At 65.3% G+C, this 56,696-nt stretch carries 50 protein-coding genes (2 of these 50 only partly in view); 24 read left to right on the top strand and 26 right to left on the bottom strand.

The window, feature by feature from the left end:
- The 3 genes in view from DKM43_RS14630 to DKM43_RS14620 are tightly spaced (at most 57 nt apart) and all read right to left on the bottom strand, a layout consistent with a single transcriptional unit that may run on beyond the window.
- Positions 1-646, bottom strand: the start of a protein-coding gene (locus DKM43_RS14630) for an ABC1 kinase family protein (RefSeq protein WP_109799219.1). Its footprint begins 692 nt before the window's first position; only the first 646 of its 1,338 coding nucleotides appear in the window; the start codon lies at positions 644-646; its stop codon lies beyond the left edge, outside the window.
- Entirely contained in the window at positions 643-1,047 is a 405-nt protein-coding gene (locus tag DKM43_RS14625) for a thiol-disulfide oxidoreductase DCC family protein (RefSeq protein WP_109799270.1), read from the bottom strand. Before DKM43_RS14625 ends, DKM43_RS14630 begins: the two co-directional genes overlap by 4 nt.
- Before the next feature lie 57 nt (positions 1,048-1,104).
- On the bottom strand, positions 1,105-2,268 hold the full coding sequence (locus DKM43_RS14620; RefSeq protein ID WP_236632612.1) for an acyl-CoA dehydrogenase family protein: 1,164 nt from the start codon (positions 2,266-2,268) through the stop codon (positions 1,105-1,107).
- Positions 2,269-2,558: 290 nt separating this feature from the next.
- Here DKM43_RS14620 and DKM43_RS14615 point away from each other — a divergent pair, with 290 nt between their 5' ends.
- From DKM43_RS14615 to DKM43_RS14600, 4 genes are all read left to right on the top strand, one after another.
- Positions 2,559-3,341: an SDR family NAD(P)-dependent oxidoreductase gene (locus DKM43_RS14615; protein ID WP_109799268.1), complete on the top strand. Its 783-nt coding sequence runs from the start codon at positions 2,559-2,561 to the stop codon at positions 3,339-3,341.
- A gap of 17 nt (positions 3,342-3,358) precedes the next feature.
- The gene (locus DKM43_RS14610) at positions 3,359-4,531 is read left to right on the top strand and encodes an acyl-CoA dehydrogenase family protein (protein ID WP_109799218.1); all 1,173 of its coding nucleotides are present in this window, start codon (positions 3,359-3,361) and stop codon (positions 4,529-4,531) included.
- 159 nt (positions 4,532-4,690) lie between these two features.
- A complete protein-coding gene (locus DKM43_RS14605) occupies positions 4,691-5,215 on the top strand; it encodes an Lrp/AsnC family transcriptional regulator (RefSeq protein ID WP_109799217.1) in 525 nt (174 codons plus the stop codon).
- Positions 5,212-5,745, top strand: coding sequence for an Lrp/AsnC family transcriptional regulator (locus DKM43_RS14600; protein WP_109799216.1), 534 nt, complete (start codon positions 5,212-5,214; stop codon positions 5,743-5,745). The genes DKM43_RS14605 and DKM43_RS14600 overlap by 4 nt, the downstream gene beginning before the upstream one ends.
- Positions 5,746-5,756: 11 nt before the next feature.
- On the opposite strand, the gene DKM43_RS14595 is transcribed toward DKM43_RS14600, so the two are convergent.
- The 4 genes from DKM43_RS14595 to DKM43_RS14580 all read right to left on the bottom strand — a co-directional run bounded on the left by DKM43_RS14595 (position 5,757) and on the right by DKM43_RS14580 (position 10,999).
- A complete protein-coding gene (locus DKM43_RS14595; protein ID WP_236632611.1) occupies positions 5,757-7,265 on the bottom strand; it encodes an amidase in 1,509 nt (502 codons plus the stop codon).
- Complete coding sequence (locus DKM43_RS14590) at positions 7,262-8,335, bottom strand: Rieske 2Fe-2S domain-containing protein (RefSeq protein WP_236632610.1); 1,074 nt, start codon at positions 8,333-8,335, stop codon at positions 7,262-7,264. Before DKM43_RS14590 ends, DKM43_RS14595 begins: the two co-directional genes overlap by 4 nt.
- 89 nt (positions 8,336-8,424) lie before the next feature.
- Positions 8,425-9,291 (bottom strand): amidohydrolase family protein, encoded by an 867-nt coding sequence (locus DKM43_RS14585; protein ID WP_109799215.1) that lies wholly within the window; start codon positions 9,289-9,291, stop codon positions 8,425-8,427.
- Position 9,292: 1 nt separating this feature from the next.
- Positions 9,293-10,999 (bottom strand): class I adenylate-forming enzyme family protein, encoded by a 1,707-nt coding sequence (locus tag DKM43_RS14580; RefSeq protein WP_109799214.1) that lies wholly within the window; start codon positions 10,997-10,999, stop codon positions 9,293-9,295.
- A gap of 169 nt (positions 11,000-11,168) precedes the next feature.
- Here DKM43_RS14580 and DKM43_RS14575 point away from each other — a divergent pair, with 169 nt between their 5' ends.
- The 3 genes from DKM43_RS14575 to DKM43_RS14565 all read left to right on the top strand — a co-directional run bounded on the left by DKM43_RS14575 (position 11,169) and on the right by DKM43_RS14565 (position 12,887).
- Complete coding sequence (locus tag DKM43_RS14575; protein WP_109799213.1) at positions 11,169-11,408, top strand: hypothetical protein; 240 nt, start codon at positions 11,169-11,171, stop codon at positions 11,406-11,408.
- A 146-nt stretch (positions 11,409-11,554) separates the two neighbouring features.
- Positions 11,555-12,325 carry an SDR family NAD(P)-dependent oxidoreductase gene (locus DKM43_RS14570; protein ID WP_109799265.1) on the top strand — a complete coding sequence of 257 codons (771 nt, stop codon included), beginning with the start codon at positions 11,555-11,557 and terminating at the stop codon, positions 12,323-12,325.
- A complete protein-coding gene (locus DKM43_RS14565; RefSeq protein WP_236632609.1) occupies positions 12,318-12,887 on the top strand; it encodes a nuclear transport factor 2 family protein in 570 nt (189 codons plus the stop codon). Before DKM43_RS14570 ends, DKM43_RS14565 begins: the two co-directional genes overlap by 8 nt.
- Here the strand turns inward: DKM43_RS14565 and DKM43_RS14560 are convergent.
- The gene (locus tag DKM43_RS14560) at positions 12,884-13,645 is read right to left on the bottom strand and encodes an SDR family NAD(P)-dependent oxidoreductase (protein ID WP_109799212.1); all 762 of its coding nucleotides are present in this window, start codon (positions 13,643-13,645) and stop codon (positions 12,884-12,886) included. The genes DKM43_RS14565 and DKM43_RS14560 overlap by 4 nt on opposite strands.
- A 155-nt stretch (positions 13,646-13,800) precedes the next feature.
- Here DKM43_RS14560 and DKM43_RS14555 point away from each other — a divergent pair, with 155 nt between their 5' ends.
- Positions 13,801-15,282, top strand: a complete 1,482-nt coding sequence (locus tag DKM43_RS14555; RefSeq protein WP_109799211.1) for a flavin-containing monooxygenase — start codon at positions 13,801-13,803, stop codon at positions 15,280-15,282.
- Positions 15,283-15,300: 18 nt separating this feature from the next.
- Here DKM43_RS14555 and DKM43_RS14550 read toward each other — a convergent pair whose 3' ends face one another.
- Both DKM43_RS14550 and DKM43_RS14545 read right to left on the bottom strand, forming a co-directional pair.
- On the bottom strand, positions 15,301-16,620 hold the full coding sequence (locus tag DKM43_RS14550; RefSeq protein ID WP_236632608.1) for an MFS transporter: 1,320 nt from the start codon (positions 16,618-16,620) through the stop codon (positions 15,301-15,303).
- A 5-nt stretch (positions 16,621-16,625) separates the two neighbouring features.
- Positions 16,626-17,384 (bottom strand): SDR family NAD(P)-dependent oxidoreductase, encoded by a 759-nt coding sequence (locus DKM43_RS14545; RefSeq protein WP_109799210.1) that lies wholly within the window; start codon positions 17,382-17,384, stop codon positions 16,626-16,628.
- A 313-nt stretch (positions 17,385-17,697) separates the two neighbouring features.
- Here DKM43_RS14545 and DKM43_RS14540 point away from each other — a divergent pair, with 313 nt between their 5' ends.
- The 6 genes from DKM43_RS14540 to DKM43_RS14515 all read left to right on the top strand — a co-directional run bounded on the left by DKM43_RS14540 (position 17,698) and on the right by DKM43_RS14515 (position 26,475).
- A complete protein-coding gene (locus DKM43_RS14540; protein ID WP_109799209.1) occupies positions 17,698-20,280 on the top strand; it encodes a TonB-dependent receptor in 2,583 nt (860 codons plus the stop codon).
- Positions 20,281-20,499: 219 nt separating this feature from the next.
- On the top strand, positions 20,500-21,003 hold the full coding sequence (locus DKM43_RS14535) for a nuclear transport factor 2 family protein (protein WP_109799208.1): 504 nt from the start codon (positions 20,500-20,502) through the stop codon (positions 21,001-21,003).
- Between the two features lie 23 nt (positions 21,004-21,026).
- Positions 21,027-21,785, top strand: coding sequence for an SDR family NAD(P)-dependent oxidoreductase (locus tag DKM43_RS14530; RefSeq protein ID WP_109799207.1), 759 nt, complete (start codon positions 21,027-21,029; stop codon positions 21,783-21,785).
- A gap of 128 nt (positions 21,786-21,913) precedes the next feature.
- Positions 21,914-23,902 carry a putative bifunctional diguanylate cyclase/phosphodiesterase gene (locus DKM43_RS14525; protein WP_109799206.1) on the top strand — a complete coding sequence of 663 codons (1,989 nt, stop codon included), beginning with the start codon at positions 21,914-21,916 and terminating at the stop codon, positions 23,900-23,902.
- Between the two features lie 315 nt (positions 23,903-24,217).
- Positions 24,218-25,399, top strand: a complete 1,182-nt coding sequence (locus DKM43_RS14520; RefSeq protein ID WP_109799205.1) for an acyl-CoA dehydrogenase family protein — start codon at positions 24,218-24,220, stop codon at positions 25,397-25,399.
- On the top strand, positions 25,396-26,475 hold the full coding sequence (locus tag DKM43_RS14515) for a phosphotransferase (RefSeq protein ID WP_109799204.1): 1,080 nt from the start codon (positions 25,396-25,398) through the stop codon (positions 26,473-26,475). The genes DKM43_RS14520 and DKM43_RS14515 overlap by 4 nt, the downstream gene beginning before the upstream one ends.
- 21 nt (positions 26,476-26,496) lie before the next feature.
- Here the strand turns inward: DKM43_RS14515 and DKM43_RS14510 are convergent, their stop codons facing one another.
- The 3 genes from DKM43_RS14510 to DKM43_RS14500 are packed head-to-tail and all read right to left on the bottom strand — an operon-like array spanning position 26,497 to position 30,842.
- Positions 26,497-27,945, bottom strand: coding sequence for a TolC family protein (locus tag DKM43_RS14510; protein ID WP_109799203.1), 1,449 nt, complete (start codon positions 27,943-27,945; stop codon positions 26,497-26,499).
- A complete protein-coding gene (locus tag DKM43_RS14505) occupies positions 27,942-29,069 on the bottom strand; it encodes an efflux RND transporter periplasmic adaptor subunit (RefSeq protein ID WP_109799202.1) in 1,128 nt (375 codons plus the stop codon). The genes DKM43_RS14510 and DKM43_RS14505 overlap by 4 nt, the downstream gene beginning before the upstream one ends.
- A gap of 3 nt (positions 29,070-29,072) precedes the next feature.
- A complete protein-coding gene (locus DKM43_RS14500; RefSeq protein ID WP_109799201.1) occupies positions 29,073-30,842 on the bottom strand; it encodes an ABC transporter transmembrane domain-containing protein in 1,770 nt (589 codons plus the stop codon).
- Between the two features lie 373 nt (positions 30,843-31,215).
- Between DKM43_RS14500 and DKM43_RS14495 the strand changes: the two genes are divergently transcribed.
- The gene (locus DKM43_RS14495; protein ID WP_109799262.1) at positions 31,216-32,697 is read left to right on the top strand and encodes a phosphomannomutase; all 1,482 of its coding nucleotides are present in this window, start codon (positions 31,216-31,218) and stop codon (positions 32,695-32,697) included.
- A 68-nt stretch (positions 32,698-32,765) separates the two neighbouring features.
- Positions 32,766-33,641 carry a bifunctional 5,10-methylenetetrahydrofolate dehydrogenase/5,10-methenyltetrahydrofolate cyclohydrolase gene (locus tag DKM43_RS14490; RefSeq protein ID WP_109799200.1) on the top strand — a complete coding sequence of 292 codons (876 nt, stop codon included), beginning with the start codon at positions 32,766-32,768 and terminating at the stop codon, positions 33,639-33,641.
- A 278-nt stretch (positions 33,642-33,919) separates the two neighbouring features.
- On the opposite strand, the gene DKM43_RS14485 is transcribed toward DKM43_RS14490, so the two are convergent.
- On the bottom strand, positions 33,920-35,539 hold the full coding sequence (locus DKM43_RS14485) for a GMC family oxidoreductase (RefSeq protein WP_109799199.1): 1,620 nt from the start codon (positions 35,537-35,539) through the stop codon (positions 33,920-33,922).
- 163 nt (positions 35,540-35,702) lie between these two features.
- Here DKM43_RS14485 and DKM43_RS14480 point away from each other — a divergent pair, with 163 nt between their 5' ends.
- The 4 genes from DKM43_RS14480 to DKM43_RS14465 all read left to right on the top strand — a co-directional run bounded on the left by DKM43_RS14480 (position 35,703) and on the right by DKM43_RS14465 (position 38,507).
- Positions 35,703-36,095, top strand: a complete 393-nt coding sequence (locus DKM43_RS14480) for a C-glycoside deglycosidase beta subunit domain-containing protein (RefSeq protein ID WP_236632607.1) — start codon at positions 35,703-35,705, stop codon at positions 36,093-36,095.
- A gap of 15 nt (positions 36,096-36,110) precedes the next feature.
- The gene (locus DKM43_RS14475) at positions 36,111-37,121 is read left to right on the top strand and encodes a sugar phosphate isomerase/epimerase family protein (protein ID WP_109799261.1); all 1,011 of its coding nucleotides are present in this window, start codon (positions 36,111-36,113) and stop codon (positions 37,119-37,121) included.
- A 5-nt stretch (positions 37,122-37,126) separates the two neighbouring features.
- Positions 37,127-37,900 (top strand): TIM barrel protein, encoded by a 774-nt coding sequence (locus DKM43_RS14470; protein ID WP_109799197.1) that lies wholly within the window; start codon positions 37,127-37,129, stop codon positions 37,898-37,900.
- Positions 37,901-38,012: 112 nt separating this feature from the next.
- Positions 38,013-38,507 (top strand): TspO/MBR family protein, encoded by a 495-nt coding sequence (locus DKM43_RS14465; RefSeq protein WP_109799260.1) that lies wholly within the window; start codon positions 38,013-38,015, stop codon positions 38,505-38,507.
- A gap of 51 nt (positions 38,508-38,558) precedes the next feature.
- Here the strand turns inward: DKM43_RS14465 and DKM43_RS14460 are convergent, their stop codons facing one another.
- Complete coding sequence (locus DKM43_RS14460) at positions 38,559-38,933, bottom strand: C-glycoside deglycosidase beta subunit domain-containing protein (protein WP_109799196.1); 375 nt, start codon at positions 38,931-38,933, stop codon at positions 38,559-38,561.
- A 13-nt stretch (positions 38,934-38,946) separates the two neighbouring features.
- A complete protein-coding gene (locus tag DKM43_RS14455; RefSeq protein WP_330857652.1) occupies positions 38,947-39,945 on the bottom strand; it encodes a sugar phosphate isomerase/epimerase family protein in 999 nt (332 codons plus the stop codon).
- A 384-nt stretch (positions 39,946-40,329) separates the two neighbouring features.
- Here DKM43_RS14455 and DKM43_RS14450 point away from each other — a divergent pair, with 384 nt between their 5' ends.
- From DKM43_RS14450 to DKM43_RS14440, 3 genes are read left to right on the top strand one after another with little or no spacing between them, the layout of a single operon-like run.
- Positions 40,330-41,169, top strand: coding sequence for a nuclear transport factor 2 family protein (locus DKM43_RS14450; protein ID WP_109799194.1), 840 nt, complete (start codon positions 40,330-40,332; stop codon positions 41,167-41,169).
- Between the two features lie 54 nt (positions 41,170-41,223).
- Positions 41,224-41,463: a ribbon-helix-helix domain-containing protein gene (locus DKM43_RS14445; protein ID WP_109799193.1), complete on the top strand. Its 240-nt coding sequence runs from the start codon at positions 41,224-41,226 to the stop codon at positions 41,461-41,463.
- Positions 41,464-41,487: 24 nt separating this feature from the next.
- On the top strand, positions 41,488-41,802 hold the full coding sequence (locus DKM43_RS14440; RefSeq protein WP_236632606.1) for a type II toxin-antitoxin system RelE/ParE family toxin: 315 nt from the start codon (positions 41,488-41,490) through the stop codon (positions 41,800-41,802).
- Between the two features lie 6 nt (positions 41,803-41,808).
- Here DKM43_RS14440 and DKM43_RS14435 read toward each other — a convergent pair whose 3' ends face one another.
- The 4 genes from DKM43_RS14435 to DKM43_RS14420 are packed head-to-tail and all read right to left on the bottom strand — an operon-like array spanning position 41,809 to position 46,016.
- Positions 41,809-42,771, bottom strand: a complete 963-nt coding sequence (locus tag DKM43_RS14435) for a nucleoside hydrolase (protein WP_109799191.1) — start codon at positions 42,769-42,771, stop codon at positions 41,809-41,811.
- A complete protein-coding gene (locus DKM43_RS14430; protein ID WP_109799190.1) occupies positions 42,768-43,712 on the bottom strand; it encodes a ThuA domain-containing protein in 945 nt (314 codons plus the stop codon). The genes DKM43_RS14435 and DKM43_RS14430 overlap by 4 nt, the downstream gene beginning before the upstream one ends.
- Positions 43,713-43,724: 12 nt before the next feature.
- Positions 43,725-45,080, bottom strand: a complete 1,356-nt coding sequence (locus tag DKM43_RS14425) for an MFS transporter (protein WP_109799189.1) — start codon at positions 45,078-45,080, stop codon at positions 43,725-43,727.
- A 33-nt stretch (positions 45,081-45,113) separates the two neighbouring features.
- Positions 45,114-46,016, bottom strand: a complete 903-nt coding sequence (locus tag DKM43_RS14420) for a TIM barrel protein (RefSeq protein WP_236632605.1) — start codon at positions 46,014-46,016, stop codon at positions 45,114-45,116.
- A 236-nt stretch (positions 46,017-46,252) separates the two neighbouring features.
- Here DKM43_RS14420 and DKM43_RS14415 point away from each other — a divergent pair, with 236 nt between their 5' ends.
- Positions 46,253-48,625, top strand: a complete 2,373-nt coding sequence (locus DKM43_RS14415; RefSeq protein WP_109799188.1) for a TonB-dependent receptor — start codon at positions 46,253-46,255, stop codon at positions 48,623-48,625.
- 63 nt (positions 48,626-48,688) lie between these two features.
- Here DKM43_RS14415 and DKM43_RS14410 read toward each other — a convergent pair whose 3' ends face one another.
- The 6 genes in view from DKM43_RS14410 to DKM43_RS14385 are tightly spaced (at most 42 nt apart) and all read right to left on the bottom strand, a layout consistent with a single transcriptional unit that may run on beyond the window.
- Positions 48,689-51,667: a CHAT domain-containing tetratricopeptide repeat protein gene (locus DKM43_RS14410; RefSeq protein WP_145960527.1), complete on the bottom strand. Its 2,979-nt coding sequence runs from the start codon at positions 51,665-51,667 to the stop codon at positions 48,689-48,691.
- Positions 51,668-51,709: 42 nt separating this feature from the next.
- The gene (locus DKM43_RS14405; protein ID WP_109799186.1) at positions 51,710-52,240 is read right to left on the bottom strand and encodes a VOC family protein; all 531 of its coding nucleotides are present in this window, start codon (positions 52,238-52,240) and stop codon (positions 51,710-51,712) included.
- Entirely contained in the window at positions 52,237-53,682 is a 1,446-nt protein-coding gene (locus tag DKM43_RS14400; protein WP_109799185.1) for a dihydrolipoamide acetyltransferase family protein, read from the bottom strand. The genes DKM43_RS14405 and DKM43_RS14400 overlap by 4 nt, the downstream gene beginning before the upstream one ends.
- 12 nt (positions 53,683-53,694) lie before the next feature.
- Positions 53,695-54,708, bottom strand: a complete 1,014-nt coding sequence (locus DKM43_RS14395) for an alpha-ketoacid dehydrogenase subunit beta (RefSeq protein WP_109799184.1) — start codon at positions 54,706-54,708, stop codon at positions 53,695-53,697.
- A 20-nt stretch (positions 54,709-54,728) separates the two neighbouring features.
- Entirely contained in the window at positions 54,729-55,703 is a 975-nt protein-coding gene (locus DKM43_RS14390; RefSeq protein WP_109799183.1) for a thiamine pyrophosphate-dependent dehydrogenase E1 component subunit alpha, read from the bottom strand.
- 31 nt (positions 55,704-55,734) lie between these two features.
- Positions 55,735-56,696, bottom strand: partial view of an acyl-CoA dehydrogenase family protein gene (locus DKM43_RS14385; protein ID WP_109799182.1) — the 3' portion only. It continues 253 nt past the right edge of the window; the window shows 962 of its 1,215 coding nt (coding positions 254-1,215); its start codon lies beyond the right edge, outside the window; the stop codon is at positions 55,735-55,737.

Below are 56,696 nucleotides of genomic sequence, written 5' to 3'. Positions count from 1 at the left end.
CATAGCGGCGCATCATCTCCGCCTCGCGCCGGTAATCCGCCTCTTCGTGAAGCTGACGCTTGGCTTCGGCCAGCAGAGGCGCGACATCGAGCGTGGCGGGCAGCAGGCCCGACATGCGCAGCAGGCTGGCGACATTGTCGACATCGGCATCGATGCTGCGGGCAATGCCGGGATATTGCACCTTGATGGCCAGCACGCGCCCGTCGGGAAGGACGGCGCGGTGGACCTGCCCGATCGAGGCGGCGGCAATCGGCGTTGCCTGGAACGAGCGGAAACGCCTGCGCCAGCCAGCGCCCCATTCCGCCGCGAGCACGCGTTCAAGCTGGGCTGGCGGCATGAAGTGGGCATTGTCGCGCAGGCGGGCGAGGATCTCGGTCAGCTCGCGCGGGAGCACGTCTCCGGCATCGAGCGAGATCATCTGCCCCAGCTTCATCGCCGCGCCGCGCAGGCGCGAAAGCTGATCGGCCACGCGCATGGCATTGCCGGGGGTGAGCAGCAGGTCGGACAGCTTCGGCGCCTCGCCGCGGGCAAGCCGCCGCGCGCCTTCGGCAAGGACGCCGCCGGCAACGCCGCCCGCTAGCTGGCCGAAGGCGGCAATGCGGGAAAGCCGTGCCGAGGGAACCTTGCGATAGCGCGATTCGCTCATGTGCGGGGGCCTCCGGCAAGCTGCTGCAACGCGGGGCGCACGCGCAGGAACAGGCGATAGGCCGCTTCGAGCGCCAGCCCCATGGGGGGCACCTGTGCCAGCCTGCCAAGCCGGCGCAGCGAAGGCAGCGCGCGCCACATCGCGGCAAAGGCCGCCGCGCCCGAAAGCACGCGGTCGCCTTCGCTCACATGGAAGCGGGCGAGCGCCGTCGTGCGCGGCACAGGGCAGGGGGCGAGGGGATCGGAAATGTCGGTGAAGGCGATGCGCCCTTCCCGGTCGAGCCTGCGCATCACGGCAATTTCGCGCGTGCACAGCGGGCACGCGCCATCATACCAGACGGTAAGGCTGCCAGCGGCACTGTCGGGCAGGGGCGGCGGTGCTGGCGGGGGCGGGCTTTCCATCGTCTCCATATGGCAAGGGGCGGGCCGGATGGAGACGTGTCAATTGGGGCGAGGCGTTCAGATGAAGAGGTCGGCGTTTTCGCCGCCCATCAGCATCCTGGCGTAGTTGCGGCCGAAGCCCACCGGGTTGTTGGCGACGTGGGCGCGGGCCATGCGCACATCGTGCCACAGATCCTGAAACGCGCTGCCGGTATAGACCGAGCGGCCGCCCGCCACGTCCATCAGCAGGTCCATCGCCTCGATGCAGCGATCGCCGACCAGGCTGGCCTGATAGCGATAGCGCACCCGGTCAAGCAGGGTGGGGCGCCACTGCGCGGCTTCCATCTCGTCATAGGCGCGCACCATCACCGCTTCGGCTTCGTCGGCAATGTTGGCGGCGCGGGCAATGCGGCCCAGCACATCGGGATCGGTGTTGCTCTTTGCCATGTCGGTGGTGGACATGCCCGCCCGTTCGCACATCAGTGCAATGGCGTGGCGCACCGCGCCGATGGCGCTGGTATTCACCACGCGCACGAAGACCTGCGCCCAGGGCAGATCATAGACGCCCGGTCCCTGCCCATGGATGCAGTTGAAACCGTCCATCTGCTTGTGGGTCATGTGATCGGGCACGAAGACCGGCTCGTCGATCACGATGTCGTTCGATCCGGTGCCCTGCAGGCCCATGGTGTGCCAGGTATCATCAATCCGGTATTGCGTATCGGGCACAAGGTGTGTGCGATAGCCTTCGCCGGGGATCACGCCGCCCAGCAGCACCCAGTTGCAATGCGCCGATCCGCTCGACCAGCCCCAGCGGCCCGAAAGCATGATGCCGCCATCCACTTTCTCGGCCCTGGCGCCCACAGGATTGTAGGAACTGGAGATCATTGCATCGGGACCATCGGCAAAGAGCGTGTCCTGCGCGGTCTTGTCCATCAGGGCCACCTGATAGTTGTGGACCGCGACGATGCCGAGCGCCCATGCCGTGCTCATGTCGCGCGTGGCAATGGCGATCTGGTCGAGGAAGAACTCCTGCGGGCGCCCGGCGCGGCCGCCATACTGGGTTGGCGTGAAATGCCGGAAGAAGCCATCGGCGGTCAGGGCATCGACCACGGGCTGCGAAATGCGCCGCTCCTTCCGGCCTTGGGCGGCGTGGGCGGCCACCAGATCAAGCGTGGCAGCGGAAATGGCCATGGTATTCTCCCCAGTGTCATCGCCCCTTGCATCGTCGGGCGCACTCATCATGCGCATGATGCGGAATTGATTTCTCCGCATATGCCGTCCTGATGAGACTCATAGTGTTTTATGCGTTATGGTGTAGTGAAAAAATCACGCAATGCCCGAAGTGACAGGGATCGTGGGGCATTTTTTGCGAAACGCTGGCGGTCAGAGGCGCAAATCCCGGTCCACGAGGGGGTGTCCGCGAACTGATTCGTATTTTAGAAAGCCATTAATTACGCATTATATTGACATTGCCTGCCGATTCGGCGCAGATGCGCGAAACGACATGGCCTTGGCAGAGGAGCACGGCAATCATGCAGCAATTCAGCGGACAGGTGGCCATCGTCACCGGCGGCAGCGATGGTATCGGCCTTGCCACGGCCCGCCTTCTGGCACAGCGCGGGGCCACGGTGGTGATCTGCGCCCGCCGGTCCGACAAGCTGGAAGCCGCGCGCGCGGATATTGCCGCAGTGGGCACGGTCGAGGCCCGCCAGCTCGACGTTTCCGACGAGGCGGCCTTCACCGCGCTGATCGAGGATGTGGCCGCGCGGCACGGGCGGCTCGACATGCTGGTGAACAATGCCATGTCGGTCCACTATGCGCCTATCGGCAAGCTCTCGCTCGATCACTGGCGCAAGGACTTTGCGGTGAATGCCGATGCCGTGTTCGTGGGCACCAAGGCGGCCATGAAGGTCATGGCCGCGCAGCAAGCGCAGGGCCGCCAGCGCGGGGCCATCGTCAATATCGCATCGACCTGCGGCATCCGCGCCGCGCCCAACATGGCCAGCTATTCGGCATCGAAGGCGGCCATGGTGCATTTCACCGCCGCCGCGGCCATGGAAGGCGCCCCGCTTGGCATCCGGGTGAATGCGATCGTGCCGGGGCAGGTGATGACCGCCGCCACGCAGGACTTTGCCGCCCGCGCACCCGAAGTGGCCGCCGCCACCGCCGGGGCCATCCCCATGGGCCGGGGCGGAGAGCCGGAGGAACTGGCCGAGGCCATCGTCTTCATGCTTTCGGATGCGGCAAGCTATATCACGGGCACGGCGCTGCCTGTCGATGGCGGCAAGGCCGCGCAGCTTTACCTGCCGGGCTGAGGGCGGAGCGAACGGCCATGAAACTGGGTTTTTCCGCTGCCGACGAGGCTTTCCGCGCCGAATGCGCCGACTGGCTTCAGGGCCAGATGGCGGGCGAGTTCCGCGACATCAAGGGCGTGACCCAGCTTACCGCCATGCCCGAACGGCGGCGCGAGTGGGAGCAGCAACTGGGCGAGCATCGCTGGGGCTGCATCGGCTGGCCGGTGGAATGGGGCGGGCGCGGCGCCAGCCTTGCCCAGCAGGTGATCTTTGCCGAGGAATATGCCCGCGCCGGAGTGCCGGGGCGCATCAATCACATCGGGGTGGAACTGGCCGGGCCGACCATCCTGACTTTCGGCACCGAGGAACAGAAGCGCCGCTTCCTGCCCGACATCGCCGCTGGCCGCACGATCTTCTGCCAGGGGTTTTCCGAACCGGGTGCCGGATCGGACCTTGCCAGCGTGCGCACAAGGGGGCGTCTGGAGAATGGCGAATGGGTGGTTGACGGCCAGAAGATCTGGACGAGCCTTGCTCACATTGCCGACTGGATCTTCGTCGTCACGCGCACCGAGGAAGGCTCGCAAGGCCCCAAGGGCCTCACCTTCCTGATGATGCCGCTGGATCAGCCGGGCATAGAGGTGCGCCCCATCCGCCAGATCAACGGCGATGCCGAGTTCAACGAGACATTCTTCACCGAAGCGCGCTGCCCGGCCGACAGCCTGATCGGCGCGCCCGGCGATGGCTGGAAGATCGCCATGGGGCTGCTCGCGTTCGAGCGCGGGGTTTCCACGCTGGGCCAGCAGATGGGCTTCCGCAACGAGCTGGACGAGATCATCGCCGCCGCAAGGGCCAGTGGCAAGGCGCATGATCCGGTGATCCGCCAGCGCATCGCCAGCGCCGAAGTGGGCCTGCGCCTCATGCGCTATGGCGCGCTGAGGATGCTGTCCCACACCGATCATTCGCGGATGGACGGGGCGGCGCTGACCTACAAGATCCAGTGGGCGTCATGGCGCAGGCGTCTGGGCGAACTTGCCATGGACGTGCTGGGGCAGGCGGGCGAGATTGCCGCGGGCGATGCCTATGAATGGGATGTGCTGCCCAACCTGTTCCTCTTCTCGCGGGCCGACACGATCTATGGCGGCACCAACCAGATCCAGCGTAACCTGATTGCCGAACGCGGGCTGGGCCTGCCGCGCGAACCGCGCGGCTAGTTGAAGGGTTTCGCGCGAACCGCGCGGCTAGTTGAAGGGCTTTGCGCGAACCGCGCGGCTGATCGAAGGGCTTTGCGCGAGGCAGGCAGTCTATCGCCTGACTTGCCCCGATGCGGAGGGGGCACTAGGCTTGGCTTACGCAATCGGGGGATATGCCACTTGGCCGAGGACAAGCCGAACATCCGCCGCGCCAAGGGCGCAGCGCTGGACGAGATCGACATGCGCATCATCGAGGTGCTGCGGCGCGACGGGCGCGCGCAGGCCACGGTCATCGGCGAGGAACTGGGGCTGACCGGCAATCTGGTGGCGGGCCGCATCCGCGCGATGGATGCCGCAGGCCTGATGCGGGTGGTGGCGCTGGCGGATTTCCGGGTTCACGGCTACCGGCTGCTGGCGCGCATCCGCCTTCAGGTAAGCGGACGCGCCCCGATTGACGTGGCCACCGAACTGGCAGAGCGCGAACATGTTCTGGCGGTGCACATCACATCGGGCCGCTGGCCGGTGAGCTGCCTCTATGCCTTTCATGCCGCGCGCGAGATGATCGAGGCCGCGCGCGATGTTTCCGCCGGCATTGCCGGGGTCGAGGACGTGGACGTGGAACTGGTCAACACTGTCTATCGCTATAACACCCAGACAGGGCCGCTTGCGACAGGCCCGCTTGCGACAGGCCCGCTTGCCGCATGACCGAGGCGCCATCGCTTCCCGCCTTTCCCGCAACCGACACGCTCGACCGGCAGATCGCCGAGGCGCTGGCCGAGGACGCGCGGCTGTCGTTCCGCAAGATCGCCGCCGATCTTGGCGTGACCGAAGGCACCGTGCGCGGCCGAGTGAAGCGGTTGCAGGCAGCCGGGCTGCTCAAGCTGGTGCCCATCGTCGACATCGCGCGCGGGCGCGATGCCACATCGGCAGGGCAGCACATGATGTTCATCACGATCAAGTGCGCCAGCGGCAAGCTCGACCAGGTGCGCGAGGGCCTGCTCGCCCTGCACGAGGTGCGCGCGCTTTACGATGCCAATGCGGCGCTGCGGCTGATCGCGGTCTGCGTCCTGCCCAGTCTGGCCGATGCCGCCACCATCACCAACCGTGTGCTGGCGCTCGACGGCATCCGCGAGGCGGAAACCGAACTGGTCCTGCAAACCGTGAAATACAACGCCGCCATCGGGCCGATCGCCACGGTCGAGGATCTCAACGCCTTTGCCGACGGCGAAGGCTAGGTCGCTTCCGTTCAGACCGGCGCCCGGCGGCTGCTCCACGGCGCGGCGCGTTCGATCTGCCCCGCCAGACGCAGCAGCAGGCCCTCTTCGCCATAGCGGCCGGTGGCCATGATCCCGATGGGCAGCCCTTCCTGCGACATCGCCAGCGGCAGTGACATGCTGGGCTGGCCGGTGCCGTTGTAGATGCCGGTGAACGCGGTGAAGGCGCCGACTTCCTGTCCCCATTCGGCCATGCTGCGCCCGGTATCGAGGCCGATGCGGCCAATCGGCAGCGGCGGCGCCGAAAGGGTGGGGGAAAGGATCACGTCGAACTTCTGCATGAACTGGCCGATGGCGATGGCGGCGGCCTGATAGGCATTGTTGCCGCGGGCATAGTCCATTGCCGACATGCTCTTGCCGATGGCGATGAAATCAAGCGTCGTGCGCTCGACCACATCGGGACCAAGCTCGATCCCCAGTGCCTTGGCCCGGTCGATGCAGTCGGCCGCCACCGATGAGGCCATGAGCGCGAAGCTGCTGGCGCCGATGGCGGCCATGTCGATCTTCGGCGCGGCCTCCTCGACATCATGGCCGAGGCTTTCCAGCAGCCTTGCCGCGGCCCGCGTCGCTTCGATCACTTGCGCATCGACCGGCGCGCCGGAAAACGGCGCGAGCATGAGCGCGACGCGCAATCTGCCCGGATCGCGCCCCACTTCCTGAAGATAGGGGCGTTCGGGCGAGGGCGCACCATAGCGCGAGCCGGGTTCCACCCCGTGCGTCGCATCGAGGATCGCGGCCGAATCGCGCACCGTGCGGCTGACCGCATGGTGCACCGACATGCCGCCCCAGCCTTCGGTCCTGAGCGGTCCCATGGGCACGCGCCCGCGCGAGGGCTTCAGGCCGAACAGGCCGCAGGCCGATGCCGGAATGCGGATCGAACCGCCGCCATCGGTGGCATGGGCCGCCGGGATCACGCCCGCCGCCACGGCCGCTGCCGCCCCGCCCGATGATCCGCCCGCGATGCGTTCGGGGTTCCACGGATTGCGGGTCGGCCCGGCAAGGACGCTTTCGGTGGTGCCGGTAAGGCCGAACTCCGGCGTGGTCGTCTTGCCGAAGATGACGAAGCCCGCACGTTCGATGCGGCGCACCAGTTCCGATGTGACGGCCGCCTTCTGGCCCTTGTAGAGGCGGCTGCCGTTTTCGGTCACTTCGCCGGCGATGTAGGTGTTGAGATCCTTCAGCAGCCAGGGCACGCCGCTGAACGGGCCTTGGGGAAGGCCCGCGGCAATGGCCCTGCGCGCGTAATCATAGTGCTTTTGCGCCATGAAGTTGAACTTCGGGTTCAGCGCCTCGGTCCGCGCGATGGCGGCATCGAGCAGTTCGGTGGCTGAAACCTTGCGTTTCCTCACCAGATCGGCAAGGCCGAGGCAATCATGGCTGTCGAGCAGGTCCTGCATCGCGTGTCCGTTTCCCGGCAGGCCGGCGGTCGCGGCAAGCGCGATCCCGCCGGCAAGGGCTTCCCTTCTGGTGGCCTTCATCATTTCACGTAGTAACGCGCATAGTATTTGCGGAACTGTGCGATCGGCCCGTCGCCTTCGCAGATCAGGGCATTGGGTTCGAACTTCTGGCGGTCCCAGATCACCTTGTCCTGATCGAACTGCTTGCAGATGTCGCGGATGATGGCCTTGGCCACGCCCGCCCGCTCGCCCTCGGCCTGCGCGCGCGGCTGGGTGAAGCAGAAGCGCACGTGGACATGGTCCAGTTCCACCGGGGTGAGGCAGGCCACCAGCAGGGTTTCGGAAATGCCGGTAAAGCGCGTCCAGCTCTGGCCGGGGCCCATCGTGTCATAGCTGATCTGGCCATCGACTTCGCCCCACGGCGTGCCCATCTTCGCCTTCACATCGGCGCCGCGGCCCCATTCGCCCCAGCGCAGATCGCCCAGCGGCACGTTGGCGGTGCCGTGGATATACTTGAAGTGCGCCACGTCCACACCGTTTTCGGCCATGTTCTGGATGGAACCATAGACGTTCCATTCATAGATGTCGTAATCGGTCCATTCGGGATCGGTCGCTTCGGGCAGATGGACCACGTCGAACAGGGGCGCGGCGTCTTCGGGGTGATACCACACCCAGATCCAGCGGTTCGCTTCGGTAACGTGCCAGGTGCGGGTGCACTTGCGCTTCACCTGCGGCGGGATCGACTTGGAATAGGGGATGTCCTTGACGATCCCTTCCTCGCCGTCATAGCGCCATGCGTGGAACGGGCATTCCAGCAGGTTGCCGTGCACCTTGCCGCCATGGCCCATGTGCGCGCCCAGATGCTTGCAATAGGCATCGAGCACGCGGACCTTGCCATCCTCGCCGCGCCACATGGCCAGATCCTGCGAGAAATAGCGCAGCGGCCTGACCTCGCCCGCAGCAAGGTTCGCGCTCAGCTCGACCGGATACCAGCCGAAGGGAAAACCGATATCGAGGTTGCGCTCCTTGACCGAAGCGCGGCCCGGCACCGGCGCGGTGCGCCAGTCGATCAGGTCCTGCCCTTTCAGCTTTTCGAGGATCTGCCAGACCGCCACGGGAGGGGTGCGGGCATCGGTTGCCTCTGCGGTTGCCATGCTTTCACTCCTGAATTGCCGGGGCGGGGGTTGTCTCCGCGATGCCGGCGATTGCCTTGGGGGAGCAGACTTCCCGGCTCCCTGGGATATCAGAGCCCGAACACCTTCATTGCGTTCTCGCGCAGGAACTTGGGCCAGACCTCGTCCTTGAAAGGCACGGACTGCATGTCGGACATGATGCGATCAAGGCTGAGGCCCATCGGGAAATAGCCAGCGTAGATCACCTTGTCGGCGCCGCGGGTATTGGCATAGTCGATGATGGCCTTGGGATAGTGCTTGGGCGCAAAGGCGCTGGTCGAATAATAGAGGTTCGGCCACTTGAGCATGAGCTTGACGGCCAGCGCCTCCCAAGGTTCGGCGCCGTGGCGCATCACCACCTTCAGTTCCGGGAAGAACCAGCACACCTCGTCGAGGTGTTCGACCTTCTGGGTTTCCATCGGGATGCGCGGCCCCGGAATGCCCACGTTCAGCAGGATCGGCAGGCCCAGTTCCTCGCACGCGGAATAGATCGGCCACATGTATTTGTGGTTGATCGCCACCTGCGGCAGCGTGCCGGAAGGAAAGCACGAGACCGCTGAAAGGCCGACCTCGGCGTGGATGCGCTTGATCCGGCGCACTTCCTCGGTGCCGTTGTTGGGGTTGATCGGCAGATCGAAGAAGAAGCGGTCGGGGTAAAGTTCCTTGGCGCGGTAGGAGGTCTCGTTCTCGTTCCAGCCGACAAGGGCCTTCTCGATATTGTGCCTGTCCATCTGCGCCACGGTCCAGGCGAGGTAATCGTCCTGCTTGCCCGACTGCGGGATGTCCCTGAACATGTATTGCGCGGGCATGGCGAACTGGCCCAGCGTCTGCTTGTCCTTGATGAGCGGGCGGAACGGGGCAAACCATTCCGCGCGGTCTTCCGCATCGGGAATGCCCAGCATGCAGTCGATGATGCCGATATCGGTGGGCATGGGCATTTCACTGTTCTCCGGAAAGCGTGGGCCATGCTTTGCGCAGGGCGATCTTGTCGACCTTGCCCAGGGCGTTGCGTGGCAGGGTGGCAGGGGCAAAGGCGACGCGGGTGGGCGCCTTGTAGCGGGCGAGGCGCGCGGCGACCCATTCGATCACCCCGGCCTCGTCGATGGCATTCTCGCCTTGCCGGGGGGCGATGACCACGGCGACCAGCCGTTCGCCCAGCCTTTCGTCCGGCAGGCCGAAGGCGGCGCATTCGGTAAGGCCGGGGATCTGGCCCAGCACGCGCTCCACCTCGGCGCAGTAGATGTTCTCCCCGCCCGAAATGACCATGTCCTTCTTGCGGTCGACGATGAAGACATAGCCATCGGCATCGACCATGCCGACATCGCCGGTGCGCAGCCAGCCATCGGGGGTGAGGACGGCGGCCGTTTCTTCCGGGCGGTTCCAGTAGCCCTGCATGACCTGCGCGCCGCGCACCACGATCTCGCCGGTTTCGCCCGCAGGCAGGACCGTGCCGTCCGGCGCTTCGATGCGCACATCCACCATCGGCAGCACGCGCCCGGCGGCGGCGGGGCGCGCCATGAAATCGGGGCCGACCGCCTGCGCGATGGCGCCCGAACATTCGGTCATGCCATAGCCGGTGCCGATCTGCGCGTGCGGGCACAGGGCGTGCACTTCCTCGACAAGGTTGACCGGAAGCGCCTGTCCGCCGCTGCCGATGTTGCGCAGCGATGCAAGGCTGGCGCCATTGGTGCGCGCGCGGTGCAGGATGTCCCAGAGCATGGTGGGCACCGCGCTGAACATGGTGATGCCTTCCGCATCGATCAGGCGCACGGCTTCCTGCGCATCCCAGCGGCGCATGATGACCACCTTGCCGCCGCCAAGGAACGGTGAAAGAAAGCCCGCGCCAAGCCCGGAAACGTGGAACAGCGGATAGACCAGAAGCGATGCCTGCTGCGGCAACTGCGCGATAAGATCCGGCACGGGAATGCCCATCTGCGCGGCCATGTTGGACAGCACGACCATGCCCGACATCTGCGTGGTCATCAGCCCGGTGATGACATTGCGGTGCGAAAGAACCGCCCCCTTCACCCGGCCCGTGGTGCCAGAGGTGAAGAGAATGGCGCAAGGATCGTCGGGATTTGCAGTGCCGGAATCGGGCGCAGGATCAGCCGCGCGGCGGGCGATCTCAGCAGGGTCGAAGGGCCTTGTGAGATCGAGCACGCGGCCGGAAAAGCCCGCATCATGAATGGCGGCGGCGCGCTCGCTGTCGGCCAGCACGACGGCGGGCGCGACATCTTCAAGCATGGCGCGCAGTTCTGGCCCGGAGCCGCGGCTGTTCACCAGAACGGCAACGCCGCCCGCCTTCATCACCGCAAGGAAGGCAACCAGCCATTCGGCCCGGTTGCGCATGGCGATAGCTACCCGGTCCCCGCGCGCGATGTGCAGCATGGGCACGAGCTGATCGCGCCAGGTGAAAAGCTGATCGTAGTTGAGACGCCGCTCAGCCCCGGCGCTGTCGAAATCGACCACGCAGGTCTGCTGGCCGAAGCGGCGCGCGGATTCGATCAGCAGATTGAGATCGGGCGGGGCGGCCACGAACTGGCGCATCCCGTCGACCACGCCGATTTCGAACGGGCTGCCCGGCCCGGTGACGCGCGCCAGAACCGGATCGGCAGGGCGTGCGGGTTCGGTGGCGGATGCGGTCATCGCGGGCCTTGCGGGTTCTGGTGCCGGTTTGCTTGCGGCTGCCGGACTGATCCGGGCGGGTAGGGCATCGGTTCTCTCCCAAGCACTCACTTTGCGCCCGTCGAATCAATGCAGGCTGCCGTTTCGACCATCCATATGACAGGATTTGCGGATTTGAAAGGCATATTTTTTGCGCAAGTTGTGTTTCCAGTGCGAGGCGGGGTGGCAGTTTCGCAGAAAATGCGGACAGCCGCGCAGGTTTGCCTTCGGGCCGGGACCCAAGGCCGAGCCGCTGTTCACCCCCAAGGGCAATTCGCATCTCCCGCAGTTCTGCGAGATCATCGAGAAGGGCTGCGGGGGCGTCGAAGCCTATCCGGAAAAGGAACTGGGCGTAGGGCTGATGGAAGTGGCGAAGCTGCGCCAGATGTAACCAGACTGACGTAAACCAATCCTGTTTAATCTACGCAATATACAGGTCATCTCGGTATATTGCCTTGATTATCGTTGCAAAACGCCGGGCGATGCGCCAGCTTTCCCGAAACGGTGCAGCAATGCGCCGCAGGTGGAGAGCGGATGATGACGGCACAGTTTCCCGAAGGCGCGGTGATCGTGTTCGGCGGCAGCGGCGGGCTGGGGCGCGGCGTGGCGATGGAATTTGCGCGCGAGGGCAGCGACGTGGCCATCGTCTATCGGTCCAAGCGCGATGTGGCGACAAGCGCGGCCGATGAAATCCGCGCAACGGGGCGCAAGGCAAGCGTGCACTGCGCCGACGTGCGCGATCGCGCGCAGGTGCAGGCCGCCTTTGCCGATGCGGTGGCCGCGCACGGACGCATTCACACCGTGGTCTGGGCGGCAGGGCCGGTGGTGCCGCAGGTCCACATCGGTGACTGGACCGAGGAGATGTTCCGCACCTCGATGGAAATCGAGGCTTTCGGCTTCAACCACGCGGTCCACACCGCCCTGCCGCACATGCGCGCGATGGGCGGGGGCAGCTTCGTGCATCTGGGATCGGCCGGCCATGACTGGTGGCCCGCGCAGGACGGGCTTTCGGTGGCGCCCAAGGCCTGCAATGAAGCGCTGATAAAGGGCATTGCCAAGGAGGAAGGCAAGTTCAACATCCGCGCCAATTCGGTGCTGGTGGGCGTGATCGATGCCGGGCAGTTCAAGGTCCACAAGGATGTGGGCACCTTTACCCCGGAATGGGAAGCAGCGGTCAAGGCCATGCTGCCGCTGGGCCGCTGGGGCGCGCCGGAGGACATCGGGCAGGCGGCGGTGTTTTTCGCCTCGCGCCGGGGCAACTACGTGACCGGGCAGAGCATTTCGGTTTCGGGCGGGTTCGGTGTCTGACCATCCGCTTGGCCCACGGGTGATTTCGCCCGGTGAGGCCGCCACCCGCGCGGCGCTGCGCCATCTGGCCGATGCCTATGGCCACGGGGTTGACCGGCGCGACTGGGCCTTGCTGCGCACGCTCTACCATGATGACGCGGTCGACGATCACACGCCCTACTATTGCGGCCCGGCGAGCGGCTATGTCGACTGGCTGCCGCAGATGATGGCCAACTGGCGCGCGACGATGCACACCGCCTTCTCGCAACTGCTGGTGCTGGATGGGGACCGCGCCGAGGGCGAGGTGATGGCCCGCGCATGGCACCTCACGCTCGATGGCACGCGCCAGTTCATTGCCTGGGGCCGCTATGCCGATCACTATGAACGGCGCGGCGGCGTGTGGCGCTTTGCCCGCCGCTCGTTCATCCTCGACCATGCAGAGGACCTGCCCGCCAGCACGGGCGACGATTTCGGCAGCAATGGCGTGGGCCGGGGCGATGCCGGGGCAGGCGATCCGGTCTATGCGCGGCTGGGCCTGTTTGCCCCCGGACGGTTCGCCGCGCTCCAGTCGAAGGCGCTCTAGTCGAAGTTTGCCTGCCCGCCGTCGAGCGGAATCGTCGCGCCGGTGAGATAGCCCAGATCCTGCCCGCACAGCGCCACCACGGCGCGGCCGATGTCTTCCTCAAGCCGGCCGATGCGGCCCAGCGGGATTGTCCTGAAGAAGGCGCGCGCCTCTTCCGGGTTGGCTTCAAGCCAATGCTTGAGACCGGGCGATTCGGCGTGCGGGGCAAGGGTCAGCACGCGGATGCCTTCGGCGCCCCATTCGGCCGCCGCCGCGCGGGTGAGCGAACGGATCGCCTGCTTCACCGCGGCATAGGCGCCATAACCGGTCATGTCCCAGCGGATCCCGGCCGACGAGCACAGGTTGAAGATCGTGCCCCCGCCGCGCGCCGCCATGTGCGGGCGGGCGAGCTTCATCAGGCGGTGCGTGGCCAGCGGGCCGGATTCGAACCCGGCAAGGAAGGCCTCGTCGGTCACGTCCTCAAGCCGGCCGAGCGGCACTTCCTGCGCATTGTTGACGAGCACGTCCAGCCCGCCGAACTCGGCCACGGTGCGCTCCACCATCATGGCCAGATCGGCCGCATCCTTGACATTGCCCGCCAGCGGCAGCGCCCTGCCGCCGCGTTCGCGCACGAGGCGCGCCGTTTCCTCGACCTTGGCCAGCGTGCGCCCGGTGATCGTAACGCTTGCCCCCGCGCTGGCCATGGCGAGCGCAATGCCTTGCCCCACGCCCTGCCCGCCGCCGGTAATCAGCGCCACCTTTCCTGCAAGATCGATCATGCCGTTTCCTCTCGAATATCGTTGGAAATGGCGTAGTATCTGGAACTATGCGTAGCAAGAGGATATTTGCATTACGCATAATACGTTCGGGTGATGAGGCCGCGCGGCTTTGCGGCAAGGGTGGCGGCATCCATCACAGACAATCAGGGAAGAGCATGTCAGGACAGCAGGAAGGCCAGCACAGGCTGCGCTATGCAATCATCGGGGCGGGGATGTCGGGCGTGATGGCGGCGATCAAGCTGCTGGAGCGCGGCGACACCGACTTTGCCGTGTTCGAGAAAGGCGCCGAGCTTGGCGGCACATGGCGCGACAACCGCTATCCGGGGCTGACCTGCGATACGCCTTCGCACGCCTATTCCTACAGCTTCGCGCTGAACCCGGACTGGAGCGCCTATTATGCCACGGGGCCGGAAATCCACGCCTATTTCAAGGGCGTTGCCGAACGCTTCGGGGTGATGCCCCATATCCGCTTCAACGCTGAAGTGACTGCGTGCCGCTGGGACGATGCGGCGGGCCGCTGGCATCTGGAGATTGCCGATGGCAGCACGTTTGATGCCGATGTGGTGATTGCCGCATCGGGCGTGCTCCATCATCCCAAGGTGCCTGATCTGCCGGGGCTGGAAAGCTTTGCCGGCAAGGCTTTCCATTCGGCCCGCTGGGATGACAGCGCGGTGCTGGACGGGACGCGGGTGGGCGTGATCGGCTGCGGATCGACCGGGATCCAGATCGTCAACGCGCTGAGCAGCCGGGCGGCAAGGCTGGTGCACTTCCAGCGTTCGCCGCAGTGGATCATGCCGGTGGTGCAGTTCGAATATACGCCTGAGCAGCGCGCCGCCTTTGCCGCCGATCCTTCGCTGATCGAGGCGATCCGCAACGATCCGCAATACTGGGAGGCGGTCTATCGCTTCACCGAGGGCGTGACCGACTTCACCAGCCCGCAGATCAGGGAGATCGAGGAGATCTGCCGCCAGAATCTCGAACAGTCGGTGCGTGATCCCGAACTGCGCGAGAAACTGCGTCCCGATTATCACGCGGCGTGCAAGCGGCTGATCTATTCGTGGGAGTATTACGACTGCGTCCAGAAGCCCGGCGTGTTCGTGGAAGTGGGCGCGATCGAGCGGATCGAGCCGGAAGGCGTGCGCATGAAGGACGGCACCCTGCATGAACTGGACGTGCTGGTGCTGGCCACCGGCTTCAAGGCCGACAGCTTCATCCGTCCGGCCGTGGTAACAGGGCGCGGCGGACAGGCGCTGGACGATTTCTGGAGCGTGCGGCCCACGGCCCACTATGCCATCGCCATGCCGGGCTTTCCCAATTTCTTCATGCTGAACGGCCCCGGCGCGCCGGTGGGCAATTTCCCGCTGATCGACATTGCCGAACGCCAGTGGGAATACATCACGCAGTTACTGGAGCCAGTGGCGGAAGGCAGGGCCGCCACGGTCGAGCCGAAGCGCGAAGCCTATGAAGCCTACGAGGCCCGGCGCATCGCGGCGGCCAGGCGAACGATCTTCGGATCGGGCTGCACGAGCTGGTATCTCGACAAGACCGGCGTGCCCGCCACCTGGCCTTGGGGATACCACGATTTCGCCAGAGCCATGGCCGCCCCGGTGGCAGAGGAGTTCAGCTTTGCAGGGTGAGCGCCCTGGGTGCGGGCCTCAGGCCTGTGCGGCCAGCGCCTGCCTGTCGGCTTCAAGGCCGCGGGCAGCGCGCAGTGCCGCCCAGACGCCGAGATAGGCAGTGGGGATCGCCACCGAAAGGCCGATGCGCAGGCCGTGGGCGCCCGTGCCCGCCACCCAGTCGCTGAACTGCCCCGCCACGACCGGGCCAAGCACGGTGGCGAACAGGCCGGTGATGAGCAGGACCAGCGCCGTGCCGGTGGCGCGGTGCGCATTGGGCAGAAGATATTGCAGCCCCGTCAGCACCGCCACCGACCAGCCACCGCCCAGCAGCCCGGCCGGAACCGCCAGCACGCGCGCCAGCATGAGGCTGGGCGCCCAGGTGACGGCAAGGATGCAGGTGGTGGTGCCGCCCAGCGCAAGGGCCGAAAGGCGAAGCTGGAAGGCCGGGTCATCGCGCCCCAGCCGGTCCGCCAGAAAGCCGAAGCCGAGCATTCCGGCAAGGCCGGGCAGGCCGAAGGTGAACACGAAAGTTGCCCCCGCCTGCTGGTTGGTGAGCGCATAGGCGCGTTCGAACAGGGCCGGTCCCCACATGCCGAAGGTTATGCCCGAAAGCGTGCCGAGCGCCATCAGCGCCGCCAGATGGCGCACCGTGGGCGTGCCCAGCAGCAGGCGCATGGTGGCCTGCATGGAAAGGGCGGGTGCCCGCGATGGCGCGGCCGGTGCCGCGGGCAGGGCGCGTGCCGGTTCGCGCACAATCAGCCACGTGGCGCCCGCCACGATCAGGCCGACAATGCCGAGCGTGTGGAACGCGGTGCGCCAGTCGGAGGCGGCGGCAATGGCGGGGCCACCGGCAAGCCCGGCCATCTGGCCGAAATAGATGGCGGTGCCCAGCAGGGCAAAGGCGCGCCCGCGCTGTTCAAGCGGGAAATAGGCGGCGATGAGGGCAGCGGCCGGGGCCTGATAGGCGGCCTCGCCAATGCCCACGCCCACGCGCGCCAGCGCCAGCATCATGGGGCTGGTGGCCATGCCCGAAAGCAGGGTGAAGAAGCTCCACACCGCGCAGCCCGCAGCAATGATGAGCACGCGCGAGCGCCGGTCGGCCAGCCGCGCGATGGGCACGGCAAACACGGTATAGAGCAGCGCGAAGGCCGGGCCCATCAGCGCGCCCATCATGGCATCGCCAATGGCGAAGTGCTGCTTGATCGGCTGGGCCAGCCCCGCCATCAGGAAGCGGTCGGCATAGTTGAGGATGGCCACCAGCACGATCAGCAGCAGGGCCAGCCAGCGGTTGGTCAGCACCTTGCCCGTGGCGGTGTGCGTGATGGCCGCATCCGGCCCTTCGATCACGGCGGCCACGCGGCTCAATCCCGCATCTGCGCGCCGCCGTTGACATGCCAGACCTGCCCGTTGACCCACGCGCCATCATCCGAGGCGAGGAAGGTGACGGCGGCGGCGATGTCTTCCGGCTGGCCAAGGCGCACGTGGGGTACGGCCTTGAGCCCGCGTTCGACGTATTCGTCGGTCAGGTGCTGCTTCACCGCTTCGGTAAGCACGAGGCCGGGGCAGATCACGTTGGCGCGCACGCCCTGCTTGCCAAAGCGCGCAGCGACATGGCGGGCAAGCGCGTGGATGGCGTTCTTGGTCATCGGATAGGCCACCTGCCACGGCGCACCGGCCGATGCGGCCCCGGAAGAGGTGTAGATCATCGCCCCGCCGCCGCGCTCGATGATCCTTGGCAGGGCGGCCTGACTGGCAAGAAAGTGGCTTCTGGTGTTGATCGCAAAGCTCTTGTCGAGCACTTCGGGCGGGCAGTCGAGAATGTCGTTGTCGCCGCCGGTGCCCCCGGCAAGGTTGGAGTGATAGAAGTCCAGCCCGCCGAAGGTTTCCACCGCGTGGGCAACGATGGCGGCCTGCGATTCTGCGCTGGTGCCATCGAGATCGAAGCCGCTCGCGGTGCCGCCCCTGCTGCGGATCTCGTCGGCCACGGCGCGCGCCCAGTCGCCCTCCAGATCGCCGACCACGACATGGGCACCCTCTTCGGCCAGACGGCGCGCGGTGGCAGCGCCAATGCCGCGCCCGCCGCCGGCCACGATCCCGACCTTGCCTTTCAGGCCCTTCATTCCGATTCTCCCGTGATTTGCGATTTGCGGATCAAAACGATCACTGAATTATGCAAATCACATATATGGATAATCTGAATCGCACAACAATCTTGTTTTCTGGCTCATAAGGTCCGCAAAGCGACAAGGCTGATTCGGCGGTGGCAAACGGCGGAACGCGCATCGCCGATGCCCCGTTTGCGCGAAATGTGCCCCGCCATTGCCTGATAAATCGCGGAAATTCGCCATAAAAAGCACGTTTGCGTATTATGACTTGTTTAATCCTACGCAAATGCTATCCAGCAGCGCGACAAAGGTTTTGGGGGAGTTTTCCATGAACGCTGCATTCTGCGCACGCACGCCTGTGCGTCTCATGCTTGGCGCAAGCCTTGCTGCCATCGGAAGTTTCGGCATCTGCGCGCAGGCCGCGCAGGCCGCGGACGAGCAGCCGCAGGCCGAAGCCCAGGCGGAAACCGCGGGCAATGATAGCCCGCTTGAGCAGATCGTCGTTACCGCGCAGAAGGTTTCGCAGAACCTTCAGGTCGTGCCGCTGGCGATCAGCGCGATCAGTGCCGACAAGGTTTCATCGCTCGGCATCCGCGACGCCAAGGATCTGACCGGCCTGGCTCCGAACGTGACCATTGTGCAGGGCACCACCAACGCCAATGCCGCCGTCATCTCGATCCGCGGCATTCCCACGCCCGCCACCGAAACCTTCGGCCTTGATACGGCCAACGGCCTTTACATCGACGGCGTGTTCATTGCCCGTTCGGGCGGCAGCGCGCTCGACGTGACCGATATCGAACGGGTCGAAGTGCTGCGCGGGCCGCAGGGCACCCTGTTCGGCCGCAACACCACCGGCGGCGGCATTGCCTTCATCTCGCGCGCGCCGTCAAAGCAGTTCCGCCTCACCGCGCAGGGTGGCTATGGCAATTACGATGCCTGGAACGGGCGCATCACGCTCGATCCGGGTGAAATCGCGGGGATTTCCACCAGCTTCACCTATTCGCACCGCCAGCGCAACGGCACGGTCGACAATCTGATGGAGCCGGATTCCTCACGCGATCCGGGCGCGATCAAGACGGATTCGTTCCGCGTGGCGGCAAAGGCGGAGATCGGCGGCACGGGATCGATCCAGTATATCTTCGACTGGAGCAAGACCCAGGCATCCCCGATCAACTTCCAGCTCACCAATGTGGCCACGGGCGCGGCCAATCCGCCGGTCGTGGTCAACGGCGTGGCTGTCAACGTTACGCAGCAGGCGCCGGTCGGGCCATTCCTTGGCACGGTCAGTTTCCTTGATCCGCGCTGCGCGGCGCTGGCCGCGCCGACGCGCCAGTGGCGCCAGCAGGTGTGCAACGACATCAACAGCCGGTCGACCGACAAGGCATGGGGCCACAACCTTCAGGTCCAGAATGATTTCGGCGCCTTCCACATCAAGTCGACCACCGGCTACCGGTTCTGGAACAACGACAGCGTGACCGATCTTGACGGGCTGGGCGCCTTCACCGCGCCGCAGTTCACCAGCGCTTCGCTGCTCAACGGAATGCCGGCCAGCCTGCTGCAATTCGTGCTGCCGAACCCGGCCTTCGCGCCCTTCGTGGCCGCTGCGCCCATCCCCACGGTCCAGCAGAACCTGTTCGATACCAACAACCAGCGCCGCCACAAGCAGTTCAGCCAGGAAGTGGAAATCGGCAACGAGAGCGACATGCTCGACTGGGTGGTCGGCGGTTTCTACTTCTGGGAAAAGGGTTCGGAAGTGAACCCGCAGAACAGCGGCTTCGTGCTTGATACCAATGCGATCTTCCTTGGCAATTTCGGCGCGCTTGGCCCGGCATTCGTGGCCGCCAATCCGGCGCGCTACCGTCTGGTGCAGACCCGTTCGGTGCTGCGCTATACCGCGCAGGCCGAAAGCACCGCGATCTATGCGCAGGCCACCTTCTATCCGGGCGGGCGCGACAGCGGCCTGCGCCTGACCGCAGGCGGCCGCTATACCTGGGATACCAAGCAGATGGTGCGCCAGCAGAACGGCGCGGCGCCGCTTGCCACGCCTGATCGCGGCGAGGCCAGCTTCAGCAAGTTCACCTGGAACCTCATGGTGGGCTATGACATCAATCCCGATGTCAACGTCTATGGCCGCATTGCCACCGGTTATCGTTCGGGCGGCTTCAACGCGCAGGATCCGGCCGTGGGCGGGGTGTTGCCCTCGTTCCGGTCCGAGAATGTCACGTCCTATGAACTGGGGGTGAAGTCGGAACTGTTCAACCGGCGCGTGCGCTTCAACCTTGCGGGCTATCACAACGTCTATAACGATCTGGCGCTGGCCGTGCCGATCACCAACCTGCCGCCGGGCACCTTTGCCACCGCCATCACCAACGCGGGCAAGGTGACTTATACCGGTGTCGAGGCCGAACTGCTGGCCGTGCTGAACGACAACTTCACGCTGGAAGGCAACATCGGCTACGTCGATATCAAGTTCAAGGAGTTCCTCGCCGGTCTGCCGGTCGCGCCGGGCCAGCCGCTGGTCAACATCGCGCAGTTCGCAAGGCCGGGCTATACCTCGCCGCTTACCGCCAATGTCGCGCTGAACGGGCAGGTGCCGCTTTCGGATAACGGGATGCGCCTGACGGGCCGGGTGAGCTATGCCTATGAGGACGGCAAATACAGCTTCTCGAACAACCTTGCCTCGCGCTTCAACGAACTGCTGCGCGGCGACAACCGCAATATCGTGGATGCCCAGATCGCGATTGACCGCATCCCGATGGCAGGCGGCGAAGGCATGGTGCGCTTCTGGGTCAAGAACCTGACCGACGAGAACAATCTGGTCCGCGCCATCGATTTCGGCCAGCTTGGCTATGGCGGGGGCTACTTTGCCGATCCGCGCACCTATGGCGTGACCGTGGGCGTGAAGTTCTGACAGGCTGCCGATGGCATCCGGGGGTTTGCCGCCTTCGGAGGCTATCGCATGCTGCCACCGGTTTTCGGGCCGCCGCTCCGCCACGCGCAGGGCGGCGGCCCATTTTTCATGCACCTGAATCAGGGTGCATACGAATATGGCCTGTTGCAAGCATCTGATCTTGCGATATGCGTAGCGTTATAGTTGAATGATAACGAATCCATCGGGAGAGCCTTGGCCATGACCGTCACGCTTGAAAGCCTTGCCGCGCGGCTTGCCGCGCTTGAGGACAAGGAAGCGATACGCGCGCTCAAGGCCCGCTATCTGCGCGCCTGCGATCTCAAGCAGGTGGAAACCGTGCGCGATTGCTTTGCGCCGGGGCCGATCCGGATTGCCTATGAAAACTTTCCTGAGTTCGACAATCGCGATGCCTTTGTCGCGGTTTACCAGCAGATGGCGTGCCATGGCGGGGTCTATGACATCCACCACGCCACCAACTGGGAGATCGAGCTTGCCGGGCCGGATCGGGCCACGGGCAAGTGGTCGCTCAATTTCCGCACGATCCTGACCGGGCCGCGCCAGATCGTGCGCCTCGCGGTGGAATACGATGACGTTTACGAACGGCGCGACGGGCGCTGGTGGATCGTGGAAAGCGCAAGCCGCGTCACCTCGATGCTGACCGAGCAGGTCGGCGAGGACGGCAGCGTGACCGTGATCGCGCTGGCCGAACCGGGCGCGGCCTGATCTTTCGGGAAGGAACCCCTCACATGGCAATCAATTACGGTCTCGATGGCAAGGTGGCGCTGGTGACGGGCGCGGGTGGCGGCATTGGCAGGGCGGCGGCGGAAGTTTTCGCCCGGTCCGGCGCGCAGGTGATGGTCAGCGACATCAACGCCGCTGGCTGCGCCGAAACGGTCAGCCTGATCGAGGCGGCAGGCGGAACCGCAGCCTTCTTTACCTGCGATGTCAGCAAGGCCGATGAGGTCAAGGCCATGGTGGCCGCCACGGTCGAGCGGTTCGGCGGACTGGACTGCGCGTTCAACAATGCGGGCATCAACCGCGTGACCGATGACCAGTATGACGACGCGATCTGGGAACGCGATATTGCGATCAACCTTTCGGGCGTGATGCGCTGCATGCGCGAGGAAGCCGCCATCATGCTGGCGCGGGGCGGCGGGGCGATTGTCAACACGGCCTCGATCAACGGGCTGGTCGGCAATGGCGCGCAGCCTGCCTATACTGCCGCCAAGCACGGCGTGGTCGGCCTTGCCCGGCACGGCGCACTGCGCTGGGCGCGCGCGGGCATCCGCGTGAACGCGGTGTGCCCCGGCGTGATCGAAACCCCGATGACCGCGCCGCTGGTGGCCAACCCTGAAATGAAGGCCGTGATCGACGGCATGACCCCGATGGGCCGCATGGGCCAGGCCGCCGAGATCGCCGAAGCGGTGGTATGGCTCTGCTCACCGGCGGCCAGCTTCGTGACGGGTCATGCCATGGTGATCGATGGCGGGGCAACCGCGGTCTGATCCGGGCAGGTGCCGGGGTGAAAGCCCGATAGGGGCGCATACCTAGCCGCGGCAAGAACCAAATCTTCACTAACTCCGGGCCATGCCTGTGCCCCATTCTGGCTGCCATGCGGCCTGGGGGACTGGCGATGCGCGCGTTTCTTGACCTGTTCCGGCTGGACATCAGCGATGCGGAGCTGAACCGCGCGAAGTTTCGTTCGTTCTCGCGGCACATGCCGCTGCTTTACGGCATTCTGGTATCGAACGCGGCGGCCATCGTCATCACCGCGTTCGATTCCGGCCAGATCGTGATGACTGTCCTTACCCCGCTGCTGCTGTGCGTGATTGCCACCACGCGCGGTATCTGGTGGTGGCGGCGACGCGACGATACCCGGATTTCCGATGCGCAGGTGGCCTATTACCTGCGCCGAACCTGCACGCTCGCGGTGGTGATGACACTGATGTATGAAGGCTGGTGTGTCTGGCTCTATCAGGAGGCCGACACCTTCATGCGCAGCAACCTCACCTTCTTCCTCGGCCTGACCGAGGTGAGCACGGTGTTCTGCCTCATGACCTTCCGTGCCGCCGCGCTCCGCGTGGCGCTGGTCAGCACCTTTTCCTTCGCGTTCTATTTCTCGTGGGCCGATGGCGGGCGGATGCTCGCGCAGACCTTCGTGCTGTGCTGCGTGAGCGTGGGCATGATGGTGGTGACGATCAACTACAACCGCTCGTTTGCCGAACTTATCCAGTCGCAGCGCATCCTGCGCCTGCGCCAGCGCGAAACCGAAAAACTGAGCGAGGAAAACCGCCGCATCGCCTTTTCCGATCCGCTGAGCGGCCTGCCCAACCGGCGCGAGCTGCTGTCGCGGCTCGATCGGCTGGAGGCGGGCGATCAGCTTGCGCCCGACAGTCTGGCCGTGCTGTTCATCGATCTGGACGGGTTCAAGGCGGTGAACGACGAACATGGCCATCAGGCGGGCGATGCGCTGATCCGCAATGTCTGCCTGCGCCTGCGCCAGCATTGCCCGGCCCATACCGTGCTGGCGCGCGTGGGCGGCGACGAGTTTGCCGTGCTCCTCGAAGCGCCCGGCGGCGGCGCGGGCACGCAGGCCCGTGCCCTCGCGCAGCGCCTGCTGGAGGAGATCGCGCTTCCCGTCATGGTGGAGCGGCACGTGCTGCAAGTGGGGGGCAGTATCGGGCTTGCCGCCAATTCCGATCCGGCCGCGCGCCCGCGCGAACTGCTGCGCCGCGCCGATACCGCGATGTATCACGCCAAGACCGCGGGAAAGGGCCAGATTGCGGTCTATGATCCCGGCTTCGACGAAGGCCGCCTGCGGCGCCTTGCCATCGAGGCAGAGATCGGCAGCGGGCTGAACCGGGGCGAGTTTTCGGTCCATTACCAGCCCATTGTCGAGGCGCGCACCGGCAGGATCGCTTCGGCCGAGGCGCTGCTGCGCTGGCCGGGCCGCCCGGAAGGGCCGCTTTCGCCCGATCAGTTCATCGACATTGCCGAAGCGACGGGGCAGATCCATCCGCTGGGCCTGTTCGTGCTGGAAAGGGCCTGCCGCGACATCGGGCCGCTGGGCGACCTGAAGCTCAGCGTCAATGTCTCGCCCGCGCAGTTCCGCGATCCGGCCTTCGAACGGCAGGTGGCGCAGGTGCTGAAGCAGACCGGCTTTGCCCCGGAGCGGCTCCAGTTCGAGATCACCGAAGGCTATCTGCTCAGCAACCCCGAAAGGGTGGTGCGCGCGGTGGAAGCCTTCAAGGCGCAGGGCATGTCGGTGGCGCTGGATGATTTCGGCACGGGCTTTACCAGCATCCACTATCTGCGCTCCTACGGCTTCAGCCATATCAAGCTCGACAAGTCGCTGATCGATGGTCTGGCGCCTGACAGCAAGGCTGCGCTGCTGGTGACGGGGGCGATCACGCTGGCCTGCGGGCTGGACCTTCAGGTGATTGCCGAAGGCGTGGAAAACGAGATTCAGGCCAATCTCCTGCGCGCGGCAGGCTGCCACGAATTGCAGGGCTATCACTTCGGCCGGCCGATGCCGCTGGATGATCTGGTGGCGCGGAGCCGCCGTGCTGGCCCTGCCAGCCTTGCCGCTGGCGGTCAGCCCTCGCTGCGCGTGGCAGGCTGATTCGCCCGCGCAATGCCGGGCGGCTCCCATGCAAATCGTTTGCATTGCCCGATTTTTTCCAACGAATGTGAAGTCCCGCACATTCCGAACGGCATAGGCCCGCTATCAGGCACGTGCGACCCGAAGGGCTCTGCCTGGCAGAGTTCCTTTTCCTGCGGAGCGGCGGATAACCGTCGCTCCGCTTTTTTTTGCTTTTCCCTTGCGCTTCGCCTTGCACTGGCCCCACTCCCACCCCAGCCCTTTGAACAGGTGCGCGGCTGTGCATCAGCCTGCAACACCCTGCGGCCGATCAGGGGCAGAACAAAGGGACAGGACATGACGATCAGCACCGAAGCACTGGAGATGGCTGCGCGGGTCGAGGCTTTCGTGCGCGAGAAGGTCTTTCCCTATGAACAGGACCCCCGCCGCGATCATCATGGCGCGCCGACCGACGAACTGGTGATGGAGCTGCGCGAACTGGCGCGGGCGGCGGGCGTGCTCACCCCGCATATCCGCCCCGATGGCAGCCACTTCAACCAGCGCGAAACGGCGGTCATCCTCATCAGGTCGGGCCTGACCCCGCTGGGGATGCTTGCCTGCAACACGCAGGCCCCCGATGAAGGCAACATGTATCTCATCGGCAAGGTGGGCAGCCCAGAACTCAAGGAGCGCTTCCTCAGGCCGCTGGTCGAAGGGCGCGCGCGTTCGGCCTTCTTCATGACCGAACCGGCCGATCTCAACGGCGCGGGCGCGGACCCTTCGATGATGATCACCACCTGCCGCAAGGACGGCAATCACTGGGTCATCAATGGCAGGAAGGCGTTCATCACCGGGGCCGAAGGCGCCAGGGTGGGCATTGTCATGGCCAAGTCGGAAGATCCCGACAGCGCGGGCGGGGCCTGCATGTTCCTGGTGGATCTGCCCGATCCGGCGATCCGCATCACTGCTGTTCCCAACACGATCGACAGTTCCATGCCGGGCTGCCACGCCGAAGTGTCCATCGAAAACCTGCGCGTGCCGGCCGACCAGATGCTGGGCGATGCGGGCGAGGGCTTCAAGTATGCGCAGATCCGCCTTTCCCCGGCGCGGCTTTCGCACTGCATGCGCTGGCTGGGCGGGTGCATCCGCGCGCAGGAAATCGCGGTTGATTATGTCAACCGGCGCATGGCCTTCGGCAAGCACCTGATCGACCACGAAGGCGTGGGCTTCATGCTGGCCGAGAACATGATCGACATCAAGCAGTGCGAACTGATGATCGACTGGTGCGCCAGCGTGCTCGATACCGGCTCGCTCGGCACGGTCGAAAGCTCGATGACCAAGGTTGCGGTGTCCGAGGCGCTGATGCGCATTGCCGACAAGTGCGTGCAGGTGATGGGCGGCACGGGCGTGACCGACAAGACCATCGTCGAGACGATCTTCCGCGAAGTGCGCGCCTTCCGCATCTATGACGGTCCCACCGAAGTCCACAAGTGGAGCCTTGCCAAGAAGCTGCGCCGCGACTGGAGGAATGCGCAATGAGCGGGGCCGGCGCTGATCTGGCCGCGGCCAATACTGGCGCGGGCAAGGTGCGCGTGGCCTTTGACGAGGCCGCGCTGGCACAGTGGATGGCCGCCAATGTCGAAGATTTTGCCGGCCCGCTTGTGGTCGAGCAGTTCAATGGCGGGCAATCCAACCCCACCTACCGGCTGACGACGCCCGCAGCGCGCTATGTGCTGCGGCGCAAGCCGCCGGGGCCGCTGCTCAAGGGCGCGCACGATGTGCTGCGCGAGGCGCGCGTGCAGCAGGCGCTCTATCCCACCGATGTGCCCGTGGCGCGGATTTTCGCGGTGTGCGAGGATGAAAGCGTCATCGGCAGCGCGTTCTACGTGATGGACATGGTGGAAGGCCGGGTGTTCTGGGACGCGGCTTTCTCGCAAGTGCCGAAGGACCAGCGCGCGGCCTATTTCGACGAGATGAACCGGGTGATCGCCGCGCTCCATTCGGTCGATCACGCGGCCGTGGGGCTGGGGGACTATGGGCGTCCCGGCAACTACTTTGCGCGGCAGATCGGGCGCTGGTCAAAGCAGTATCTGGAAGATGAACTGGCGGGCCGCCTGCCGGATATGGACGCGCTGGTGGAATGGCTGCCGACCGCCATCCCCGAAGGCGATGAAACCACCATCGTCCACGGCGATTTCCGCTGCGACAACATGATCTTCCATCCCACCGAGCCGCGCGTTCTGGCCGTGCTGGACTGGGAGCTTTCCACGCTGGGCCATCCGCTTGCGGATTTTGCCTATCACGCGATGATGTACCGGATGCCGGGCGATATCGTGGCCGGGCTGGGCGGGGCCGATCCCGTGCCGCTGGGCCTGCCGACGGAAAGCGAATACATCGCCGCCTATTGCCGGCGAACGGGACGGGAAGGCATCCCCAACTGGGATTTCTACCTTGCCTTCAACTTCTTCCGTCTGGCGGCGATTTTCCACGGGATCAAGGGCCGGGTGCTGCGCGGCACGGCATCGAACGCGCAGGCAAGGGAACGCGCCGAGGCACTGCCGCGCCTTGCAGCGCTTGCCCGCGAAGCCATGGAGAAGTGCCGCACGGCGGGCTGATCTACTGGATCGAAAACCCCGCTAGAGCCTCAGTTGTTCCCGGTCGGCCAGTGCGGCCACAAGTTCGGCCTGCGCGGCGGCGTGGCGGTAATTGGCGTCGATTTCGCGCACGGTGGCATCGGCCAGCGCTTCCTCGCGCAGGTTGACGAGCAGGAAGTCGCTTGCGCCAAGGGCAAAGCGCCGCCGTTCCGCCTCGGCCATGCGCCGGGCCAGCGCGGCCTCGGCCGTGGCAAGGCCCGCCAGCTTTTCGGCGGCGGCCACCTGCGTGCGAAGGTTGGCGATCTCCACCCCGATCTGCTCTTCCAGAAAGCGCAGGCGCACCTGCAACGCATCCTGTTCTGCGGCCACTTCGGCAATGCGGCCCTTGGCGGCGCGCTGTTCCAGCGGCACGGAAAAGCGCAGGCCGAACATGCCTTCGGCCGGTTCGCGCGTGGGCGATCCGCGGCCCAGATCCTTCGATGCCTCAACCTTCAGATCAAGCCGTGGCTTGAGTTCGTTTTCCGCCAGACGCGCGCGGATGCCCGCCTGTTCGATCCGCGTCAGCAGGGCCTGAAGATCGGGCCGTCCGGCAATGGCCGTGCCCTGATCGACCAGGCGCGGCACCACGCCATCGGTCAGGCGCGGTGGCAGCCGGTCGGGCGTGGGGACGATGGGCTGGCCCAGCCCGTCGCGCAGGAACAGCGAAAGCGCATAGGCTTGCAGTTGCAGCGCCTGTTCCGCCTGCACCAGCAGGGCCTGCCGCCGCACGATGTTCTGGCGGTTCTCGATCCCCAGAATGGCAGGCCTTGCGCCCAGCCTGATCTGGCCTTCGATCGATTCCTGCCGGGCCTCGGCCAGTTCGTAAAGCTCGCGGAAGATCTTCACGCGCAGGCCCGCCGCCACCCATAACTGATAGGCTTCGATCGCGCGGCGCTGCACCCCGATGGCCACGAAATCGCGGTCGAGGCTGGCCAGTTCAATGTCGGCCAGCGCCAGTTCGCGCCGCCCGCGCCGTTCGTCGATCACCCGGTCGCGCAGGAGCGAGAACACCGCGCCCACCTTGAACTCGCCAAGCTGGTTGGTGATGAGCTTGCCCTCATAGCCGGGAAAGCTGCCGCTCGACACGCGGTAGCCGCCATAGAGATTGCCCCCGTTGTTCTGGAACGGGCGGGTGGCGGTAACGCTGGCGGTGGAGCCATCGTAATAGCCGAGCGGCTGGACATCGGCCTCGGCATTGAACACGAGGTCGAACTGCCCTTCGGCTGTCAGCGCGCGGGCATCGGCCTGCCGCTGGCGGGCCATGGCCTCAAGGATCTGCGGCGCGTGCGTGGCCGATGAGATCAGCACATCGTTCAGCGTCAGCTCGCGCGCGGTGGACGCTGCGGCAGCAGGCTGGGCGGGCCGGTTATCCTGCGCCAGCGCCGGGCCGGTGATGAGCAGCGCCGCCGCCAGCCCCCGGCCGAGCGCCCGGCCAAAGGGACGCAAGCTCATTTGCTGTCCCCGTAGCCGTTGTCATAGCCGTTGCCGTTCCTGGCCTTTCCGGCCTGCTTGTCGGCAAGCGCCTTGGCGGCAGTGCCCTTGCGCGGGCCGGGATCGACCGGGGTCGGGAACTCCAGCGGGAAATCGTTGAGCTGGCGCCACAGCTCGTAGCCGATCGAGACGGTTTCCATCTGGATCCAGCCGCGCACTTTCGAGCCAAGCAGCACGTAGTTCTCGTCGGGCCAGGCGGGCTTGCCGGGCATGGGTTCCACCAGCACGCGGAACAGGCCGCTGGCCTGGGCCGAACGGTCGATCGTCAGCACCCGGCCATCGAACATGCCCTGCGCGATCGAGGGCCAGCCGCTGAACTGGATGGCAGGCCAGCCTTCGAAGTGAAGGCGCACCGGTTGCCCCTTTCGCACAAGCGCCACGTCGCGCCCATCGACCATGAGTTCGACCACGCGCGTCGCATTGTCGGGCGCCAGCGTTGCCAGCGTATCGCCAGCGCTGACGAGCGTGGCGCCTGCTGCGGTGTTGAGCGACTGGATGCGCCCGTCATGCGGCGCGCGCACGAGCTGGGCCGACTGGCGGCCCAGCGCCACGTCCACCTTGTTCAGCTTGGCGCGGGTTTCGGCCAGCTTGGCGTTGAGTTCGGCCACCTTGATCTGCGCGGCTTCATAATCGCGCCGCGCGGCAAGGCCCTCGCGGTAGAGCTGCGAAAATCGGTTCACATCGAGCCGCGCGGTGGCCATGGCCTGTTCGGAAGCGGCGATTTCGGCCACGACCTGATTGCGCTCGGCGGCAAGACGCTGGAGCAGGTTGGGATCGTTGTCGATTATGCGGGCAATGGGATCGCCCTTCTTCACCTGCTGGCCATCGACCACGAACCACTTTTCCACCCGGCCCGGCACCAGCGCCGTAACCTGCTGGACCCGGTCTTCGGGGTTGAGCGCGATCACTTCGCCGCGGCCCGGCGCGGTCTGCACCCAGTCAACCGCGAAGAGCAGGATCAGCAGCAGCGGGATGGTCACGCCGATCATGCGGCCCAGCGTGCGCGTGGTGCGCGGCACCTTGATCTGGGCCAGCGTGCTGAAGGCGGAAAGATCGTGGCTTGCGGGACTGGTATCGGTCGCCATGGCTCAGCCCTCCTCGCCCGGATTGCCTGAACGCACGCTGGCTGCGCCATCGCCATCGGCATCGACCAGCAGTTCCGGCCGGGCCAGCGGCAGGATCGTGGCCAGATCGGGCGCTTCCACCTGCTGCTGCTGGCCGATCCACAGCCAGCTATCGCGCTGCAAGCCATCGGGGCGCGTGGTGAATTGCAGCACCGTGGTGCCGCTGGCGCGCAGCGCGGCCAGCACATGGTCAAGCCGTTCGGGCGGAAGCATGTCGTAAAGCGGGGAAAGCATCAGCACGCGCGGACGGGCCAGCACTGCCCCCGCCAGCTTGAGCGCCATGGTCTCGCCCACCGAGAGCGGCCAGCCGGAGCTGGACAGGACCGCATCCAGCCCGCCCGGCAAGGTGCCCACCCGCCGGTCCAGCCCGACCAGTTCGAGCGCCTCGATCATGGCTTCGGGTCGGCCCGGCGCGCTCAGGCCCAGATATTCGCGCACCGACATTTCGACGATGGTCGGCCGGTCCAGCACGATCACGTCCGAACGCAGGCGATACATGTCGAACGTGCCCAGGTCTGCGCCCCCCACCGAAACGAAGCCGGAGGCGGGCACCTGAAGCCGCTTGAGCAGGGTGACAAGGCAGCGCTCAACCCCCGGCGCTGCGATCACGCCGACTTGCGCCCCGCTGGGCACCGAGAAATCGAAGCGGAAACCGCCATGGCGCACGTCACGCAGGCGGATTGCGCCATCGGGCGGGCAGGGCGCTTCGGCCACGACCGGCTTTTCCTGCGGCACTTCCCAGAACAGGTGCAGCTCTTCAAGGCTCGCGCTCATCTCGTAGAACATTTCGAGGTAATAGCCGAGCTGCGCCACGCCATAGAAAACGCCGGAAAGGATCAGTTCGGCGGCCACGAGCTGGCCGATCGAAAGTTCGCCTTGCAGGATCAGCCAGCCGCCCATGGCCAGAAGGCCCGAACTGGCCACGGCATAGAGCAGCAGGAAGGCGATGTTCTGCCCGAAGGTATAGCGGAAATGGCGGCGGTGGGCGTTGACGTAGCTGGCCGTCACTTCATCCGAGCGGCGGATGGCATAGCTCATGTGGCGGCTGGACTTGTAGATGCCGTTGGAACTGCCGACCGTGCCCAGCCAGTGCGCGGCATTGTGCTTGGCGTGGCTCTTGGCCACGGCGCTGGCGATCGAAGGATTCACCCAGACCCGCCAGATCACCAGGATCACCAGCGTCAGCACGATGTTGAAGGCCAGGAAGAAGGGGTGGTAGAAGCTCGTCACGACCAGCCCGACAATGCTTTGCAGCACCACGGTAAACCCGGCGATCAGCAGGCTTGACAGCGATTTCTGGACAATGCCGATGTCGAAGTAGCGGTTGAACAGATCACCGCCGCGCGCGTCCACGAAGAAGGGGTTCTGCGCGTGGACCGCGCGCAGGGTGATTTCGCCCACCACGCGCGCGTAGAAGCGGCGCTCGAACTGCGCCAGCAAGTGCACCCGAAAGGCGCTGAGCATCCCGGAAAGCAGCAGCAGCACGAAAAGGATGGCCGCCAGCGTGAACAGCGGCGCCGGCAGCGCGATATTGGCCACCGAGTTGACCAGCAGCTGCACCGAGATGGGTGTGGCAAGCGAGAGCAGGGAAATGGCCGCGCCATAAAGCAGGGCCAGCCGGATGAAGCCGGCATCCGGGCCGAGCACCTGCGCCGCCCAGCGAATGAAATCGCGAAAGCGCGGTGAGTGCGCCGAAGCGGCGCCATGGGAACTGTCGGCTTGGGGAGCAGCCATCTGTTATCGTGAATCCATCTTCGCAGGTGCAGCACAAATGGGGTGGGATCGTTGTCTTTGTAGGACGGATTTGTGAACTTTCTTTGCTGAAGCGCGAACGGTTGCGCTGCTACATGCCACAGCCGCCGCAGCACGCCTATACGCGTTCGGGGGCAGGATCATGGCAAGGGCATCATGGCGCGACGGGCAGGACGGGGCCATCACGGCAGGTGCGTTCCGGCCATGGATGGCATCGCGCCCGCCAAGGCGCTAAGGCGCTGAACACGCAGGCGTGACACGGGCGCTTGCAGACGGTGATCCTTCCAGGAGTGTTGAGACGGTGACGAACGAGGGCCTTTGGAGTGGCGGCGCAGCGGTGACGGTGGCGGAACTCATGGCCCGCAGCGGGGTTCCCTTCGGCACCAGCGGGGTGCGCGGCCTTGCCGACGCCATGAGCGATGACCTGTGCCATGCCTATGCCTGCGCCTTTCTCGATTACCTGCGCCAGATCGGAGAGTTTGCCGATGGCGGGCGCGTGGCGCTGGCGGGAGACCTGCGCGAAAGCACCCCGCGCATCCTTGCCGCCTGTGCGCAGGCGGTGCGCACCTGCGGCGGCGAGGTGGTGTTCTGCGGCCATGTGCCGACACCCGCGCTGGCATTTCATGCGATGAATGCCGCCGGTGATGCCCGCGGTGCGATGCCATCGATCATGGTCACGGGCAGTCACATTCCGGCAGATCGCAACGGGATCAAGTTCTATCGCCCGCATGGCGAAGTGCTCAAGACCGACGAGCCGGGCATTCTGGCGCAGGCGGTGCGGCCCGCGCCCGCCGCATATCCGGCGGCACTGGGCGCCCCGGTCGATGTGGAGACGGGTTATGTTGCGCGCTATGTCCGCCATTTCGGGGCCGATGCGCTTTCGGGCCTGAAGGTCGGCGTCTATCAGCATTCCGCCGTGGGGCGTGATCTCATGGTGCGCGTGGTCGAGGCGATGGGCGGCAGGGCGCTGCCGTTTGGCCGGTCGGAACAGTTCTTGCCGGTCGATACCGAGGCGATCCGCGCCGAGGACGTGGCCCTCGCCGCCGAATGGGCGCGGGCCAATGCGGTCGATGCGATCATTTCCACCGATGGCGATTCGGATCGCCCGCTGGTGGCCGATGCGCAAGGCGCGTGGCTGCGCGGCGATGTGCTGGGCCTGATCTGCGCGCAGGCGGTGGGGGCCGATGTGGTGGTCACGCCGGTCAGCTCGAACAGCGTGCTTGAACTGAGCGGCGCGGTGCGCAAGGTGGTGCGCACGCGCATCGGATCACCCTATGTCATTGCGGCGATGATCGAGGCGGCCGCGGCCGAGCCGGGGCTTCGCATCTGCGGTTACGAAGCCAATGGCGGGTTCCTGCTGGGCAGCCGCGCGGGCAATCTCGATCCGCTGCCCACGCGCGATGCGGTGCTGCCGATCCTTGCCGCGCTGATCGCGGCCAGGGACCGCCCGCTGGCCGATGTCGTGGCCGCCCTGCCGCCGCGCTTCACCTTCAGCGACCGTCTGCCCGACTTTGCCCCGCCGCACAGCGCGGCGCTGATGAACCTGCTTGGCAGGGGCACCGAAGCAGAGCAGTTCGCCCGCCTTGCCCGCCTGTTCGGGGGCGTTGCCGGGCTGCCCGTGGCGATCGACCGCACCGACGGCTACCGCATAGGGTTCGCGTCGGGCGCGGTGATCCACCTGCGCGCATCGGGCAATGCGCCCGAACTGCGCTGCTATACCGAAGCGGCAAGCGCGGCGGCGGCGCAGGACCTCAACGCGCGGGCGCTGGCCGAGGTCACGGCGAAGATCCTGCCGGAAGCCCTGGCCGTGGAAGCAGGCACGGTATCGACAGGTTGATTATATTGTATGCAACACATACAATATCGCCCGGAAAGCATGACCTGTCCGAAGGGTTGAGGAAAGCAATGGCACATGTGATCGACGGCAAGGCGCTTGCGGCCGAGGTAGTGGCGCGCGCCGCCGCAGAGGTTGCCGACATGGTGGCGAAGGGCGGCACCGCGCCGGGACTCGCGGTGATTCTGGTGGGCAATGATCCGGCCAGCGAAGTCTATGTCGGGCGCAAGATTGCCCAGTGCCGAAAGGCGGGCATCCGTTCGATCGAACACCGTCTGCCCGCCGACACGCCGCAGGAGGACGTGCTCGGCCTGATCGATGCGCTCAATGCCGATCCGCAGGTGCACGGCATCCTCGTGCAGTTGCCGCTGCCGCGCCACATCAATGCAGCGCTCGTGCTTGACCGGATCGATCCGGCCAAGGACGTGGACGGGTTCCACCCGGTCAACGTGGGCCGCCTGTCCACCGGCACTTCGGCGGGCGGGGGCGGGCTGGTGCCGTGCACCCCGCTGGGCGTGATGCTGCTGCTCGACAGCGTGATCGAGGACTATCGCGGGCTGAACGTGGTGGTGATCGGCAAGTCCAACATCGTGGGCAAGCCGGTTTCCATGTTGCTGCTGGAACGCGAGGCGACCGTGACCGTCACTCACATCGAAACGCGCGATCTGCCCGATGTGGCGCGCAAGGCCGATGTCATCGTGGCGGCGGCCGGGGCGCCGCATCTGGTGCGCGGCTACTGGGTGAAACCGGGCGCGGTGGTGATCGACGTGGGCATCAACCGCGTGACCGACCATGACGGAAACAGCCGCATCGTGGGCGATTGCGCCACGCACGAGCTTGACCATGCCAAGGCGGTCACACCGGTGCCGGGCGGGGTGGGACCGATGACGATAGCCTGCCTGCTCAGCAATACGGTTCTGGCGGCCAAGCGAGCAGCAGTTGCGTGAATTGCAATTCTAATCGCGTGCTTCGCACTTGCCGTTAGCGGTATCATGCCCCATATGGAAAGGGCCTTTCAGGCATCCTCTCCCAAACTTCAAAAGGGGCTGGCGCAAGCTGGCCCCCTTTTTTTGCCTGCGCACGGCGCGGTTGTGCGGAACGCGGGGGGGCAGGGGCTGCGCGGACGCTCTCGACAAAAGTTCCGGCAATGCCGCGCGCCTTGCGTACGGGCGAACCGCGCGCAAGGGGCTATGGGCGGCGTCCTGCCACACCCTTTGCTTCAAGTTCAGCGGGCGTCTTCGAGGATCAGTTCGCCGGCGCGTTCGGCAAGGGCCATGGCGGGGCCATTGGTATTGCCTGAAACCGGGGTAGGCATGATCGAGCAGTCGACCACGCGCAGACGCTCGATCCCGTGCACCCGCGCGCGTGCATCGGTGACGGAGGTGGCCGGATCGGTGCCCATGGCGCATGTACCGGTGCCGTGCAGACCGACTTCGACCATCTTTGCCAGTTCGGCAAGGATCGCCTCCTCGTCCTGCACATCAGGGCCGGGCATGCGTTCTGCGCCGATGAAGGGCCTGAGCGGCTCGGAGCCGGCAATGGCGCGGAACAGGCGAAACAGTTCAAGGCTTTTCGCCTTGTCATGGGGATCGGCCCAGATTGCCGCATCGATCAGCGGCGGCTCGCGGAAATCGGGCGAGGTGAGGGTGATCGAACCCCGGCTCTTCGGGCGCAGGTGATAGCCTGAGAAGGTCAGCCCCGGATTGGGCGTGAGCGGGCTGCCGGGACGCGCCGCCATTTCATTGACCGTGCGCATGGCAAAGGGCGCGGCGGCCACCTGAAGATCGGGCCAGTCCGCATCGGTGCCTTCGCCCGCGTAAAGCCCGGTCAGCGGCATGCCCACCCGCGCGAGGTGCCCGGTGCCGGTGAGGAAGTATTGCAGTGCATTGCGCACCAGCCGCCAGCCGAAGAACTCGCGGTTGGTGCCCGGATGGCCCACCAGATCGAACGATACGCCGAACTTGGTGTGATCGGCCAGTTGCTGGCCCACCATGGGCAGATCCTTCACCACGGCAAGGCCCAGCGCCTGAAGCGCCGCGCCCGGACCCACGCCCGAAAGCTGGAGCAGTTGCGGCGAACCATAGACGCCTGCGGCAAGGATCACTTCGCCGGCCGCGCGGTGGATGCGCTCTTCGCCGTGGGCTTGGGTGAGCACGCCCACGGCGCGGCCCTGTTCGATCAGCACCCGCTTGACCGCGGTGTGGGTGGCGATGGTCAGATTGCGGCGGCCCAGCACGGGCATGACGAAAGCCTTGTAGGCGCTCTCGCGCACGCCTTTGCGATCGACCGTATATTGGCTGCGGCCCACCCCTTGCGCGCCCGGCGTGGTGATATCGTCAAGCCAGGGCATTCCCTGCGAGGCAAAGCCTGCCGCCAGCGCATCGAACACCGGCGAACGATAGGTCGATGCGGTGATCTGCAATTCGCCGTCGCGCCCGCGCCCGGCATGGGCGCCCGGCTCGCGGTAGCTTTCGATCCGGCCATAGCAGCGCGCGATCTCGTCCCAGCCCCAGCCGGCAAGGCCCTGCGCGGCCCAGCCATCGAAATCCTTGGGCGCGCCGGTCAGATACCAGGTGCCGTTGATGGCCGAAGATCCGCCCAGCCCGCGCCCGTAGGTGTGGATGCCGCTGCGCATTCCGGGGTGCGCCACCGTGGGAAACACGCGGAAATAGGCGGGGTTGCCCATGATCTTGATGAAACCGCCGGCCATCTTGATGAAGGGGTGCTGGTTGTCGCCCCCGTCCTCGATCAGCAGCACGCGGGTGCGCGAATCGGCGCTCAGGCGGTTGGCCAGAACGCAGCCCGCCGAACCTGCCCCGACGATGATGTAATCGAAATCCGCCATGCCCCGCCCGATCAGCCTTCTTGTGCAACACGCTTCCGGACCTACCCGGAATTAAAATAGAACCAAAGTTCGTTTTTTATCTGCACGGGCCTTGACCCTCTGTCAAGGCACGATTAGAAGTTTGGTTCTAATTGAACGCAACGGGAGAGCGGTCGTGCTGCCAGTGGAACGGGTTATCGGGGAAGAGGGGCTTGCCGTGTGCCAGCAGGACAACGGGGGCAAGGCCCTCAGGCTGGCGATGCGCCTCCCGTGGTATCGTTCGCTGCCGTTCTCGGTGGTGGAAATCGGTCCGCTTTCGATCGATGGCAGGCAGATCGACCTTGGCGATGCACTGATCGAATACGATGGCGCGCGCTGGCCGCTGAGCGAAAACGGCGAGAAGGTGGACACCTTCTGGTTCATCCGCGATTCGGCCTTTCTGGTGTTGCCTTCGCAAAGCGCCGAGGTCGGCTCCAGCCATGAAGTCTCGCTGAACCTTTTTGTCAGCCCGCCCTACATTCCCGGCATGAAGCGGACCAATCCGCAGACCTGCACTCTTACCGTCCAGGCCGCCTGAGAGAGGATGCGCACCATGGCCACCAATGCAAACGACACCGCATCAGGTCCGCAGACCGGCGTCACGCTCTATTCCTTCACCAACGAGTTTCTGACCCGCCAGTTCGAACTGGATACCCTGCTGGCCGAAGTGGCCAGGCGCGGGCTTGGTCCGAACATCGAGATCATCGGCTTCCAGAACTTCCGCGAGTTTCCCGATGTTTCGGATGCCTTTGCCGAACGGTTTCGCGAGATGATCGCCGAGACCGGCCTCAATCCCGTTTCCTGCGCAATCAATTCGGACCGGTTCCTCAAGCCCGGCCAGCAGCCGATCGAGGATGCTGCGCTGGTGGAATACCACAAGCGCCAGCTTCGCAGTGCGAAGAAGCTGGGTTTCAGCCTCGTGCGCTATCAGTTCGCGTTGCCGGTGCATCTCCTGCCCGAAATCGCCCCCTATGCCGAAGAGCTGGACATCCGCATGGGGGTTGAAGTCCACGCGCCGATGTGGGCGGGCCACCCTGCTGTGCAAGCCTATGGCGAGATGTATGACAAGCTGGATACGCCCTATCTGGGGTGGATTCCCGATTTCGGCGGCACGGCCAGCCGCATTCCGGAATCGATGCTCGATGCCGCGCGCGCCAAGGGCGCGAAGGAAGACCTGCTCGACAAGCTGACAGAGGTCTGGCTGGAAGAGGGGATGAGCCACGAGAAGGCCGCAGCCTTGCGCGAATGGGGCCTTGCCCACGGGCACGAGCCGCTGCACATCCAGGCCGCTTGCCTTGCCTTCTTCATCCTGTCCAACCACGATCCCAGAAGCTGGGCCGCGCTGGTGGACCGCACCATTCACATCCACGGCAAGTTCTATGGCGTGTCCGAGGATCTGGTCGAGGAAGCGATCGATTACGATACGATCCTGCCGCTGTTCAAGGACGGGGGCTTCACCGGCACGATGGTGAGCGAGTGGGAAGGCCACGCCTATGACATGCGCGATGCCTTCGAACAGGTGCGCCGCCATCAGGCCATGGCCCGCCGCATCTGGGGGGGCTGATCGCCATGGCTTTCGAACTCTCGGTAAACCTCGAATATGGCTTCACCGAAGCGGGGGAGAAGGTGGAAGACCGCGTTGCCGCAGCGGCGGCGGCGGGCTTCCGCAAGATCGAGCTGTTCCTGCTGAAGGGGCGCGATCTGGGTGCGATCAAGGCGGCGCTGGATGCCCATGGCGTCACACTTGTCAGCACGGTTGCCGATTACGTGACGCAGCTGGTCGACCCGGCAACCCATGAGGGCTTCTGTGAGATATTTCGCGAGGCGGCGGCGGCGGCGAAGTCTCTGGGCTGCGCCAACGTGGTAGTCACTTCGGGGCGCGGCGTTCCGTGGCTGAAACGGCCGGTGCAGCTTGCGATCTTTGCCGATGCCTTGCGCAAGATCGTGCCGATTGCCGAGGAACTGGACGTGACCATCCTGCTTGAATCGGCCAATACCCGCTTCGATCATCCGGGCGTCCTGTGCTCCACCACAGCCGACAGCGTGGTGGTAGCCGACATGGTCGATCATCCGCGCGTGAAGGTGCTTTACGATCTCTATCATTCGGTGGTCGAAGGCGAAGATCCCGAAACCGCGCTCAAGGCGGCGATGCATCAGGTGGTGCATGTGCAGGTGGCCGATGCGCCGGGGCGGGGCGAGCCGGGATCGGGCAATATCGACTGGCCAGCTGTGCTCGCCATGTTCGAACGGGTTGGCTACCGCGGCACGATCGGGCTGGAACTCCAGCCGACCAGGCCTTCGGCCGAAGCCTTCAGCTATTTCCGGCAGCTTTGCGCGCAATAGCGCCGCAGCCGATCCGGGCATGATCCCCGGCTGACGGGGGAGGGGCTGCATTCCGTAGGGATGCGGCCCTTCGTGCATTGTTTCGCCCCGGCACAGACCCCATATGGGGCACATGCTGCAACCCCATGTCATCGCGGCGGTCCTGTGGGCGGTGATCCTCGGCTTTGCCGGCGGCATCCTGACCGAGATCGGTCCCTGGTATCGCAAGCTGAAAAAGCCTGCATGGCAGCCGCCCGACTGGCTGTTCGGCCCGGCGTGGACCGTCATTCTTGGGCTGGCGGCGTGGGCTGCGGTGCTGAGCTGGAACGGGGCTGCCGACGAAGCCGGACGGATGACGGTGATCGCCCTGTTCGCGGCGAACTTCGTCTTCCACTTCCTGTGGTCGCCGCTGTTCTTCGCGCGCAGGCGGCCCGACTGGGCGCTGGCGGAAGTGCCGTTCCTGTGGGTTTCGGTGCTGGCGCTGGCGGTGGGCCTGCGCGAGTATTCCGTCCTCGCAAGCTGGCTGGTGGTGCCCTATCTCGCCTGGGTCAGCTTTGCCGCCTGCCTCAATCTGGCGATCGTGCGGCTGAATGCGCCCTTCGGCCAAGGCGCAGCTTCTGCGGATTGAAAGCCGATGCAGCGCCCGCCCGTCCGGGGGGCGCTGCATCACTTCGCGCAATCAGGCGGCGAGCGCCAGTTCCTTGGTGTCCTTCGTGGTGGGCACGAAGGGCAGATAGGAAACGCGGTTGCGCACCGCGAAGGTGATCGTGTGGCTGCCCGGCGCAAGGCCGCCGTTCAGCACGATGATCTGCGCCTTCTCCCCGAAGTTCCAGCGATCATCATAGACCGTTTCCATTTCGTCGAGCGTATAGGTCTTGCCACGCACCGAAAAGCGCACGGCGTCCCGTGGCTGCACCACCCCGTCGACCGTGACCTGGATGTCCTCGATCATGGAAAGGCCAAGGCCGCGGTAATAGGGCAGGCGCCCCAGAAAGCTGAAGCCGCCCTCGACTGCCTTGAGGCTGCCTTCGACGATCATCTTGTTGTCCATCATGGCAGGGTTTTCCTTATTCTGCGGCCTGGGCCAATGATGCGGCTTCGGCATCGGCCGAGGCGGTGGGCGAGGTCTTGACGGTGGGCACTTCGGTTTCACCCAGCAGCCTTGCGAGCATCACCTGCTGGCGGCGCACCTGTTCCACCGAATCCGGCTCTTCGGCATCCTCGATCCAGCGGTTGCCTTCGTATTCAGAGCAGATGTAGCCTTCATAGCCGCCCTGCTGGAGCACCTGCACAATCTTGTCGTAGGGGATCGAAGGCTCCACGTAGTCTTCGTTCATCTGGTAGAACTTGCCGTGGATGTTGTGGATGCGGTGCATGTAGTCGAGCATCCGCTTGGGTTCGAACGCGGCATTGTGGCGCAGCGTTTCGGCCATTGCGATTGCGGGACCGGTGCCGCCCATCTGCTGCACGTCGAGGATGACATATTCGGAAAGGACGCGGTCCTCGTAAGCCTTCTCGATATAGTCCGCGATGTTCTGCGGCACGCCAAGGCGCATGAACTTTTCCTTCCACACCGGCGGGAAGGCGTGAAGGAACATGCCCATGTCGGGCAGGAAGCCGAGCGCATCCGAGCCGGACTTTTCAAAGGCTTCGGCGTGGCGGATGATCCACGGGTGGTCGAAGTGCAGCGGGGCGTGGACCTCGATCAGGATCTTGATGCCTTTCTCTTCGGCATGGGGCGCGGCGGCAACCAGCACTTCGGGCGCGATCGAGACGAGCGCGCGGATATACTTCATGCCAAGGCGCGCGCCGAAATCGATGTCCTTCCTCACGCTCGCCACCTGCTCGTCGAAGGGCATGATGCGGCCCTTGTAGCGCTTGTAGTCGAGCATGAAGTCATGGCTGACCGGCGTGCAGTCATACTGCCTGATGAGCCGGTGCCAGTTGTCCACGTCGGCATCGGCCACGCCGCATTCGGGCCAGCCCCAGAAGGTCTGCTCGCCGATGATCTCGATGCCCTTCGCGCCCAGTTCCGCGCTGGTGCGAATGCAGTCCTCCAGGTTCATTTTGCCCTGAAAGGTCTCGTTCTGGTAGGAATAGAGGCTGACGCCCCTCTTGATCTTGGACACAGTTTTCTCCTGCCGGGGTTGCTACTGGGATAGCCGGGCACAGGCTTGCGGTTCGGTTCAGTGCCGAGTTTGCGGTGCGGACAGGGCGGAAGGGAGCACGCTGGCGCGCGCGGGCCTTTCGCTCTCTCCTGGGGTCTGGCGCCCTATTATTGGAACCAATATTCTACTATCTGTCACGCGACGTCAAGTGCCTATCGCGTCGCAACCGATGCCGACCGGCAACCCGGTTGACCGTTTTTAAGAATCAACATACTAATTTTGTTACAGGCTCGCAGGCGGCAGGAAATGGCGCGTGATCCGGTCTGACAATGGGAGACAGCGATGTTGAAAAGGCCATACCGTGCAGCGCTTCTGGCGCTGTGTGCCGCCACTGCAATTTCCGCGCCGGTGCAGGCGAAGCCCGCCTCCGGCGATGATCTGGCCGCGCTCAAGGCGCAGGTTCAGGCGCTTTCGGCCGAAGTGAGCGCCACCCGCGACAGGGCCGCAGTGGAAAACCTCTTTTCCACCTACATGTATCTGCACAACGCCTTCCGCGACGAGGACATCATCCCGCTCTGGGCGAAGAAGGGCACTCCCGGCGTGCGCGCGCAATACAGCAACATCGGCGTCTATACCGATTGGGACAAGATCATCTCCTACCATCAGGGCCGCCCCGCGCCGGTCAGCAAGCTGGTGTTCCACTATGTCACCACGCCGGTGATCGAGGTTGCCGGCGACGGGCAGACCGCCAAGGGCCTGTGGATCGTCAACGGGCTTGAATCCGGTCTGGTGGATGTGGAGCAGGCGAAGAACATGCCCGCATGGATGTTCGAGAAGGAGCTTGTGCAGGGCAAGAAGGTGTGGATGCACAACGTCTATCTGAAATATGGCGTCGATTTCATCAAGCAGGACGGGCAATGGAAGATCTGGCACTTCCACTGCTTCGAAGTGGCGCGCGCTCCCTATGGCATGGGCTGGATTCCCTTCGCCGCCGCCGCGCAGGACGATGCCTTCAACGTCGATCTGATGTATGTGGGCGAAGACGGCAAGCCGGTCTTCATGCCCCAGCCCGATGGCCCGGCCACGATCCTGTCCAACACCTACCGCACCGATACATCGCAGCGGCTCGAAGCCCGCCCGCCAGAACCCTATCGCACTTTCAGCGAGACGTTCGAATATTGAGAGAATGCCGCCGACCTTGCCAAAATTTGGCAAGGCCGGCATAATGTCCCTACCATGTCCACGATGAACATCTCGCTGCCTGAAGGGCTGAAGGCATTTGTCGATACGCAGGTATCAACGCGCGGCTATGGCACCAGCAGCGAATATGTGCGCGAATTGATCCGAAAAGATCAGGATGTGCAGCGTCTGCGCCAGATGATGCTGGATGGCGCTGCATCGCCGGTGGTGGGTGTGGCGGACGACGGGTATTTTGATTCCCTGCGCGATCTGGTGCGGCACGTCCCCAAGATCTGAGCAATTCTATTGCAGTCCCGGCCATTGACGATCCGCGCACTGGCGGATGCTGACATTCAGCAAGCCGTAGCCCGCTATGCGCAAGAGGCAGGGCCAGAGGTTGCGCAGCGCTTTGTCGATGCCCTTGAGCGCGGTTTTATCGCCATTGCCCGTGCGCCTGAAGCAGGCTCTCCCCGTTGGGCACACGATCTGAACCTGCCGGGCCTGCGTTCCATCAAGGTCAAGGGTTTCCCATGGCTGGTGTTCTACATGCCGCTTGAAGATCGGGTCGATGTTTGGCGGGTGATCGATGCCCTGTGCGATATTCCAGCATGGATGGCAGAACAGCTTGTCTCTTGAATCCGGTTACGCCGCCAGCTTCAGCCGCGCCAAGAAGTCAGACCATGTCAGGCGCACGTCGATCTGTTCGAACACCTTGATCTGCCGTCCGGCGATTTCTTCGCCATAAGTGCAGTCGGGTTTGATGCGTCGCGCAGGTCGGTCAACCGCCTTGCTGCTTTCGGTGGTCAGCGCGGTCAGCAGCGTCAACGGGCTGTCGCCCATCGGCCATGTGCCGCCAAGGTCGACGAAAGCGGGCGGTGTGGTGAACTTGTCATAGATCCAACGGCCCAGCGGCGATGCCGCGCGCATGTCCGCTGCCAGTTCGGCCACCGACATCTGCATCTGGCGATAGGCGCCCTGCGGCACCTGCCAGAACGGAATCTTCGTGCGTTCGATGACATGCCGCGCCGCTTCGATGTCGGTGGCAAGGTTGTATTCCCAGCCACCATCGGGCCAGTTGCCCCCACCGATCCACACCACCGAAGCAATGCGCGCCGCGATGCGCGGTTCCAGTTCCAGCGCGTCGGCCAGATTGGTCAACGGCCCGCCGCAGGTGAAGATCAGTTGTAGCGGATCATCGCGCATCGCTTCGGCCACGATGGCCTTTGCCGCATCGGATGGCGGCCCTTTGCGCGCGCCGTCGCGCCCGGCCTTTATCGGGATGCCCTTTGCCGCCGGAAGCTGCGCCACCAGTTCCGCCGCCAGTTTGGCACCCTCAGCCGTCGCCGTGCCTTCGGGATACGTCGAAAGCTTGGGGTCCACCAGCGATACGGTGACCAGCACCGTGCGCGTCTTGTCCGCCAGCAATTGGTGCGCCAACGCCACCAGCCCATCGGGATCGCCTTCGAAATCGTTGTCGACAATCACGCGGGCCGATGCACGCTGCGGTATCCATGGCTGGGCAAAAGCCGGACCGGACAGCGTGGCGGCGGCCATCCCGCCCGCCATGCCTGCAAGAACGCTGCGCCGGTCCGGTCGTGTCATCATTTCGTCGGGTAATCCTTCGCCTCTTCCAGCACCGGCAGCGTTACCGCGCCGGTTGCCGCCCATTCCGTGCCGCGCAGGATCAGTGTTTGCAAGGGCTGGAAGTGCAGCGACACCTCGTCATGCCCCAGCGTGATCGAAAAGACCCGCCCCTTGCCATAGTCGGCCGTCCAGACTTGCGGGTGATCGGCATCGATCCCCTTCATGGCCTTCAGTTTTTCGGGGGTATAGGCCGCCACCGGATACTTCGGACCTGTCAGCTTCGGATCATAGGCTGCGGCCGCATCATGCGCGGTTGCCAGAACGTGGATCCTCGCCTCCGGGTCCATGGCCATGTTGGTGTACATGTCATCGTTGTAAGTCCAGATGAACTCGCGCATTCCCTGCGTGATGGGGTGCTCGCGGTCGATGATGTGGACGGGAAATGCCCCCGGAGGAGCGCGGCGGCTTGATCCGGGCAGCATCACGCCGCCCACAAGCCGGCGGTATTCGGGGATGTCCCGTCCCCAGGTGAAGCTGGAATGATAGGCAACAAGGCCCCCGCCTTCGCGGACATACTGATAAAGTGCCTTGAATGCGCTGTCGGACCAGACCTTCTGCGCCGGGTCGGCATAGTTCCACCGGCTGGAATAGTTCAGCAGGACCACATCGTAGGCCTTGAGCATCTCCAGTGAGCCGTGATCGAAATCCTCGGTCACGCGCACATCGAAGCGCTTGGTGTCCTGCATCATGGTGCGCAGCATGTTGTTAACGCCGGTCCAGTCATGCTCGTAGGAGTTGCGCCCTGAGATTATCAGCACCCTGATCCGGTCCTCCGCCGGATTGACCGGGATGGCGACACGTTGCACCGTTTCGGGCGGGCGATAGTCGATTGTGACGATCACCTGCGCCATGGCAGGCACAGCGATGCCAAGCGCGATGATCGTGCCAATCAGCTTCTTCATGTCTCAGGCTCCTTACGATGTAGAAAGGGCTGTCGTCGTTTGGCGTCTGGCAGCGATGTCATGGCGGATGGTTTCGCGCAGGCCGTCCATCGGCCAGAGCAGCATTGCCCCGGTCTGAAGCGCCAGCAGCACGACCGCGCTGCCGTAGTAGGCCCACCGGATCGCCCCGCGCGCGGCGTCGGTCACGGCATCGGGGGCATAGCCTGCCGCGCCCAGCATATAGGCAAAGCCCGCCGTGCCGATGGCCATGCCCAGCTTGGTCGAAAGGCTGATCCCGGCCGAAAGCATCCCTTCGCGGCGGCTGCCGAACTGCCATTCGTGATAGTCCACCGTCTCGGCAATCATCGCAAAGGCGGCCGTGATCGTGATCGAGGTGGCAAGGCAGGCGGCAATGTAAAGGGCCAGGAACAGCGTGGTGTTGCCCTCTGCCAGCGGCAGCACGGCGAAGAGCACGGCCGCCAGCGCCAGCACCGCCACGCAGCCGCGCCTGATGCCGGTGCGGGCAAGGATCGGCGGGGCCACGAACGAGGACAGGAGCAGCATTCCCGATACTGCGGGCAGCATCACCGAGATCAGCCACGGCTTGCCCAGCACGTCGATGGCGAAATAGGCGGTCGCGCTCATCATCACGCCAAAGCGGATGAAATAAAGGAGGCATGTGGCAAACACGATCAGCCACGCCCGGTTGCGCAGCATCTCGCGCACGGCGGGCAGCACCGCGAAGTCCTGCGGGGCATTGTCCTCGAAGCGTTCGCGGCAGTTGCGGAACAGCGCCAGCGTGCAGGCAAGCCCGATGGCCGCAAACAGCAGCGCCACAAGCTGGAAGCCGCGGCGCTGGTCATCGCCGCCCAGCAGCCCTGCCAATGGCAGAACCGCTGCCGTTCCCAGCACCACCGAGATCGAGGTTCCGACCGAGCGCATTCCCGACAGCTTCAGGCGCTCGGTCTTGTCGAGCGTCATCATCGGCATGAGCGCTGTGTAGGGAATGGCTTGCAAGGACATGATGAGGCCCAGTGCCTTGAAGGTGGCAAAGGCATAGACAAGCTGTGCGCCTTCGCTCCACGCCGGCACGTGGTAGAGCGCTACCGTGACCAGCGCATAGGGCAGCGCCGTCAGCAGGAAATAGCCGCGGGTGCGCCCCCAGCGACTGCGGGTCTTGTCCACCGCGATGCCGACCAGGGGATCGATCACCGCATCAAGCAGCCGCGCCACAAGGAACACGGTGCCAACCCCCGCCGCCGGAAGGCCGGCGACATTGGTGTAGAAGAACAGCAGGAACCCGCTTGCCATGTTGTAGGCAAGGCTGGTGCCCATGTCGCCCAGCCCATAGCTGAGGCGTTCGGTCAGGCTCAGTCGATTGTCCGCCACATCCCTCTCCCGGATCGCAGCTTGATGATCTGTTCAAAGACCCAGCGTCGTGCGGGTCAGTTCCAGCGAGCGGTCCATCGGCAGGGTGGGGAAGTATTCCATCCCGATGCTGCCGGCATAGCCCATGGCGCGCAGCGTGCCCATCACGTGCGCCCAGTTCACGCTGCCGGTGCCCGGTTCGTTGCGCGCGTCCATGTCGGCCACCTGCACATGGGCAACCAGATGGATGCGCCCTTCCAGCACCTCGGCAATGTCCTCGCCCATCACCGCGCTGTGCCAGACATCGTAAAGCAGCCGCAGGCTGGGGCTGGCCACCGCCTCGACGAGATCGAGGCCAAGCGTGGTGCTGACCAGATACATCTGCGAAAAGAGCCGGGTGTTGAGAGGCTCCAGCAGGAGCATGACGCCTGCTTCCTCGGCAAGGGCGGCGGCTTCCTTCAGGGCGGCAACGGCATTGGCAAAGTGTGCTTCTTCGCTCATCCCTTCCACGCGAAAGCCCGATGCGACGATCAGTGGCGGCTTGCCGAGGCAGGCTGTGGCGGCAATCGTTTCGGCCACCGCGTTCACCATTTCGGCGCGCTCGGCCGGATCGACGATCGACCGGCGCGGATCGACGCACAGACCGGTGAGGACCATGCCGGTCTCGGCCAGCGCGGCGGCCATCTGCGCCACGGGCTTGTCTCGCCAGAGGTGAAACTCCACCGCCGAAAGTCCCGTGGCTCTTGCGGCGTGGATGCGCTGCGCCAGATCGCCCGCCTCGGCAAACTGCCATTCGATGCAGGCGGAAAGAGTGTGCGCGGGCAGGATAGAGGCACTGGGGGAATTGGCGGTTTCGGCAGAAAGCGGGGTTTCAGCAGCAACAGGCACGTCGTCGGTCTCCCAATCGGCGGCCACGGTCTGCGCGAGGATCGCGGCAGCCGATTGCCTGGCAGGCAAGATGACGCCCGCTATTTTATTGGAATCATAATTCTCATAATGTGCAGATCAGGTCAAGCGATGGTCTGTGCCTGCTGGGGTGTGGTGCAATTGCGCCACAATCGGGGTGTTGGACCGCCAGCCACACTTCGAAATCGAAATCCGGGCTTGCATCGAAAATAGAATGTCTATATCAGTATGAGCATCACAATTCGCAGCAGCGAAAGACTCGCGCTCAACATGGGAGGGAAACCGCGATGAAATCCTTCAATTTCCACGCCTTGCTGCTTGGCAGCGTATGCAGCATGGCCATGGCCATGCCGGCCTTTGCGCAGAGCGCGGCGCCGCAGGAAGCGCCGGAAGAAGTGGATTCCAACGTCATCATCGTGACCGCGCAGAACCGCGCGCAGAACGTTCAGGACGTGCCCATCGCCATCAACGTCGTCAGCGGCGAAGCGCTCTCGGCTGCGGGCGTGACCGACATCTTCTCGGTCCAGCGCGTGGCCCCGGTTGTGCAGATCGTGAACGATACCGTCCTCACCCGCATCACCGTGCGCGGCGTGGGTTCCAACAGCAACGACGAAGCGCAGGACCAAGCCATCGCCGTCAACATCGATGGCGAATACATCAACCGCCCGGTCGTGCTGAATGCGGCGCTGTTTGACCTTGACCGCGTCGAAGTGCTGCGCGGGCCGCAGGGCACGCTCTATGGCCGCAACGCCACCGGCGGCGCGATCAACTTCATCACCCGCAAGCCCGGCAACAAGTTCGAGGCAAACGGCAGCGTCAGCTATGGCAACTACGATCACGTCATTGCCGAAGGTGGCATCACCGTTCCGCTCGGCGATATCGGCGGCATCCGCGCGGCGGGCATCTATTCCAAGCGCGATGGCTACAACTTCCACCCCAACACGAACCTGCGCAGCGGCGATGACAACACCTGGGGCGGCCGCATCAGCCTCGCGCTCGAACCGGTTTCGGGTCTGAAGATCAACATTGCCGGTGAGCGCGTCGAACAGGATATCGTTGTTCCGGCCCAGGCCTTCGTGAACTTCAACGCGGCCGGCAATTCGCCCGGCGCCGGATGTGCCGCCAACCCCGGCTGGGTCGAGATCGCGCCCGCCGTGCCGGGAACGCAGTGCATCCCTGCACGCACCGACAATCTTTCGAAGGTCGATCGTTCACGCTATGATTCCCCGGCAACGGGTGTGGGCAGCAACGATCTCAAGTCCACGGCCGTGCGTGGCAGCATCAGCTATGATTTTGGCGGGGCAAGCCTCACCTATACCGGCGGTTTCCGCGAAACCGACGCGATTTCGGCGTTGGCGCTTTCGCCGGCCTATCGCTTCAATACCTTCGTCAACAACACCAAGACCCACAGCCACGAACTGCGCCTCAACGGCGAAACCGACCGGCTCGTGTGGCAGACCGGCGCGTTCTATTTCAACGAAAAGCTGGATGTGGAACGCGGCCTCTATCGCGCCCCGCCGCCGCCGTTCCTGCTGGGGGCCAATGGCGGCTACGTGAACTACTTCTTCCGCAATGTGGAATCGCGCAGCTGGGCCGTGTTCGGCCAGGCCGATTTCAAGGTGAGCGACCAGATCACGCTGGTGGGCGGCCTGCGCTATACCGACGACAAGCGCTCGGCCCGCTACCGCGATCATGGCGGCGCGATTGCTAACCCTTCGAATCCGCTGTTCAACACCGGTTCGGTGCGTCCCGCCGACCCCGGCACGCCGCTGCGTAACCTGACGCTGGGTTCGGAAGCGGACAAGCTGACCTGGCTGGCGGGCATCAACTACAAGCCCGATCCCGATACCCTGATCTACGGCAAGGTTTCCACCGGCTTCAAGGCTGGCGGGTTCGATTCCGTCGGCCAGTATGCGCCCGAAACCAACACGGCCTACGAAGCGGGCCTGAAGAAGAACTTCGGCGCCAACGGCCAGCACATCTTCAACCTTGCCGGGTTCTACTATGACTACAAGGATCTGCAGGTGGGCGTGCTGCTTGATACCACCAAGGGCAGCCAGATCTTCAACGCGGGCAAGGCCACGATCTGGGGCGTCGAAGCCGAAGCGGTCATCAAGCTTTCGGACAACGATACCTTCAGCATGACCGCCAACTACGTGAACGCGGAATACAAGCAGCTTCTCACGGCCATTCCCGTGTTCTGCGTGGCAGGCACCGGCTGCCGCCCCAATGGCGGCAACGGCGAGCTGACCGTGGGCAACCTCGAAACCACACCGGGCGTTGTCACCCAGCCCAACCTTGCAGGCAATACGCCGCCGATGACGCCCGAATGGACGATCACGCTGGCCTATGACAAGGTCATCCCGCTGGGCGAGATGGGCAGCCTTACCGCAAGCGTGTTCTCCACCTTCAAGAGCGCCTATTTCGGCGATGTCTTCAACTACCGCGATTCAAAGCAGACGGCCTTCACCCAGACCGACCTCTCGCTGACCTACCGGCCGGAAAACCGCCGCTTCAGCGTGCAGGGCTTTGTGCGCAACATCGAGAACAACCGCCCCCTGTCCTATGCCGGGTTCACCGTGGCCGGGCCGGACGACATCTACAACTGGCAGTTCGGCGCGCCGCGCACTTATGGCGTGCGGGTCGCCTTCGATTTCTGATCGAAGCGCCAGCGCTGATTTCGGGGAGGGCGGGCCGCAAGGTCCGCCTTCTTCGTTCGGGCCCTAACGCCCCACGAAGACGAAGGGCGCCCACAGCGCCGGATCGCGCAGCGCGGTGTCCTTGCCGCCTGCCATGGCCAGCATGGCTGCCTGCAAGGCGGCTGCCGGATCGGCCCCGCGCGCATAGCGGGCCAGCGTTGCGGTCGAAAGGCGCGCCGCCAGATCATCGCGCACCGCCCAGTGCGAGACGAGGAGATTGCCCGCACCCGCATGAAGGAACGCGCGCGCGAGGCCCGCCAGCCCGCTGCCGTCCGCGCCCGATCCGGCCGCGCTGTTGCAGGCCGAAAGCACCACCCACGCCCCGCCAAGGCGCAGGTCCATGATCTCGTCCATGGTCAGCAGACCGTCGCCTTCATCGCCCGCCGGGGTGAGCACCAGCGCTGGCTCGTCCAGCCCGTCAAGCTCGCCGGCAACAAGGCCGTGGGTGGAAAGCGCCAGAACGTCCACCTCGGAAAGGTCCGCGCCGCGCAGCGCCGCTTCGGTGGCTTGCGCCCCCGTCAGCACGAGCGAGCGGCGCGCGCCCAGCGCCTTGCCCAGCCCGGCCAGTTCATCGGCGGCGGCGGGCAGGGGCGGCAGATCGGCAAGTCTGCGGGCATTGTCTGCCGTGCGGAAGGGCGGCAGCGCTTCGGCCGCGGCAAGCTGCACGCCTGCGCCCGCCGGTTCATCTGCTGCTTCATCCGCCTGCAACTGCGGCGCACCCAGCGCCAGAAAGGCGCGCGGGCGGGCTGGGGGCTTGGCCGATGCGCTCTGCCGCAGCAGTCCCAGCGAGGGCAGCGTGACCAGCGCGTGATCCTCGATCAGCCAGCGTGGGCGCTCCGGCGTTCCGGCGGCCAGCACGGCAAGAGGCAGCGACGAAAACGCGCCGCCCGCCGAAACCAGCACGCGGCGGCGCTTGCCGATCACGCGGGCGATGGCATCGGGCAGCACCAGTGCGCGCAGTTCGGCGCTGGCGGCATGATCGAAGCCGCCCGGCCGTTCCAGCCCGGCGCGAAGCTGGCGCACCAGCGCGGCGGCGCGGCGGCTGCTGCCGTGGCGCACAACGGCCGCGTCCTTGCCCGTGGCGGCAATGATGACCAGTCCCTGCGGCCCCGGCGCCACGATCAGCAGCGCCTCGTCGCGGCCAAGCAGCGCCTGCGCTTCGGCCAGCGTCACGCGCTCGGTCGCTTCGCTGCGGGCCAGTTCGGGCGCACGTTCGGCCAGCGCGGCATCGGCGGCGGCAAAGCGCTGCGTGGCGGCCGTGCGCTCAGCCTCAAGCGCGGCCAGCCGGTCGGCCGATGCGCCCAGCCCGGCAAGGCGCAGCTGCCGGTCCAGCAGGGTTTGCAGCATGAGCGCAGCATCCTGCCGTTCGCGCAGCAAGGCGGCCTTTTCGGGATCGAGCGCGGCCATGCGGCGGGCAGCCGCGCGGGCGGTGATCCCGGCGGCCCCTTCGACCACGGGCTGCGCCAGCACGAAGGCTTGCGCCGCATCGCCTGCCAGCGCCGCTGCTTCCATCGCCCAGCCGAAACCGCTGCGCAGCTGCCGGTCCAGCCCGGACCGGCGCGCGCCGCCCGCTTCCAGTTCGCCCAGCCGCGTATCAAGCCGGGCGGCCACGGCCCTTGCCTGATCCAGCCCTGCCGCGCTGTCTCCGGCAAGCACCGCCAGTGCCGCCAGCCGCGCCTCGCCCACCAGCGCTGCGGTATCATCGGCCGCGCCGCTGTTCAGCCTCAGACCTTGCGCGCGCTGCTGCACCTCGCGCGCGGTGGCCACGTCTCCCGCCTCCAGCGCGGCCAGCGCCAGCCGGTCCTCGCCCTCGATGCGTTCGCGGTGGTGGGGCGGATAGCGCTGCGCCCGGATCGCGGAAACGACGCTGAACTGGTCAAAGGCGTCCTCGGCCTTGCCGCCTGCCAGCAAGGCCCCGGCCAGCGCTTCGCGCGCCAGCAATGCGCGGTCGGCCTCTGCGCCCAGATCGCGGGCCATCTTCTCGGTGGCGGCGCGGGCCAGCACTTCGGCTTCGGCGGCCTTGCCGTTCAGCGTCAGGACATGGGCCAGCGTTGCCAGATAGCTCAAGGTCTGCTGGCTTTCGCCAAAGCTTGCGTGGGCCATGTCCAGCCCCTTGCGCGCCACGGCCTCGGCTTCGTCCAGCCTGCCCAGATCGGCCAGAACCCGCGCCAGCGTGTTGAGGTTGACAGCAAGGAAGGGGTGGCGTTCGGGCAGGAAGCTTTCCAGCATGGCCTGTGTGCGCCGCCCTTCCTCGGCCGCTTCCTCCAGCCTGCCCGCGGCATAGAGGAACGTGACCAGATTGCCGAAATGCGGCGCGGCGTTCACCGGGATCGGCTTCAGGCGGCGGTCGATGGCAATGGCCTCGCGCACGCTGGTGATGGCGCGCGCGGTTTCGCCGTTGCGGATCTGGGCATTGGCAAGGTTCGACCATGCGGCCGAAAGCTCGGTGCTGGCGCGGGCGTTTTCGGGCTGGCGGCGGGCCTGTTCCAGCCGCCACGCCAGCACCTGTTCGCCCAGTTCGGTCGCCTTGTCGAACTGGCTCAGCGTCAGGTAGATCACGACCTGCGCATTGGCGACGAGCATCCGCCGTTCGCGCCATTGCGGCTCGTCCGCCCGTTCGGTGATTGCGCGTTCCAGCACGGGCGCAATGCGTGCCAGGCGCGCTTCGGCGCCCTTGATGTCGCCTTGCAGATAGTCGGCGGTGGCCTGTTCGGATTCGAGCCAGGCCAGTTCGGGATGACCGGGCGGATAGAGTGTTCTGCCATAGGCAAGCACCCCTTCGAAAGCGCGGCGATAGGCGGCCGGATCGGCCCCTTCGTCAAGCGCATCGGCGGCGGCGAACATGGCATCGAGCCGGGCGCGCTGTGCCGCGGTCGGCCCGGCAGAAGGCTGGGCCATGGCCGCAGGCGCCAGCGCGGCAAGCCACAAGGCGCCACAGGCAAGCGCTGCCCCTCGCAATGCGGCGGCAGCGCCTGCGTTCATGCGTTGGGTCGGCGTTTGCATCCATGCGAACATTGCGCATGGGGCCATGGCTGGCAAGGGCGCTTATCCCAGCTTGCGCAGCGGCTCGGTGCCGTCCCAATCCTTTCCGGCGTCCTTGATCATCTGGAAGATGGCATCGGCCCCGGTCATGTTCTGGAGCAGTTCGATGACGTGCCCCGGTCCCTTTCCGGGATCGACATAGATCACCGCGCCATCGGCGCCCACCGTGCCTTCCACCAGGATTTCCGCGCCAGCTTCGGCGCAGGCGGCGCGGGCTTCCTCGATCGATTCCACGAAGATGCAGATGTGGTGCAGCCCGTCGGTCACGGCATATTCGCCGGTATAGATCGAAGGTTCGCGGTTTTCCGGGCGGATCAGTTCGATCTGCACATCGCCCCAATAGGCGATGGCGATGGAAAAGACCGCGCCGGTGGGAACGCCCTTGTATTTGCAATCGCCCAGCGCGACGTTCTCCATCAGGTAGAACGGTCCCACGCCCATCGTTTCGGTCCAGTAGCGGACCGCCGCATCGAAATCCTGCGGCAGATAGGCAAGCTGGCCGACAGGGCCGAGCTGCGTGATCTTGCGGGTCATGCGAACAGCCCTTCCGGTGCTTCGAGAAGTCCTTTCAGCGTTTGCAGGAACTGCGCTCCCGCCGCACCGTCAATGGCGCGGTGATCGACCGACATGGTAAGCGCGATGCGGCTTTCAAAGGCGATGTCGCCGCTGGCCGTCTCCACCGCCACGCGGTTCACCCCGCCCACGGCAAGGATCGCCCCCTGCGGCGGATTGATGATCGCATCGAATTGCTCGATCCCGAACATGCCGAGGTTGGAGACGGAGAAGGTGCCGCCGTCCATGTCCTCGTAGCCCAGCTTTCCGGCCTGCGCCTTGTCGATCAGGGCGCGGGTGGTGGCGGCGATCTGGGCAATGTGCATCCGGTCGGCCTGCCGCACGATCGGGGTGACAAGGCCCTTGGGGCTGGCAACGGCAATGGCCACGTCGGCGTGGGGGAACGAATGCACCGCATCGCCATGCACCTGCACGTTCACGTCCGGGTGCCTGACCAGCGCCATGGCCACGGCCTTGACGATGTAATCGTTGATCGAGGCTTTTGTGCCCAGAACAAGATTGGCCGTCTTGCGCAGGTCCATCAGCGCATCGACGCTGGCCGAAACGCGCAGGTAGAAGTGCGGTATGGTCTGCTTCGCTTCGGTCAGGCGGCGGGCTACCACCTTGCGCACCTTGTCGAAGGGCTGAACCTGCGGTTCGTTCGCCACCAGTTCGAACGGCGCGCCAAAGGCAACCGCGGGTGCTGCGGTGGTCGGCTTCACCAGCGCCAGCACGTCGGCCTTGGAAATGCGGCCGCGCGGCCCGGTGCCCCTTATCCCCGCCAGCGCAATGCCGTGCTGGGCGGCAATGCGCCGTGCCAGCGGCGATGCAAAGGCTTCGGGCGTATCGTCCACCAGCGCGGCCGTGCCCCTGAACGATGCGGCGCGATCGGGCCGCAGCGCCTGCACCACGTCCTGATAGGTGATGCGGCCATTGCGCCCAGATCCTTCGATCGGTTCGATGTCCACACCTTCGGCTTCGGCCAGCTTGAGCGCTTCGGGGCTGATCGCGCGGTTGGTCACGATCTTCTTCGGCGCGCGGGCCGGTGCTTCGGCAGGCGCCGCTGCCGCCGGGGCCGCAGAGGCAGGCGCAGCCGCCGCACCGCCCTTGGCCGCTACCGACGTTTCGGCGGGCTTGAAGGCGGCGATGAAGGCGTCAACCTCGGCATCGGGGGTATCGGCATCGGCAAAGACCGCCAGCAGCGCGCCCACCGGATGCGGCTGATCGCCGGCAGGGGTCAGCAGCCGCTTGAGCACCGCATCATATTCGGCCTCGACCTCGTTGGTGATCTTGTCGGTTTCGATCAGGCACAGGAGCTGGCCCTTGGTAAAGGCTTCCCCTTCCTTGACCATCCATTCGGCGATGGTGCCCTCGGTCATTTCGATGCCCCACTTGGGCATGCAGAACGGGCGGATATTGGCCATTGTCGCGGCTCCTCAGCGGTAAGAGAGAACCTTGCGCACCGCCGCCTCGATCTTGTCGGCCGAGGGGAGGTAGGCAGATTCCAGCTCGCGCGCGAACGGGATGGGGGTGTGCGGCGGGTTCACCGAAAGCGGCGGGGCCTTGAGGCTGGCAAAGGCCTTTTCGGCCACCAGCGCGCAGATGTCGGCGCCAAGGCTGCACCGCGGCGGCGCTTCGTCGACCACCACGAGCCGGCCCGTCACCTCCACCGAATCAAGGATCGCTTCCTCGTCGAGCGGGCTGGTCGTGCGCAGGTCGATCACGTCGCAGCCAATGCCTTCGGCGGCCAGCTTGTCGGCCACGCTTTCGCAGAAGCCCAGCAGCAGCCCGGTCGATACGATGGTCACGTCCTGCCCCGCGCGCGAAAGGCGGGCATGGCCGAAGGGGATCATGTAATCTGGATCGTCGGGCACTTCGCCCTTCATCCCGTAAAGCGCCTTGTGCTCAAGGAACACGACCGGATCGTCGTCGCGGATGGCGGTCCGCAGCAGGCCCTTCACGTCGGCGGGCGTGCTGGGCATCACCACCTTCAGGCCGGGCATCCCGGTGAGGATCTGGTGCACGGCCTGGCTGTGCTGGGCGGCTGCGTTGTAGCCCGCGCCATAGGCCATGCGCAGCACGGCGGGGCACTTGGTCTTGCCGCCGAACATGTAGCGGAACTTGGCGATCTGGTTCCAGATCTGGTCCAGCGACACGCCGATGAAGTCGGCAAACATCAGTTCGGCAATCGGGCGCTTGCCCGAAAGCGCAAGGCCCGCTGCCGCGCCCATGATGGCGCTTTCCGAAATCGGGGTGTCGATCACGCGGTCCGCACCGAACTTGCCGAACAGGCCGGTCGAGGTCGACCAGATCCCGCCGATTGCTTCCGGTCCCCCAGCCGTGCCCATGCCGCCGACGATATCCTCGCCCAGCATGACCACGTTCTCGTCGCGCTCCATTTCCTCCGCGATCGTCGTCAGGACGGCGTCACGATACATCATCTTTGCCATTGGTTTCGCTCCCTGCCGTCTCAATACGAAATATAGACGTCGGTCAGGACGTCCTCGGCGGTGGGTCGGTCTGCCGCCTTGGCCTGGCGCACCGATTCCTCGATCGCTTCAAGCACTTCGGCGTCGATCGCATCCAGATCGGCACCCGAAAGCAGCTTGGCCTGCGTCACGCTGTCGCGGAACTTCTTGATGCAGTCGCGTTCGGCGCGGATGCGGTCGATCTCGCCGGGGCCGCGATAGCGCTGCGGATCGCCCTCGAAGTGGCCGAAGAAGCGCTCGGTATCGAACTCCACCGCCGCCGGGCCGTTACCGGGCACGCGCACATATTCCAGCACTTCGCGCATGGTTTCATAGACCGAGAAGAAATCGGTGCCATCGCCGCGCCACACCTTCATCCCGAAGGCTTCGGCCCGGCTGGCGATGTCGCCATTGGTGCCCACGGCATACTTGTAGCCGGTGTGCTCGGAATAGTGGTTGTTCTCGAACACGAAGATCGTGGCCGCCTTGGTCACGACCGCCATGTTCATGGCCTCGAAGGTGGTGCCCTGGTTGCACGCGCCGTCGCCGGAGAAGGTGATGGCCACGTGGCCCTTGCCGTCGATCTTGGCGGCAATGCCCGCGCCCACCGCAATCGGCGCGCCCGCGCCGACGATGCCGTTGGCGCCCAGCATGCCCTTGTCCACATCGGCAATGTGCATCGAGCCGCCCTTGCCCTTGCAGAGGCCCTCGCGGCTGCCCCAGATTTCCTTCATCATGCCGTTCACGTCGCAGCCCTTGGCAAGGCAGTGCCCGTGGCCGCGGTGCGTGGAGACGATCTTGTCCTCCACCGAAAGGTGTTCGCACACGCCAACCGCCACGGCTTCCTGCCCGCAGTAGAGGTGCGTGAACCCGGCGATCTCGCCGGTCTGGATATCGACGTGGAGGCGTTCCTCGAACTCGCGGATCACCTTCATCTGGCGATAGGCGCGCAACAGCGCGTCACGGCTCAGTTGCATCCTTCTTGTTCCCTCTTGTTATCGCAGTATTTCAAAGACCCAGAACCGTGCGAGCAATGATGCCCGCCTGCACTTCGTTCGTGCCGCCAAAGATCGTCCATGCCCGGCTGTTGAGATAGCGCGCCGCCGCCACCTGCGCATCGCGCGAATGGATCGGCGCAGGCGCATTGTCGCCATAGAAGGGCCGGGCAAAATCAAGCTGAAGGCCCGCCGCACCATAGAGATCGACCGCAAGGAGATCCACGTCCTGCCGCAGGTTCGATGCCAGCAGCTTGCACAGCGAAGTCTGCGGACCGGGGCTGCGGCCCTTGGCAACTTCCGAAAGGATCTTCAGCTCGATCATCTCAAGGCTCTGGATTTCCAGCCGCACCCTCGCCACGCGGCGTTTCCAGTCGGCATCGTCGGCCAGAACCCCGCCGCGCCCGTCGGGTTCGGATCGGGCGGCCTGCTCGATCTGGGCAAGGTCATATTCGAGCTTGGGCGAATGGCACGATCCGCCGCGTTCGTTTTCCAGCAGGAACTTGGCCAGCTTCCAGCCGTCGCCCTCTTCGCCCACCCGGTCTTCCACCGGCACAATGGCATCTTCAAGGAACACCTGGTTCACTTCGTGGTCGCCCGCCAGCGTCAGCAGCGGCCGCACCGAAACGCCGGGCTGGTTCATGTCGACCAGCAGGAACGAGATGCCCGCCTGCTTCTTCACCGTGGCATCGGTGCGCACCAGCGCGAACATCCTGTTCGCCCAGTGCGCGTGCGTGGTCCAGATCTTCGATCCGTTGAGCTTGTAATGCGTGCCGTCATCGGAAAGCACCGCGCGCGTCTGGAGCGAGGCGAGGTCCGATCCCGAACCCGGCTCGGAAAAGCCCTGGCACCAGTAATCCTCGCCCGAAAGGATGCGGGGCAGATACTTCGCCTTCTGTTCAGCCGTGCCGAAGGTGTAGATCACCGGGGCCACCAGCTTGAGGCCCAGCACGGTAAGGTTCGGCGCGCCTGCCA

It is taken from the genome of Novosphingobium meiothermophilum (genome assembly GCF_003171715.1).
In the GTDB taxonomy this organism is placed as follows: domain Bacteria; phylum Pseudomonadota; class Alphaproteobacteria; order Sphingomonadales; family Sphingomonadaceae; genus Novosphingobium; species Novosphingobium meiothermophilum.
This window is presented reverse-complemented; position numbering and strand designations above follow the sequence as displayed.

Bases quoted from the DNA above. Each gene is read 5' to 3' on its own strand.
- DKM43_RS14625 (WP_109799270.1), bottom strand. From the start codon at position 1,047: ATGGAAAGCCCGCCCCCGCCAGCACCGCCGCCCCTGCCCGACAGTGCC.
- DKM43_RS14620 (WP_236632612.1), bottom strand. From the start codon at position 2,268: ATGATGAGTGCGCCCGACGATGCAAGGGGCGATGACACTGGGGAGAAT.
- DKM43_RS14615 (WP_109799268.1), top strand. From the start codon at position 2,559: ATGCAGCAATTCAGCGGACAGGTGGCCATCGTCACCGGCGGCAGCGAT.
- DKM43_RS14610 (WP_109799218.1), top strand. From the start codon at position 3,359: ATGAAACTGGGTTTTTCCGCTGCCGACGAGGCTTTCCGCGCCGAATGC.
- DKM43_RS14600 (WP_109799216.1), top strand. From the start codon at position 5,212: ATGACCGAGGCGCCATCGCTTCCCGCCTTTCCCGCAACCGACACGCTC.
- DKM43_RS14595 (WP_236632611.1), bottom strand. From the start codon at position 7,265: ATGATGAAGGCCACCAGAAGGGAAGCCCTTGCCGGCGGGATCGCGCTT.
- DKM43_RS14590 (WP_236632610.1), bottom strand. From the start codon at position 8,335: ATGGCAACCGCAGAGGCAACCGATGCCCGCACCCCTCCCGTGGCGGTC.
- DKM43_RS14585 (WP_109799215.1), bottom strand. From the start codon at position 9,291: ATGCCCATGCCCACCGATATCGGCATCATCGACTGCATGCTGGGCATT.
- DKM43_RS14580 (WP_109799214.1), bottom strand. From the start codon at position 10,999: ATGACCGCATCCGCCACCGAACCCGCACGCCCTGCCGATCCGGTTCTG.
- DKM43_RS14570 (WP_109799265.1), top strand. From the start codon at position 11,555: ATGACGGCACAGTTTCCCGAAGGCGCGGTGATCGTGTTCGGCGGCAGC.
- DKM43_RS14560 (WP_109799212.1), bottom strand. From the start codon at position 13,645: ATGATCGATCTTGCAGGAAAGGTGGCGCTGATTACCGGCGGCGGGCAG.
- DKM43_RS14555 (WP_109799211.1), top strand. From the start codon at position 13,801: ATGTCAGGACAGCAGGAAGGCCAGCACAGGCTGCGCTATGCAATCATC.
- DKM43_RS14545 (WP_109799210.1), bottom strand. From the start codon at position 17,384: ATGAAGGGCCTGAAAGGCAAGGTCGGGATCGTGGCCGGCGGCGGGCGC.
- DKM43_RS14540 (WP_109799209.1), top strand. From the start codon at position 17,698: ATGAACGCTGCATTCTGCGCACGCACGCCTGTGCGTCTCATGCTTGGC.
- DKM43_RS14535 (WP_109799208.1), top strand. From the start codon at position 20,500: ATGACCGTCACGCTTGAAAGCCTTGCCGCGCGGCTTGCCGCGCTTGAG.
- DKM43_RS14530 (WP_109799207.1), top strand. From the start codon at position 21,027: ATGGCAATCAATTACGGTCTCGATGGCAAGGTGGCGCTGGTGACGGGC.
- DKM43_RS14525 (WP_109799206.1), top strand. From the start codon at position 21,914: ATGCGCGCGTTTCTTGACCTGTTCCGGCTGGACATCAGCGATGCGGAG.
- DKM43_RS14520 (WP_109799205.1), top strand. From the start codon at position 24,218: ATGACGATCAGCACCGAAGCACTGGAGATGGCTGCGCGGGTCGAGGCT.
- DKM43_RS14515 (WP_109799204.1), top strand. From the start codon at position 25,396: ATGAGCGGGGCCGGCGCTGATCTGGCCGCGGCCAATACTGGCGCGGGC.
- DKM43_RS14510 (WP_109799203.1), bottom strand. From the start codon at position 27,945: ATGAGCTTGCGTCCCTTTGGCCGGGCGCTCGGCCGGGGGCTGGCGGCG.
- DKM43_RS14505 (WP_109799202.1), bottom strand. From the start codon at position 29,069: ATGGCGACCGATACCAGTCCCGCAAGCCACGATCTTTCCGCCTTCAGC.
- DKM43_RS14500 (WP_109799201.1), bottom strand. From the start codon at position 30,842: ATGGCTGCTCCCCAAGCCGACAGTTCCCATGGCGCCGCTTCGGCGCAC.
- DKM43_RS14495 (WP_109799262.1), top strand. From the start codon at position 31,216: ATGGCCCGCAGCGGGGTTCCCTTCGGCACCAGCGGGGTGCGCGGCCTT.
- DKM43_RS14490 (WP_109799200.1), top strand. From the start codon at position 32,766: ATGGCACATGTGATCGACGGCAAGGCGCTTGCGGCCGAGGTAGTGGCG.
- DKM43_RS14485 (WP_109799199.1), bottom strand. From the start codon at position 35,539: ATGGCGGATTTCGATTACATCATCGTCGGGGCAGGTTCGGCGGGCTGC.
- DKM43_RS14475 (WP_109799261.1), top strand. From the start codon at position 36,111: ATGGCCACCAATGCAAACGACACCGCATCAGGTCCGCAGACCGGCGTC.
- DKM43_RS14470 (WP_109799197.1), top strand. From the start codon at position 37,127: ATGGCTTTCGAACTCTCGGTAAACCTCGAATATGGCTTCACCGAAGCG.
- DKM43_RS14465 (WP_109799260.1), top strand. From the start codon at position 38,013: ATGCTGCAACCCCATGTCATCGCGGCGGTCCTGTGGGCGGTGATCCTC.
- DKM43_RS14460 (WP_109799196.1), bottom strand. From the start codon at position 38,933: ATGATGGACAACAAGATGATCGTCGAAGGCAGCCTCAAGGCAGTCGAG.
- DKM43_RS14455 (WP_330857652.1), bottom strand. From the start codon at position 39,945: ATGAACCTGGAGGACTGCATTCGCACCAGCGCGGAACTGGGCGCGAAG.
- DKM43_RS14450 (WP_109799194.1), top strand. From the start codon at position 40,330: ATGTTGAAAAGGCCATACCGTGCAGCGCTTCTGGCGCTGTGTGCCGCC.
- DKM43_RS14445 (WP_109799193.1), top strand. From the start codon at position 41,224: ATGTCCACGATGAACATCTCGCTGCCTGAAGGGCTGAAGGCATTTGTC.
- DKM43_RS14435 (WP_109799191.1), bottom strand. From the start codon at position 42,771: ATGATGACACGACCGGACCGGCGCAGCGTTCTTGCAGGCATGGCGGGC.
- DKM43_RS14430 (WP_109799190.1), bottom strand. From the start codon at position 43,712: ATGAAGAAGCTGATTGGCACGATCATCGCGCTTGGCATCGCTGTGCCT.
- DKM43_RS14415 (WP_109799188.1), top strand. From the start codon at position 46,253: ATGAAATCCTTCAATTTCCACGCCTTGCTGCTTGGCAGCGTATGCAGC.
- DKM43_RS14410 (WP_145960527.1), bottom strand. From the start codon at position 51,667: ATGCAAACGCCGACCCAACGCATGAACGCAGGCGCTGCCGCCGCATTG.
- DKM43_RS14405 (WP_109799186.1), bottom strand. From the start codon at position 52,240: ATGACCCGCAAGATCACGCAGCTCGGCCCTGTCGGCCAGCTTGCCTAT.
- DKM43_RS14400 (WP_109799185.1), bottom strand. From the start codon at position 53,682: ATGGCCAATATCCGCCCGTTCTGCATGCCCAAGTGGGGCATCGAAATG.
- DKM43_RS14395 (WP_109799184.1), bottom strand. From the start codon at position 54,708: ATGGCAAAGATGATGTATCGTGACGCCGTCCTGACGACGATCGCGGAG.
- DKM43_RS14390 (WP_109799183.1), bottom strand. From the start codon at position 55,703: ATGCAACTGAGCCGTGACGCGCTGTTGCGCGCCTATCGCCAGATGAAG.